Below are 57,671 nucleotides of genomic sequence, written 5' to 3' on the forward strand. Positions count from 1 at the left end.
AGTCATCCGCCGCAACGCCATCCACAAGGGCAAATGACAGCCCTCACCCCGCACCACGAACACACCCACACCACACCGCCAGACCACCCTGCCCAAAGAACGGTCAAAACACGAGGAGGCCGGGCCGGTGGTTTCCCACCGGCCCGGCTTTCTCTTGTCCAGCCGGCTCTTACTCACGTGGGACGACGCAGCAGCGCCCGGTCAGCGGAGGGCTGCGGCGATCGCCTCCGCCGGGGTCGTCGTCGGCCGTCCGATCAGGCGCCGCAGGTCGCCGGAGCCGGTGAACATCTCGTCCTGGCTCATGGCGCGGTCGGCGTCCGCGAGGACCTGCGCCAGCTCGGCGGGCACGCCCGCGTCGACCAGCACCTGGGCGAACTCGTCGACCGGCAGATCGGTGTAGCCGATCCGCCTGCCCGTCGCGGCCGAGATCGCCGCGGCCAGCTGCGTCAGGGTGAAGGCCTCGTCGCCACCCAGCTCGTACGCCTTGCCGGTGTGCCCCTCGGTGCTCAGCACGACCGCTGCGGCGTCGGCGTAGTCGGCTCGGGCCGCAGCGCTGATCCGGCCCTGGCCGGCGGCCCCGACGAGCGCTCCGCCCTGCAGCACCTGAGAGAGCTGGTCGGTGTAGTTCTCCAGGTACCAGCCGTTGCGCAGCATCACGCCGGGGAGGCGCTCGCGCAGGTACTCCTCGGTGGCCCAGTGGGTGGAAGCCAGACTGGTGGTGGACGTGTCCGCGTGCAGCATGCTGGTGAACGCGACCAGCGACGCGCCCGCCGCCGCCGCGGCGTCGATGGCGCGGCGATGGTTGGCGACGCGCTCGCTCGGGGTCGTGGTGGAGATCAGCAGAAGCTTGTCCACACCCTCGAAGGCTGCGGGGAGGCTGTCGGGCTCCGCGAAGTCGGCCCGGCGGATCTCGACACCGCGGTCGGCGAAGTCCTTGATCCTGCTGATGTCACGGCTGGTCGCGACGATCTGCGAGGCCGGCACCCCACGGGTCAGCAGCGCTTCGACGGTGAGCCGGCCCAGATTTCCGGAGGCTGCGGTGACGACGATCGACATGGCGGTCACACCTTTCTGCCGCGGGACTTCCGCGTTGTGGACCCACGATGACCTGGTCGCTCTCCTTTGGTAAGGGCGAACTTTCGGGTAAGGTGCGCACCGGGGCGAAAGGATCCAGGTGAGGTTTGTGGCGACGGTCCGGGAAGTGAGCGAGTCCACACCCTCGTGGGACCCGTATACGCGGGGCTGCCCGTCGCGTGACGTGCTCGACCAGATCGGCAGCAAGTGGGCGGTCCTGGTGATGGGTGAGCTCGGCAGGCACGGGGCGCGTCGGTTCACGCAGCTGCGCCAGCAGCTCGGGGGGATCAGCGAGAAGATGCTCACCCAGACGCTGCGCACGCTCGAACGTGACGGGCTGATCCGGCGGACGGTGTTTCCGGAGGCCCCGATCCGTGTGGAGTACGATCTGACGCCGCTCGGTCAGACCCTGCGCGGTCCCCTGAAGGCGCTCACCGAGTGGTCGACGCAGCACATCGAGGAAGTCGTCGACGCCCGCAAGAGGTACGACGAGCGCGCCGGGAATTAGCGGACGGACTCGCGGGCGAAGCGCTTACGGCTGTCCTCTCCGGCCCGTCTCCTCGGCGCCGGCCGCCGCCTCGCCGGTCAGGTAGTGCTGGATGGTCGGGGCGAGCCAGGCGGCGGCCTCGTCCGGGCTCAGAGTCACCACCGGCGGCAGCCGCAGGATGTAGCGGCACAGGGCGAAGCCCAGCATCTGGGTGGCGATCATGCCGGCCCGGGTGGCGGCCTGCCCGGGATCCGGAGCGAGCCGGGCGGCGACCGGCCCGACCTGCTGGGCGAAGACCGATCGCATCCGCTCGGCCGCGGCCTCCTTGGTGACCGCCGTGCGCAGCAGGGCCATCAGCGTGTCGTCGCCCTCCCAGCGATCCAGGAAATGCCGGGCCAGCGCGGTGCCGACCCGGTCGGCGGCGATGTCGCCCAGGTCGGGCAGGCGCAGGTCGAAATCGGCCGCGGCGGCGAACAACCCCTCCTTGTTGCCGTAGTAGCGCATCACCATCGACGGGTCGATGCGTGCGTCGGCGGCGATGGCGCGGATCGTGGCGCGCTCGAATCCGTCAGCGGCGAAGCGCTCCCGGGCGGCGACCAGGATGGCGGCCCGGGTGGCGTCGGAACGGCGGGCTGTCATGGTCACCACCCTAATGCCAACACCCGTTTGCCAACAACCGTTGACTTGATCTTCCGGGCGTGCCTATGGTCGTGCCAACAAGTGTTGGCAAACGAATGGGGAGTCGTCATGCACACCACCGTCGCGATCATCGGAGCCGGCCCGACCGGCTTGCTCCTCGCCGGAGACCTGGCCCGGACCGGAGTGCCCGTCACCCTGTTCGAGCGCCGGTCGGAGACGTCCAACCTGACCCGCGCGTTCGGCGTCCACGCCCGGACCCTCGAGATGCTCGACGCCCGCGGTCTCGCCGACGGCATCGTGTCCGGTGGAGCGCGGGTCGAGCATCTGCGCCTGTTCGACCGGATCCGGCTGGACCTGACCGGGCTGCCGTCGCGCTACCCGTACCTGCTGATCACCCCGCAGTACCGGGTGGAGGCGGCGCTCGAGGAGCGGGCCCTGGCCGCGGGCGCGCGGATCGAGCGCGGCGCGCGCCTGGACTCCCTGCGGCAGGACGGCGAGCGCGTCGTCCTGGAGTTCGGCGACCGCGCCGTCACCGCCGACTGGGTGGTCGGGACCGACGGCGCCCACAGCACCGTGCGCCGCTCGCTCGGCCTGCCCTTCCCCGGCCGTTCCGTGCTCACCTCGATCATGCTGGCCGACGTGCGCCTGGCCACCCCGCCCGACGACGTCCTGGCCGTCAACGCCGTCGGCGACGCGTTCGCGATGGTCGCGCCGTTCGGCGACGGGTGGTATCGGATCTTCGCCTGGGACCGCCGCCACCAGGTCACCGACGACGTCCCGGTCACCCTGGACGAGATGCGCGAGGTCACCCGGCGCGTCCACGGCACCGACTTCGGCATCACCGAGGCCCGCTGGCTGTCCCGCTTCCACAGCGACGAACGGCAGGCGCCGCGCTACCGGGTCGGCCGCGTGTTCCTCGCCGGCGACGCCGCCCACGTGCACTCACCCGCCGGCGGCCAGGGCATGAACACCGGCCTCCAGGACGCCGCGAACCTCTCCTGGAAACTCGCCGCCACCATCCACGGATGGGCGCCGGCCGGCCTCCTCGACACCTACCAGTCCGAACGCCACCCGGTCGGGCGGCTCGTCCTGCGCAGCAGCGGCGCCCTCATCCGGCTCGCGATGATCCGGTCCGTGGCCGCCCGGCACCTGCGCAACACCGCCGGGGCGGCGCTGCTCGCCCTTCCGCCGGTCGTGCGGCGCGCCACCGGCGTCATCTCCGGCGTCGGCATCGGATATCCGGGCGCGCCCCGGGCCGGGGACGTCACCCTCCGCGGTGGGGGCCGCCTCTACGAGGCGCTGCGATCGGGGCGGCACGTGCTGGTCACCCCGCAACCCTTCCCGGGGTACGCCGAACGCCTCCTCGTGGCCACGCCCGATTCCGGCACGACCGAGGCGGTGCTGGTACGCCCCGACGGTTACGTGGCCTGGCGCGGCCCCGCCACGGCGGCGGCCACCGAGGTCTCCCGCTTCCTCGGCCCGGAGCGGGTCACCTCGTCGGGCCCGGCCGGCGTCGCCTGATGCGCTGAGGCCGGCGGTGTCAGGGCAGTTTCAGCACGTCGGCGATGACCGCGCCGTCCGGTTCCAGTCGCACCGCCGCCGGGCTGTCGTAGACCACCAGCACCCGGTCCGTACCCATCAGGCTCAGACCCTCGGCGTGGTCGTCGCCCTCGCCGTAGGTCAGCTCCATCACCCGGCTGATCAGGTGGTGCCGCACGATCGTCGGGATCTCCGCCACACAGGCGTCGTGCCAGCGGTAGATGCGCACCGGCCCGTCCAGGTCCATCGTGGGTCCGGCCAGCACCAGCAGGTCGTTCCCGGCCGGGCAGAGGTCGCGGACACCCAGACCATCAAGATCAAGGACATGTTTGCGGTACGGCAACCCGTCCTCGAATCGGTGCAGGCGCAGTCTCCCCGGCTCGTCGGCCAGCACGTACGGCCGCAACTCCAGCACGAACGCCCACCCGCGCAGCACCGGCCCACGCAGCCCGAGGAAGACCCGGTCCTCGCGGACCGCGATGCCCTCGATGTCGAGCCCGTTGTCCTTGCCCGGGATCGGCAGGAACGGCGCCAGGTGCTCGTCGTCACGCAGCAGCCGCCGCAGGTCGTCGCGGGCGCTCAGCGCGGCGGCCCGGTGCCGCACCCCGTCGACGGTGATCTCCCGCACCGGGGTGGGCACGCCGTCCACGTCGGTCACCGGCAGCCGGACCAGGATCTGCCGGTTGTCCTGCCCCTCGATCCGGGCCAGCCGGCGCAGCGCCTTCGGCCCGTCGTGGCGGTCCTTGATCTGCTTGCGGCGCAGACTGTGCGAACCGATCGCCCAGAGGAAGTGACCGGTCCGGGCCAGCCCCTCCACGTCGGCCTCCTCGTCGGCGTCGGCGCCGGGCAGGTCGACGAAGTCGGCCAGCCGGAACCGTGTCTCCTGCCCGAACTCGGCCGGCCGCTCCGCGTCGTCGGCGAGCAGCCGCTCGATCGTCGCGGTCTCGTCGCCGGCGATCCAGAGCGCCCGGCCGTCGAGCCGGACCGCCGAGAGGTTGGTGTGGGTGGCCGCGGCCTGCGACTCGTCGGAGAACCGCAGCCGCACCGTGTCGTCGACCGTCATGGCCACATCGTCGCACCGCCGCGCATCGGACCAGGTCGAACATAGAGTCCTGTCCACATGGACTTTCGGATCGATCATGGCCGGTCACGGCCGGCCCGGGACGGACCGGCCGTTTCGCGGCCCGGGGGTCAGATCTCCCGCGAGATGTACAGGCGGTGACCAGCTGGGACATAACCCACCCGCTCGTAGACCCGCCACGAGTCGTCGCCCGAAGCCTCCAGCCAGGCGACCTCCACGCCACGGTCGAAGAGACGGCGGGTGACGCTCGCGCTGATCGCCGCGCCCAGCCCGCGACGCCGGAACGGCGCGCGCACCGCGATCCCGGCGACCTCGCTGACGTCGTCGCTCGGCGGCGCGGCCTGGCCGCCGCCGACCCACTCGCCATCGGTGGTGCGTGCGCCGAGGACCACCCCGCCGCGTTCCTGGTTACGCCGCATCCGGGCGACCGCGGCCGCCGGATCCTCGGGTGGCAGGTCGCCGAAGGCGTCGTTCTGTGCGATGACCACCGCGGCCCGGTCCGGGTCGGTCGACGGCTCCTCCAAGGTCAGGCCCGCCGGCGCGGGGAACACGGTCAGCCGCTCCGGTGGGCAGATCAGGTACTGGTTGCGCTCCTCGACGGCGAACCCGGCCGTGACCAGCAGGTCCTCCAGCTGTGGGGCGCAGCTCGTGACATATTCCAGGCGTGGCTTGCGGCCCGCCTCGGTGAACGCGCTGATCAGCTCGGTGATGTCCGCCGCGGTGATCGGGGCGCCCGGCTGCGGTGACGCGTAGTTGATGAAGGGACTTTCGGTGTCCGGGTCGAGGCCGAGCACGAACGGGCCGACCTCGATGACCTTCGGACGGGTACGGAGATGGGACACGACGGAGCGCTGGATGCGCAGATCCATGGTGAAGTAAGCCTTTTCGAGAGAACGATGAGGAAACCCCTGCGAGGGGACACACGTGACTACGCAGGACCGCCGCTGGCGGAGAACGCTCAGCGACGGCCGACTGGCCGGGCGGCGATCACAGGCTTCACTTCTCTCGAATGCATCGGGATCGTGCTCTGTCGCACGATCGCCCGACGAGGCTTTCACGAACCGGCCGTCGCGCGCAACCCGGCCCGGCGGCGAGCATCGGCGCGGGCCGGCCGCCTGCGCGGCCCGCGCCGACGACCCTCACTCTGGTCCATCGAGGACAGTAAGTCCATCGCCGTCCATGCGTGCGGGAGCCGTCCCGAATTTTGTCGGTGGGGGTCGTTAGGGTTCAGCCGTCGTCCTGGAACGAGATCGGGGGAGTGGTCCGGTGACCGAAGCGGTGGGCTCCGGCGCGTTCGTCGTGCCGTCGGCGTGGAAGCGGTTCGTGCTGCCCCGGCGGGGTGCCGCGCCGTCAGCCCCGAGACCCCGGGCGGCCGACGTCCGAGCCGTCGAGGAGCTGTTGACCGCGTTCGACGGCGACGTGCGTTCGGCCCTGCGCCACCGCCTCATCGCGGGCGATCTGGCCGAGGCGGGGCACGGTTGGCTCGAGGGCGGCCCGGCGGCCACCCCGCTCGGCGCGGCGGTGGTGGCCCGTGGCGTGGGTGGCGCGCTCCCGTGGCTCCGGCGTGACGAGCTGACCGCTTTCGCCGACTTCTGGCGAGCCCGGCACGGTCTGGCGTTCGCCGCGGCCGCCACCGTCGAGCTGGCCGGGTTCCACCTCGGCTCATCGCCTTCGGAGGCCGCGATCACCCGCTCGGTGCCTGACGCCGACGCCAACGGCTTCGGCACCCGGGTCGCGATCCGGATGGCGTATCACCTGCGCCGGGCCGTCGTGGCCGCCGCGCCGGAGGAGTATGCGGCGGTCGTCGCCGCGCTCGGCCGCTCGCGTGGCCCGTCGCTGTCCCAGCAGGCGCTCGTGTCGGTGATCGCGCCGGACGAGAGCGCCTGGGCCGACGAGATCTGCGCCACCGTGTCGGCCCTGGGCGGCCGGGAGTCGCTGAAGGGCCTGCTGCTGACCGTGGTGTCGGCCGAGCCGCTCGCCTCCGCTCTCGCCGGGCAGCTGTCACCCTGGGCGGCCCTCTCCGAGAGCGAGCGGATCCACACCTTCACCGCGACGCTCGGCCCGGCCGCCGCCCCGTCGCTGGCCACCTGGCTCGACTCGCCGTCCCTCGACGCACAGGACCGGCGGAAACTGCTGGCGCTGCTCGCCGCGGTCGGCGGCGACACGGCGTTCACCGCCCTCGTCGAGCGCGCCGGTCACCCCGGCGTCCCGGCGGCCCTCGCCGAGGCGGCCGGCCGTGACCCGGCCCGTGCCCTGCGCCTGTTCGCCGAGACGCCGGGCGCCGACCGGCTCCTGCACCGGCACCTGGCCAACCATCGGCCCCTGGCGGCCGAGGTCCGTCCCGTGCTGTCCGAGGCGGCCGCCGTCCGCTTCGACGCCGCGCACGCCGTGCTGCTCGCCGCCGACGCCGGCGCGGCCGCCCCCGAGGATCTGCCGCCGATCCTGGTGAGCCCGCCCTGGCTGGCCCCGGCGCCCCGCAAACCGCTCGTCGTCACCGGCCTGACCAGCGACGTCCCGGTCACCGTCGAGTGGGCGCCGGGCGAGCGTGCGGCCTGGGCGGCCGGCACCTGGGCGGCCCGGCACGGCGGCGCCCACGACTGGGCCGCCGTCGCGCGGCGGCTCGGCACCAGCGCCTCCAACGGGTGGGACGAGATCGACCTCTTCGTCCGCGGCCCCGACGAGGTGACGCTGCCCCTGGTGGCCGCCTGGCGGCCGACCCACCACTACGACGCCGCCGAGTGGGGAGCGGAGGTGCTGGCCCGCTACGGCGCGGCGGCTGTCCCGCCGCTCGTCGACGTCGCCCGCCGGGCCCCGACGGCGGCCGCCCACCTGCTGGCCCCGGTCGCCGGGCCGGAGGTCGCGCTGCTGATGGCCGGCTGGCTCGCGCGGGTGCGCTCGGTCCGGCCGGTCGCCCTGACCTGGCTCACCCGGCACCCCGCCGTCGCGGCCCGTGTCCTGGTGCCGGTCGCGGTGGGCAGGATCGGCCAGGCGCGCTCCGACGCCGAGGGCGCGCTGCGGGCGATGGCCCGGGCCGGGCACGCGGCCGCGGTGCGCGCTGCCGCCGCCGGGTCCGGGCCGGAGACGTCAGCCGCGGTCGAGGAGATCCTGGCCGTCGACCCACTGGACCTGCTGCCCTCGCCGATGCCGCCGCTGCCCGACTGGGCCAACCCGGCCGTGATGCCCCCGGTCCGGCTCACCGGCGACCGCGGCCGGCTGCCCGTCGAGTCGGTCCGGCACGTTCTGACCATCCTCGCCATCTCCCGGATGGACAGCCCGTATCCGGGACTTGCCCTGGTCACCGCCGCGTGCGAGCCCACCGATCTGGCCGAGCTGGGCTGGGCGCTGTTCACCGAGTGGCGCGAGGCCGGCCACCCGGCGAAGCAGAACTGGGCGCTCGACGCCCTCGGCCTGCTCGGCGACGACGAGACGGTCCGCAGGCTGGCCCCGGTGATCCGCGCGTGGCCCGGCGAGGGCGGCCACACCCGCGCGGTCGCCGGCCTCGACGTGCTGGCCACCATCGGCACCGACGTCGCTCTGATGTATCTCCACGGCATCGCACAGAAGGTGAAGTTCCGGGCGCTCAAGGAACGCGCCGGGGAGAAGATCGCCGAGCTGGCGGCCGAGCTCGGGCTCACCACCGACGAGCTGGCCGACCGGCTGGTGCCCGACCTCGGGCTGGACAGCGCCGGCAACCTGGTCCTCGACTACGGGCGGCGCACCTTCACGGTCGGCTTCGACGAGCAGCTCAGGCCGTTCGTCGCCGACGCCGGCGGCAAGCGCCTCAAGGCCCTGCCCAAACCGGGCGCCCAGGACGATCCGGTGCTCGCCCCCGAGGCGTTCCAGCGGTTCACCGCGCTGAAGAAGGACGTCCGGGCGATCGCGACCGACCAGGTCCGCCGGCTCGAGCAGGCGATGGTCACCCAGCGCCGCTGGACCGGCTCGGACTTCCGCCGGCTCCTCGCCGGCCACCCGCTGCTGCGGCACCTGGTCCGCCGGCTCGTCTGGGTCCGCTTCGACGCGACCGGCCGGCCGGGCGCGGGGCTGCGCCTGGCCGAGGACGGCAGCCTCGCCGATGTCACCGACGAGACGGTCACCCTCGGCGACGGCGACCAGGTCGGGATCGCCCACCCGCTGCACCTCGGCGACGACCTGGCCGCGTGGGCGGAGGTCTTCGCCGACTACGAGATCCTCCAGCCGTTCCCGCAGCTCGGCCGCGGTGTCGAGCCGCTCACCCCGGAGCGCGCGGCGGCGCTGATCGGGCGGACGGCGCCGACCACCGCCCTGCTCGGCCTGGAACGGCGCGGCTGGCGGCGCGGCAGCCCACAGGACGGCGGGGTCCAGGGCTGGTTCGAGCGTGACCTGCCGGGCGACCGGCAGCTCGTGCTCGCCATCGACCCGGGCATCGCCGTCGGCGCGATCGACGTCCTGGGCGACCAGACCGTCGAGGCGATCTTCGTGGCCGCCGCCGGCGCCCACCACTGGTTCCGTCCGGACCAGGACGACCGTCTCCGTGAACTCGACCCCATCACCGCGGCCGAGGCGCTGCGCGATCTGACCGAGGTGCTCGCATGACCGTCACCACCACCGACCACGTCCAGCGTCCGCCCGCCGAGGTGCGGTATGCCGACGAGCTGGCCCGCCTGCGGGCGGCCGACGACGCGCCCACCCCGCCGGGCTGGGCGCTCAGCCTGCGGGCTGCCCGCGCCTTCATCGTCGGCGACGAGCGGCTCGGCGTCACCCGCAAGTTCGTCGGCGATCCGTCCCTCATCGACCGGGCCCTGGTCAGCCTCGCCACCAGCCGCGGCCTGCTGCTCGTCGGCGATCCCGGCACCGCGAAATCGCTGCTCTCCGAGCTGCTCGCGGCCGCCGTGAGCGGTGACTCGACGCTCACCATCCAGGGCGGCGCGGCCACCACCGAGGACCAGATCAAGTATTCGTGGAACTATGCGCTCCTGGTCGCCGAGGGCCCCACCGAGCGGTCGCTGGTCCCCGCTCCGCTGCTGCGCGGCATGGCCCAGGGGCAGGTGGTCCGCTTCGAGGAGATCACCCGGTGCCCACTGGAGGTGCAGGACTGTCTGCTCTCCCCGCTCTCCGACCGGGTGCTTGCCGTCCCGGAGCTGCCCGGCGACGGCGGCATGGTGTTCGCCAAGGAGGGCTTCAACATCATCGCCACGGCCAACACCCGCGACCGTGGTGTCAACGACATGAGCTCGGCGCTGAAACGGCGGTTCAACTTCGAGACGGTCTTCCCGATCGCCGACTTCGACACCGAGCTGTCCCTGGTCGAAGCGGAGGCCGGCACCCTGCTGCGCCGGTCCGGGGTGACCGCGCCACCCCGGCGTGACGTGCTGGAGGTGCTGGTCACGGCGTTCCGGGAGCTGCGGGCCGGGCGGACCTCGCGGGGCGACGAGATGGAACGGCTGTCCGCGGTGATGAGCACCGCCGAGGCGGTCTCCGTCGCGCACGCCGTCGGCCTGCGTGGCTGGTTCCTCCGCGGCGACACCGGCAACGCCGCCGACCTGGTGTCCTGCCTGGCCGGCACCGCCGCCAAGGACAGCCCGGAGGACCTGGCGAAACTGCGCCGCTACCTGGAGCAGCACACCTCGTGGCGTACCGGACCGCAGTGGCGTGAGCTGCGGGACGCACGCCGGGAACTGCCCGGCGGATGAGCCTCACCGTCATCGGGGTCCGGCATCACAGCCCCGCCTGCGCCCGCCTCGTCGGCTCGACGATCGCCGCTCTGCGGCCCGCCCACGTGCTGATCGAGGGCCCCGCCGACATGAACGCGCGGATCGGCGAGCTGCTGCTCGGGCACGACCTGCCGGTGGCGGTCTTCACCAGCTACCTCGACGAGCACCGGCGGCACGGCTCGTGGGCGCCGTTCTGCGAGTACTCACCCGAGTGGGAGGCGCTGCGGGCCGGCCGCGAGTGCGGCGCCGAGCTGCGGTTCATCGACCTGCCGGCATGGCACGAGGCGTTCGCCGACCGGGACAACCGGTATGCCGACGCCGAGCTGCGTTACGCCGAGGCGGTGGAACGGCTGTGCGCCGAGTTCGGCGTCGACAACAGCGACGCCCTCTGGGATCACGTCATCGAGATGGGGCCGGCCGAGGAGGTCGGGCCACGGCTGGAAGCCTATTTCGACCTGATCCGCGGCGACTCGGCGGCGGGGGCCTCGGACACGGCGCGTGAGGCGTACATGGCCCGGTGGATCCGCGCCGCTCAGGTGGCGGCCGAGGGCCGCCCGGTCGTGGCCGTGGTCGGAGGCTTTCACCGGCCGGCCCTGCTCCGTCTCGCCACCGGGTCCGACAGTGCCGGCACCGGTGCGGGGCCGGCGGGGTGGCCCGAGGTGCCGGCGCCACCGGCCGGAGCGACAGCGGGCAGCTACCTCGTGCCGTACTCGTTCCGCCGCCTCGACGCGTTCGGCGGCTACCAGTCCGGGATGCCGTCCCCCGAGTTCTACCAGCGGCTCTGGGAGAGCGGCCCGGAGGAGGCCGCCCGCTACCTGATCACCGCGGTCGCCGGGCGGCTGCGCGGGCGCGGCCAGCCGGTCTCCACCGCTGACCTGATCGCTGCCCGGACCGGTGCCCAGGCCCTCGCCCGGCTCCGTGGCCACGACTGCCCGTCCCGGGTCGACGTCCTCGACGGCTTGGCCTCCGCCCTGGTCAACGAGGCGCTCGACGTGCCGCTGCCGTGGGCGGTGCGGGGCGCCGTCAGCGCCGGGCAGCATCCGGCGGTCGTCGAGATGACCGCCGCCCTCAGCGGCGACCGGGTCGGCCGGCTGCACCCGGACACCCCGCTGCCGCCGCTGGTGCACGCCGCCACCGCCGACATCGAGCGGTACGGCCTCGACCGGCCGGGCGAGCACACCGCCGACCTGACCGACCCGCACGGCCGGACCGTCAGCCGGGTCCTGCACCGGCTGCGCGTCCTGGAGATCCCCGGGTTCCGGCGCGACTCCGGGCCCGCCACCGGCATCGACCCGGTGCTGCGCGAGCAGTGGACCGTCCAGCGGCACCAGCATCGGCTCGCCGCGCTCATCGAGGCCGGCGGCTACGGCCCGACCCTGGAGGCCGCGGCCACCACCCGGATCGCCCAGCGGATCGACGAGGCCGGCGGCGACCTCGGCGGCATCGCCGACGCGCTGTTCGACGCGGCGCTGTGCGGGGTCACCGACCTCGGCTCCGACGTGCCCGCCCGGCTCGAACGCGGCATCGCCACCGCCGGCGACCTGTCCGTCCTCGGCCGGGTCCTGGCCGTCACGCTGGCGCTCTGGCGGCACGACCGGCTCCTCGGCACCGCCGGAAGCGTGGCCCTCGGCGTCGTCGTGGCCGCCGGCGCCCGCCGGATCCTGTGGCTCGCCGAGGGCTGGCACGCGCCGGGAGCAGCGGCCGACCGGACACGGATCGCGGCAGTCGTGGCGGTGCGGGACGCGGTGCTGCACGCGGCGGTGCTGGGCGTGGACCGTACCGCCGCTGTCGAGATCGCCGGCCGCATCGCGGCCGACCGCGCCGCACCGCCCGACCTGCGCGGCGCGTTCTACGGTCTCGGGCGCTCGCTGCTCGGTGACGACGACCCCGCCGGGCTCTTCCCCGAGCCGGACGAAGCGGTGCGCGGCGCGTTCACCGGCGGCGCCGCGGGGGACTGGCTGGCCGGGTTGTTCGGCGTCGCCCGCGAGCACGTGCTCTCGCCCGGCGGCATCCTCGCTCTGCTCGACGACCTGGTCGGCGGGCTCGGGGCGGACGACTTCCTGGTCGCCCTGCCCGCGCTGCGGCAGGCCTTCGAGTACTTCCCGCCCCGCGAGCGGGAGACGATCGCCGAAGAGCTGCTGGCCCGGCGAGGGCTGGCCGGCTCGGGCCGCGACCTGCTCCGCACGACCGTCGCGCCGCAGACGGTGGCGGCCGGGATGGCGCTGGACGAGACCGTCGAAGAACGCCTGGTCCGAGCCGGGCTGATCACCATGGGGAGGACCGATGACTGATGTCGGCCTGGAACGATGGCGGCTCATCCTGGGCACGCCGGCGGGCGGTTGCCTGGGCGGCCTCGACGGCGCGAACAGCCGGCGCGACGCGGCCCTCGACTGGCTCTACGGCCGCGACGAGGAGTTGAGCCGCCGGGACATCCGGCGTGAGGGCGGCAGCGGCCCGTCCCAGCTCACCACCGTCGACTGGCTCGACGACATCACCCGGCTGTTCCCCAAGGAGACGGTCGAACGGCTGCAGCAGGACGCCGTCGAGCGGTACCAGATCGACGACATCGTCACCGATCCCGGCGTCCTCGAACGGATCGAGCCCAACCCGGCGCTGCTGCGGGCCGTGCTGCGTACCAAACACCTGATGAACCCCGAGGTGCTCCGCCTCGCCCGGCGGCTGGTCGAAGCCGTCGTCCGTGACCTGATGCGACGGCTCGCCACCGAGGTGCAGCAGAGCTTCTCCGGCGCGCGGTCCCGGCGGGCCAGCCGGTTCCGTCAGGCCCGCGACTTCGACGCCCGGCGGACTCTGCGGGCCAACCTCGGCAACTACCGGCCCGACGAGCGGCGGGTGTATGTGCAGACGCCGTACTTCGCGTCGCGGACCCGGCGGCAGCTCAACCAGTGGCAGGTCATTCTGCTCGTCGACCAGTCCGGGTCGATGCTGTCGTCGGTCATCCACTCGGCGATCACCGCGGCGTGCCTGTGGGGGCTCCCGGGCGTCCGGACCCATCTGATCGCCTTCGACACCGAGGTCGTCGACCTCACCTCCGACGTCAGCGATCCGGTCGAGCTGCTGATGAAGACCCAGCTCGGCGGCGGCACCGACATCGCCCGCGCCGTGCGGTATGCGGCCCAGCTCGTCGAGCAGCCACGACGCACGATCGTGGCGGTGGTCAGCGACTTCTTCGAGGGCGGCTCGGAGGCCGGGCTGGTGCGGGCGGTTCGTGAGCTCGTCGAGCAGGGCAGCATCGTGCTCGGGCTCGCCGCCCTCGACGAGAACGCGGATCCGGCGTACGACCGGGCCTGCGCGCAGAGACTCGCGGACGTGGGCGCCTGGGTCGGCGCCATGACCCCCGGCGAGCTCGCCGGATTCGTCGCGGAACGGGTGGGACGATGAACACCGGTACCCTGCCCGTCCGGGCCGACCTACGTGCCCTCGACGCCGACGCCCTGGCCGCGCTCGCCAACCGTGGCCTGGTCAAGCGAGCCACCCGGGAGGTCGAGCGGGAACCACCCGCGCTCTCCGCCGACGGCTCGGCGATCATCGCCGAGTTCAGCGACGGCGTCCGGGCCACGCTGCCGCAGGGCGGTCTCGAACAAGGAGGCTGCACCTGCGGGGCTACGGGCGTCTGCCGCCACCTCATCGGCCTGATCCTGGCATATCAGACAGCGCCCGCTGCCGCACCCTCGGCCTCTACTCCTCCCGCCTCGTCCTCCGCTCCTTCGTCCTCCGGCCCCTCCGCCGTGGTCTCCGACTCTTCGTCCTCGGGTCTCGCTGCCTCCCGAGACGCGGCCGGTTCGCCTGCCGGGGCGGGGCCGCGGGGCGGTTCGGTCGCGGCTCCGGTGCGAGCATCGGAACGAATTGCCTGGTCACCGGGCGCCTTCACCGATGACCAGGTGACCGCTCGGATCGGGGCCCGCCTTGTCACGGCGGCCCGCCGGGCCGAGCGAGCCGGCTACACGGCGCGGGTGCGGCGTGGCCCGGTGCCGGTGGTCGAGTTGCCCGCGGCGACCGTGCGGTTCCTGGTTCCCGGCGACCTCGGCTACGTGCACACCGATGCCCGGGCCGGGGTACGTGACGACGTGATCGCGCTCGCCGTCTGGGCGTTCCGGGTGGCCGACGAGCAGCAACCGGACGCCACCGACTGTGTGATCGACGTCGGGGGCGCCGGGACCGGCCCGAACGCGGGTTCCGGGTTGGAGGCGCTCGTCGAGTTCGCCGCCGAGGTGCTGCGGGGCGGCGCGGTCCACTCGGGCGCCGGTCTCGCCGCCACCGCCGCGGGCCAGCTGACCGCGCTGGAGCGGGCCGGCCTTCGGTGGCCGCTCGACGCCGCCACCGAACTGGCCGGGCAGCTCACCGCCTATCGGGACCGCAGCGCCCGCTATTCCCCGGAACTGTTCGCCGACCTGCTCGCGGAACTCTTCGCCCGGCACCGGGCGGCCGGCGCCGACGGCGGGGCCGCGGCCCGGGCCCGGGTGCTCGGCTCCGAGGAGGCGGCCGAGACGCCACTTCGCCGGGTACGGCTGGACGGCCTCGGCGCCCGGGTCACCGCGATCGACGACGAGCGGCGTGTCGAGATCTTCCACGGTCAGCCGGCCAGCGGCGTCGTCCTCGTCTCCCAACGGCAGTGGACGACACCGGACGACGGCCCCGCCCTGGCCCGCCGCCGGATCGCCGGGACAACCGTCGCCGCGGTGGCCGCCGGAACGCTGGTGACCGAGTCCGCGGTCCGCAGCGCCAGCCGGGCGGTGCGGCTGAGCGCCAGCCGTGTCGCGAAGTCCACCGTCACGGCCTCGCACGGCGCCTGGGACGGCCTGCCCGACGGTCTGCTCGTGCGCGACTACGCCCGCCTCGCCGCCGACCTGGACGCCATGCCGCCCCGCCCGGTCCGGGCCCGCGTCCGCGCCGAACTGGTCCGGGTCCTGGCGATCGCCCAGGTCGGCGCGACCCACTACTCACCCGGCGCGCAGCGGCTCACCGTGGAGATCCTGGACGTCCACGGCAACCCGGCCACCGTTGTCGCCACCCACGCCGCGGTCGCTCCGGGCCGCTTGGACGCGGTCGCCGCCGCCCTGGGCGGCCGGCGGGGCAAGCCCCGCTATGTGGCCGGCAGTGTCCACCGCAGCGGCGGCCGAGTCGTGATCGACCCCTACGCGATCGCCGCCGACGGCCCGCCGGTCATCCCTGACCTGGCCACCGCCGCCGATTTCGCGACGACGCCCGCCGCCCTGACCTCCACCACCGCTCCGGCTGACGGTGGGCCTGCCACTGCTCCGGCTGACGGTGGGCCTGCCACCGTTTCGGCTGTTGTCCCCGAAGGTGATCCCGGCGTCTCGGACTCAGCGGGTCGGTCAGGCGTTCCGGATTCGGGGGATGGCCGGGGAGTTCCGGACGCAGCGGGTCGCCTCGATGCTGTGGATTCCGAGGGCCGGTTGGGCGCTTCGGACGCTGGAGGGGACTCGGATGCTTCGGGGCCGGTCGTCGTTGACGTCTCGGAGCCGACTTTCGGGACCGCCGGTGGCGCGGCCGGTGTCGAGGTGTGGGACAGCGATGACGGGACGGACGTGCTGGCGGAGGCCGTGGCAGCAGCACGGGATCTGCTGGCGGAAGCGGCCCACAGCGGCCTCGCGCATCTGCCGCCCACGTTCGCGGCCCGGCTGAGCAGTACCCGAGGCCTGCTCGCCAGGGTCGGACTGCATCGGGTGGCGTCCGCGCTCGATGAGGTCTCCGCCAAGCTGAGCCCTGACCCAGGCATCGATGCGGCTAACGCCTGGGCCGATGCCTACCTGCGGGTGAGCCTTGCCGCGGACCTCCTCTGACATGGCGAGCGTCGAAGGGGCCGACCCGGCCGGAGCGGCTGACCCGGCCGGAGCGGCTGACCCGGCCGAAGCGGCCGACCCGGCCGGAGCGGCTGACCCGGCCGAAGGGGCCGACCCGGCCGGAGCGGCCGGAGCGGCCGGACTCCAGGGCGGGGCTCCTGCCGTGTTCCGGGACGCTGTCTCCGCGGATCGGGAGGCGGTTCTGGAGTTCTGGCCTCATCCCGAGCGTCTGGACCGCCGGTTCGCGGCGGCCGCCGAGGGGTCGGAGACGTTCGTGGTGGCCGTCGGTCCCGGTGCGGCAGTGGTGGTCGGCGCGGCCGGCGTCCGGTGGGGCGGCGGTTGCGACGACACCGCCCGGCCGATGCTCTACGGCGTGGAGGTCCGCCCGGACCTTCGAGGCCGTGGAGTGGGCAGCGCCATGATCAGGCATGTCGCACAGCTGGTCGCCGACCGGGGATTCGCCGAGTTCAGCCTCGAGGTCGAGGTGGGAAACGCGGGCGCCATCCGGCTCTACCGCCGGCTCGGCTTCGTGACGGTCGGGCCGCACCGGCACGTCTGGCGATCCGGCAACGCCACGGGCAGCACCGACGTCCTGATCATGCACGGCCGGGCCGCGACGGTTCGGGCGACGCCACTGTCCTGACGAAGCCGGGCCGCTGCGGTCGTTCCGATGACAGCGCGGTTCGTGCGCGTTTCCGGGCGTGGAGAAATGTCAGCGATGCCCGCCGGGAACCGGACTCACGGCGGCGCGGCGCGGCTGAGAGGCCTGAGGCCGTGCGGATCGGGGAGGAGGTGGCTGACCGGGTAGGGACTTCAGCCGCGGCTGACGGCTTCCTCGACGCCTGTCTCGTGCGGGCCCAGGAAGACCGGGTCTCGGGCGGTCAGCACGTCGGCGGCGGCCTTGACGGCGGCGCCGTATTCGCGGACCTCGCCTCGCAGCCACATCGCCTCGAAGACGCGGACGCTGTCGTCGCCCACACCGGTGGCCTCGATGCCCTGCTCCCGGCACAGGGTCACGGCCCGGGGGAGGTGGAAGGCCTGCGTCACGACGATCGCCTTGTTCACGCCGAAGATCTTGTGGGCGCGGACGCACGAGTCGTAGGTGTCGAATCCGGCGTGGTCGAGGACCACCCGGTCGGCGGGTACGCCGTGATCGACCAGCCAGGACTGCATGGCGCCCGGCTCGTCGTAGGTCCACCGGCCGTGGTCGCCGGAGACGAGGATCGCCTTCACCCTGCCGTTGGCCAGCAGCTGGCGGGCGATCTCCAGGCGGGCGGCCAGGAACGCGGAAGGCTGGCCGTCGTCGCCGACCTGGGCGCCGAGCACCAGCGCCACCGGGGCGTCGGGCACCGATGACACGTCGTAGATGTGGCCGTCGGCGGAGGTCCGTACCCAATGGGCGCAGGCGAGAGCGACGGCGACCGCGACCACACCGCCGACCGTGCCCATCGCCATCAGGCGGCGTAGCCGCCGCCAGGGGAAAAGCGTGCGCAGACGTGCCTTGAGCTGGGCCGGGAGAACGGGGCGGATCCGCATCGGTCCGAGGATGGCAGACGGCGTCAACGGGCCGGGGAGGCTCGGTGGCAGCATGTGGCCATGATCGATATCGCGCCTGATCGGGATCCGCTGGTTCGATGGGCGTTGCCGGCGCCGGGCGCCCGGGTGTGGCGGCGGCCGGAGGCGGTCGTCGTGGCCTGCGCTGCTCTGTCGCGGTGGGACCGGCTGGTGATCAACGGCGAGCCGGAGGCGGTGGCCGGGCTTCTGCGGCAGGTCCTGGCGGAGACCGGAGAGACATTTCGCCCATTCGGTACGGAAGAACTGGTCACCGAAGTCGTCGCCCGGATCCCGGAGCTGGAGGTCAGCGCCACGTTCGCGTGGATGGAGACCACGGAGCCGGTCAAGCGTGCCCGCACGGGAGCGGACGGACCCGGCAGAGGGCGCGCGCACGCGGGCGGATCCGAGAGCGGGCGCTCGCGTGGCGACGGATCCGAGAGCGGGCGGGCGTGCGGCGACGGATCCGACAGGGGGCGGGCGCGTGGCGACGGACTCGAGAGCGGAGGGGCGCACGCGGCAGGCGGTGCCGTGCAGGCGAACGCGGCCGAGGTCCTCGAAGGCTCTGCCACGCAGGCGGATGAGGCCGGCGTCGTCGGAGGCAGTGCCACCGAGGCGGATGAGCGTGCGGGCACAGGAGCCGCGGGGCTTCGGCCGGTTTGGCTCGGGAAGCAGGAATGGCCCGAGGTGACCGCGCTGATCCGGGAGGCCTATCCGGAGTCCTATGCGTGGCCCGGCGACCCCGCGGTGCGGCGCTGGGCGGGTATCCGCGGCCTCGACGGTGAGCTGCTGACGGTCGCCGCCGAGGCGTGGTCGACGCCGGAGATCGGGTTCATGTCGGGGGTGGCCACCCGCCCAGCGGCGCGCGGGCGGGGCCTCGGGGCGGACATCTGCGCGTTCGTCGCCGACGAGCTGCTGCCCGGCCGGGAGCGGGTGGCTCTGCTGGTGGACTACTGGAACACGGCGGCGGTGGCCACGTACACCGGCTTGGGGTTTGCGACCCGGCGGGTTGCCGCCGCCCGCCGCCGCTGACCCCGGCGAGTGACACGACCGGCGGTGGGTGGGGGAACTATCCGGCCCGGCGGGCCGTGTAGAGCAGGTACTCCCAGTCCATGGCGCCGTCGCCGGTGTCGTGGCGTTCGGCGAGGGCGACGAGTTCGGCGTCCAGGGCGGCGACGCGGGCCGGATCGTCGGCGATGTTGCGGTAGACGGCGATCGTCGGGCCGTAGTTGCTCTTGAAGTAGTCGCGGAACGCGGCGGCCGTGCGGAAGTGGTCGACGCGCAGGGAGCGGCGTTCCACGGTCACGCCGGTGACGTGATCACCGAACAGGGACGCGAGGTGGGCCGGGTCACCCCACAGCGGCGGCGGCTGCGCGCCGGGCGGGGGCGGGGCGGCGTACGGCTTCATGGTCGCGAACATCTGCCCGATGAAGCCTTCCGGGGTCCAGTTGGCGAGCCCGATGGTGCCGCCGGGCCGGCACACCCGGACCAGTTCCCCGGCGGCCGCGGTGTGGAACGGCGCGAACATGACGCCGATGCACGAGATCACCGTGTCGAAGGCGGCGGTCTCGAAGGGCAGGTCCTCGGCGTCGGCTTCGGTCCAGGTCAGGCCGACGGGGGAGTTCTTCTCGCCGACGGCCAGCAGTTCGGGGGTGAGATCACTGGCCGTGACGGTGGCGCCGGTCCTGGCCGCGGGAACGGCGGCGTTCCCGGTGCCCGCGCCGACGTCGAGGACTTTCTGGCCGGGGCCGATGCCGGCGGCTTCGACCAGCGCCGGTCCGAGGGGTGCGACGAGTTCGGAGGCGACCGCTGGGTAGTCGCCGGAGGCCCACATGGCACGGTGCTTGGTCTTCACAGTTGTCGTCATGTCACCGACAGTAGGGATCCGCGGGTGGCCCGGCCTAGTACACGATGTGTACCGGCGAGAGGAGACCACCGGAATGGGTGCGTCGTACGGGCAGTTCTGCCCGGTTGCGAAGGCGATGGAGCTGCTCGACGAGCGGTGGACGATGCTGGTGATCCGGGAGCTGATGGCCGGGAGCCGCCGGTTCAACGATCTGCGGCGGGGGCTGCCACGGATGTCGCCCACGCTGCTGTCGCGGCGGCTGCAGCAGCTGTCCGCGGCCGGTGTGGTCGAGCGGCGGGAGTCGGGCGCCGAGGTGGAGTACGAGCTGACCACGGCGGGCCTGGAGTTGCGGCCGATCGTGGTGGCCCTGGGCGAGTGGGGCACCCGGTGGATTCCCGAACTCGGCGACCGTGACCTGGATCCGAAGCTGCTGCTGTGGGACATGCACCGGTCGGTGGATCACGGCGCGGTGCCGGCCCGGCGCACGGTGCTGCAGTTCCGGTTCCCGGCGGCGCCGGCGAGGGTACGCGACTGGTGGCTGGTGATCACGCCGGCCGAGGCCGACATCTGTGATGTCGACCCCGGTCACGACGTGGACGTGCTGGTGACCGCCGACCTGCGCTGCCTGACCGACGTGTGGCGCGGGGAGCGTACGTGGGCGTCCGGCCTGCGGTCGGGTGAGCTGGCGTTCCAGGGGCCGGAGGAGCTGCGCCGCGCCCTGCCCGCGTGGTTCCGGCAGTTCGCTTTCGCCGCCGTCCCCCGGCCGCAACCGGTCAGCTGATCCGGAACTTGGCGGCGAGCAGCGCCGACGGCCGTGAGTTCGGCCCGACCAGCAGCTCGAAGTCACCGGCTTCGACGACCCGCTTCCCGTCGGCGTCGACGAGCGTGATGTCCGCGGCCGCCACCTCGACGGCGACCGTGACGCTCTCCCCGGCCGGCACGGTGACCTGCCGGTACGCCTTCAGCTCGCGGCTCGCCCAGGTGACGCTGGTGACCAGGTCGCTGACGTAGACCTGCACGGTCTCCAGCGCCGGCCGGGTCCCGGTGTTGCTGAGCCGCACGGTGGCCCGGACCACTCCGTCGGCGGCCACGTCCGGCTCCTCGATGCTGAGCCCGTCGTAGGTGATGGTCGTGTAGCTGAGCCCCTCACCGAAGGCGAACAGCGGGTCCTGCGTGAGGTCCGCGTACCGGGAGCCGTGCTGGCCGCGGGTCTGGTTGTAGAAGACCGGCTGCTGTCCGGCGTGCCGGGCGGCCGAGATCGGCATCCGCCCGGTCGGCTCGATCAGGCCGAGCAGGAGTTCCGCGATCGCCTGCCCGCCGCGCATGCCCGGGTTGAACGCCTGCACGATCGCGGCCGCGCCGAGCGCCGACTCCGGCAGCGCGTGCGGTTTGCCGTCGATCAGCACGACGATCATCGGGGTGCCGGTGGTGGCGACCGCGTCGAGCAGCGCGATCTGCCCGCCCTGGAGTTCCAGGGTGGCTGTCGACTTGTGCTCGCCGTTGAGGTTGACGGTGTCGCCGACGACCACGATCGCGTAGTCGGCGGCGGCTGCGGTGGCCGCCGCGGCGGCGATGCGGGCCGGGTCGGCGGGCACGCCCACCGAGATCGGCGGGCGGGGCTGGCCGTCCGGGAACGTCTCACCCTCCGGGTCGGGGACGAGCTTCTCGATCTCCACGGCCGGGTCGAAGTCCAGCTGCCAGCCGTCGGGCAGCAGCTCACGCAGGCCGTCGAGGACGGTGGTGGTCAGCTCCCGCGGGTGGCCGTCGGGCAGCCAGTCGACCTGTCCGGAGTCGCCGGCCCAGTCGCCGAGCTGGGTGGACACGTCGTCGGCGTTGGGGCCGAGCAGCGCGATGCGCTTCGACGGGGCGGCCGCGAGGGGCAGCACGCCGTCGTTGCGCAGCAGAACCAGGGATCGGCGGGCGATCTCCAGGTTGAGGGCCACGTGTGCGGGGTTGCCGATGACCTCGGCCTGGCGGGCGGCGTCCGGGGTGCGGGGGTTCTCGAAGAGGCCCAGCTCGAACTTCAGGCGCAGGATCCGCCGTACCGCCGCATCGATGTCGTCCTCACCGAGGATGCCGCGCCGGATCGCCTCCTGAGCGCCTTCGAAGAAGGCCGGCGTCGTCATGATCAGGTCGTTGCCGGCCTTGACGGCGACCGCTGCGGCCTCGGCGTAGTCGGCGCAGACCTTCTGCTCCCAGACCATCCGGCCGACGTTGTCCCAGTCGGTGACGAGGGTGCCGGTGAAGCCCCACTCCTCCTTGAGGACGTCGTTGAGCAGCCACTTGTTGGCGGTGATGGGGACGCCGTCCATTGACTGGTAGCCGAGCATGAAGACCCGGCAGCCCTCGGCGGCGGCCCGCTCGAACGGCGGGAGGAACCAGGAGCGCAGCTTGCGGCGGCTGATGTCGGCCTCGCTGGCGTCGCGGCCGCCCTGGGTCTCGGAGTATCCGGCGAAGTGCTTGGCGGTGGCCAGGATCGCGGTCGGGTCGGTGAGGCCGTCGCCCTGGTATCCGCGGATCATGGCGGCGCCCAGCTCGGAGATCAGGTACGGGTCTTCGCCGAACGTCTCGTCGACGCGGCCCCACCGCAGGTCACGGGCGATGCAGAGGACCGGTGAGAAGGTCCAGTGGACGCCGGTGGCGGCGGCTTCCACAGCGGTGGCCCGGGCGACCCGTTCGACGAGCGTAGAGTCCCAGGAGGCCGCCATGGCGAGCTGAGTGGGGAAGACCGTGGCGCCGGGCCAGAAGGCGTGCCCGTGGATGCAGTCCTCGGCGGTGATCAGCGGGATCCGCAGCCGCGTCCGGGAGACCAGCTCGGCGGCCTCGACGAGTTTGGCGGGGGAGGTGTGCAGGATCGATCCGGCCAGTTTCTCCAGGACGATCTCGCCGATGTCCTGCCGGGCGTCGAGCTGGAGCATCTGGCCGACCTTCTCGGGAAGAGTCATCCGGCCCAGCAGATCCTCGACACGCTCTCGCACCGGGAGCGAGGAGTCCTGATATGGCAAGGGCATGAGTTTCTCCGATGGGTCTGCCGAACGCGAACGGTTCGGAGTCTTCCACGTACGGAACCGGTTCCGGCACCCCGCTACGGTTCCGGAACTTCATCCGCCGGGAAGGCTTTGTGGGAGGCGATTGTTAGGAGGTGTCGGTAAGGTCCTAAGCGGATCGGACGCAGTGAAGTCTATTGATTACGCACGGTGAAAGTGGAGGACCATGGGTTCGGCTGACCGGGTTCTGCGGCGGACCGCCGACGCGATCGAGCACATAACCGGCATCTGCTTCAAGACCGGCCCGCCGCGGCAGATCGGTGTCGAGCTGGAGTGGACCACGCATCCGGCCGCCGACCCGTCCGCGTACCTGACGGCCGGCGACCTCGTCGAGGCTCTGGGTGTGCATACCCCGGCGGCCCTCGGCAATCCACATCCCGTGCCGCTGCCCGGCGGTGGCACGGTCACCGTCGAGCCGGGCCTGCAGATCGAGATCTCCTCGGCGCCCGCCGGCTCGCTCGCCGAGCTGCACGCCGCGGTCACCGCCGACCGGGAGATCCTCGCGGGGCTGCTGGCGAGCCGGGGGATCATCCTCGGCGACCACGGCCTGGACCCGTTCCGGGAGCCCCGCCGCACCCTGGACACCCCGCGTTACGCGGCCATGGACCGCGCCTTCGACAGCGCCGGCCGCACCATGATGGGCTCCACCGCGGGGCTCCAGGTGTGCTTCGACGCCGGCGAGGCCGGTCAGATCCCGATCCGCTGGGCGGCCCTGCACGAGGTCGGTCCGGCGATGCTGGCCCTGTTCGCCAACTCACCACGGCACGGCTGGGCGTCCGCCCGGACGGCGACCTGGCACGGCATCGACGCACGGCGCTCCGGGCCGGTCCCGTCGTCCGCCGATCCGGCGGTGAGCTGGGCTCACTACGCGGTTCAGGCGCCACTGCTCTGCGTGCGGCGCGACCACGGCCGGTGGGACGTGCCACCCGGCGTGACGATGGCCGACTGGATCGAGGCGGGCGGCATCGAGGGTGGCCCGGCCGGTTCCGGCCGGATCGGCGGGCGGCGCATCGGCCCGCGACGGCAACGGCCACCGCAGCTCATCGACCCGGTCACCCGGCCACCGACGATCGCGGATCTCGACTATCACCTCAACACCCTCTTTCCGCCGGTACGGCCACGCGGCTACCTGGAGGTCCGCTACCTCGACACCCAGCCCGGCGACGAGTGGATCGCCCCGGCCGCGGTGCTGGCCGCGCTGCTGTCCGACGACACGCTCACCGACCGTGCCCGCGAGCTGGCCGCCCCGGCCGCCGGCCGCTGGCACGCCGCCGCCCGGTCCGGTCTCGCCGACCGGCCGGTGCGCCGGGCCGCCGCCGGTCTGGCCGACCTGGCCTGCCGCAACCTCGACCGGACCGGCCTGCCCCCGGCGGTCCGCGACACCGTGACCGGCATCGTCTCCCGCCGCCTGCGGGAGGCCGTGTCCGGACGACCCCGAGAGGACATTTGGGTATGACCGACGATCTTCGGCTGTCCATCGCTGCCGACCTGGAGCGCGCCCGGGCCCGGACGGCGCTGCTCACCGACTCCGTCGACGACGACGACCTCACCCGGCAGCACTCCCCGCTGATGTCCCCGCTGGTCTGGGACCTGGCGCACGTCGGCAATCAGGAGGAGCTGTGGCTGGTCCGCGACGTGGGCGGCCGTGACCCGCTCCGGCAGGACATCGACGAGCTCTACGACGCGTTCAAGCACTCCCGCCGCGACCGGCCGGCGTTGCCCCTGCTCAGCCCGGCCGAGGCCCGCGCCTACACCGCGCAGGTGCGCGACAAGGTGTTCGACGTGCTGGACCGGACCAGGTTCGGCCCGGAGAGCCGGCTGCTCGACGGCGGGTTCGCGTTCGGCATGATCGTCCAGCACGAGCAGCAGCACGACGAGACCATGCTGGCCACGCACCAGCTGCGGTCCGGCGCGCCGGTGCTGTCCGCGCCGGCGCCGCCCCCGGCCGCGGCCCCGGTCTCCGGCGAGGTTCTCGTCCCCTCGGGCAGATTCCAGATGGGTACGGACATCGAGCCCTGGGCCCTCGACAACGAACGCCCCGCCCACCCGGTCGACGTGGACGCCTTCTGGATCGACGCCGCCCCGGTCACCAACGGCGACTACCTGGCGTTCATGGACGCCGGTGGCTACGACGACCCCCGCTGGTGGAGCGAGCGCGGCTGGGCCCACCGCAACCAGGCCGGCCTGGACAGCCCGCTGCACTGGATCCGCGACCGTGACGGCTGGCTGCGTGACCGGTTCGGTCACGTCGAGCCGGTGAACCCGGCCGAGCCGGTCGTCCACGTCTGCTTCTTCGAGGCCGAGGCCTACGCCGCGTGGGCCGGGAAACGCCTGCCCACCGAGGCCGAGTGGGAGAAGGCCGCCCGCTGGGACCCGGCGACCGGCCGCTCCCGCCGCTACCCGTGGGGCGACGACCCGCCCGCGGCCCGGCACGCCAATCTCGGCCAGCGGCACCTCGGTCCGGCCCCGGTCGGCGCCTACCCGGACGGCGCGTCGCCACAGGGCGTGCACCAGCTGATCGGTGACGTCTGGGAGTGGACCTCCTCCGGCTTCCACGGTTACCCGGGGTTCGCGGCGTTCCCTTACCGCGAGTATTCGGAGGTGTTCTTCGGCGGCGACTACCGGGTGCTGCGCGGCGGGTCGTTCGGCACCGACGCGGCCGCCTGCCGGGGCACCTTCCGCAACTGGGACCACCCGATCCGGCGGCAGATCTTCAGCGGGTTCCGCTGCGCACGGGACGCCTGATGTGCCGGCACCTCGGCTACCTCGGTCCGCCCGTACCGCTGAAGGATCTGCTCTTCGACCCGCCGCACGCCCTGGCCACGCAAGCCTGGGCGCCCCGCGACATGCGCGGCGGGGGAACCGTCAACGCCGACGGCTTCGGCGTCGGCTGGTGGCCGCCCGGCGCCGCCGCGCCGGTCCGGCATCGCAGCGCCATGCCGATCTGGACGGACGCGTCGCTGCCGCTGCTCGCGGCCGCGACCTCGGCCGGCGCGGTCCTCGCCGCGGTCCGCTCGGCCACCGTCGGCATGCCGGTGGTCGAGACGGCGGCGGCGCCGTTCACCGACGGCCGGTGGCTCTTCAGCCACAACGGCGTCGTCCGCGGCTGGCCTTCGGCCGTCGCCGCACAGGCCCGTGACCTCCCGGTGGAGGATCTGCTCACCCTTGACGCGCCCACCGACTCGGCAATTCTCTGGGCGATGGTACGAGCGAGGCTGCGCGCCGGGGAGCCGCCGGCGAAGGCGGTCGCCACCGTGGTGACCGAGGTCGCCGCCGCGGCGCCCGGCTCCCGGCTGAACCTGCTTCTCAGTGACGGCCGGCAGATGATCGCGACCACGCTCGGTCACGCTCTGTCGGCGCGGTCCCTGCGCGACTCCACCCTGATCAGCTCCGAACCGCTCGACCCCGGACCGGCGTGGCAGCCCGTTCCCGACGGCCGTCTGGTCGTCGCCACCGCCGGCCGGCTGGAGATCACTTCCCTCTAGAAAGGTGTGCGCCATGCTCCTGGACAGGCACCTCGACGACGACGATCTCGCCCGTGAACTGCGCGCCGACGTGCGCGCCGGACTCACCGCCGACCCCCGGTGGATGCCGCCGAAGTGGTTCTACGACGCCCGTGGCAGCGAGCTCTTCGAGGACATCACCCGGCTTCCGGAGTACTACCCGACCCGTACCGAACGGGCCCTGCTCGAAACGCACGCCGCCGCGATCGCCCGGATCACCGAGGCGAAGACCCTCGTCGAGCTCGGCTCCGGCTCGTCGGAGAAGACACGGCTGCTGCTCGACGCCCTGGTCGCCCGGGGCACGCTCGGCGCGTTCGTCCCGCTCGACGTCTCCGGCTCGGCGCTGGCCGCCGCCGTCGAGTCGCTGACCGCCGCCTATCCCGGCCTCGGCATCCGCGGCGTCGTCGGCGACATGACCCGCCACCTGCGGCACCTGCCGGAAGGCGACAACCGTCTGGTCGCCTTCCTCGGCAGCACCATCGGCAACCTGGTGCCCGCCGAACGGGCCACGTTCCTGTCGTCGCTGCGCTCGGTCCTGCACGAGGGCGAGTGGCTGCTGCTCGGCGCCGACCTGGTCAAGGACCCGGCCGTGCTGGTGCCCGCCTACGACGACGCCGCCGGGGTGACGGCCGAGTTCAACCGCAACGTCCTGCACGTCATCAACCGTGAGCTGGCCGCCGACTTCGACGTGGCCGCCTTCGAGCACGTCGCCGTCTGGGAGCCACGGCACGAGTGGATCGAGATGCGCCTGCGGTCCAGCCGTGACCAGGTCGTCCACATCGGCGACCTGGAACTGGACGTCCCGTTCGCCGCGGGCGAGGAGATGCGTACCGAGATCTCCGCCAAATTCCGCCGCGACGGCCTCACCGCCGAGCTCGCCGCCGCGGGCTTCACCGCGCGCCACTGGTGGACCGATCCGAACGACTGGTTCGGAATCACCCTCGCCCAGGCGGGGTAAAGGTTGACGCTTCGTGTTTTCCTAGCGGTGTCGTCTCACCGTCAGGGGCCGTCCCGCGAGTCCGCGCGGGACGGCGGCACGAGGCGTCGACCAAGGGGGTCCCGCATGGAGTCCGACCACGCGGACGCTGTACCGCCACCCGGCGAGAAACCGCCCGCCGAACCGTCGCCGGACGCCGTCCCGGCCTCCGGCGACACCCCATCGCCCACCGCCGCCTCCCCGCCCACCGCTTCGCCGGCCGCGGGTTCCCGGGCACAGGACATCAAGGCGGTCCTCGCCGGCGACGACCGGGCGTCAGCCGGGGACCGGCCGGACGGCGACGACGTGGAGTCCGGCCGTGAGCCACACGTCCTGCTGGTCCATGCGGTGATCAAGGCCTCCCGGGAACACGACGTGTGGTCGGCGTCCGGCGGCCCGCGCCCCCAGCTCCCCCGCACCTGGACCGAACTCTGGCGCAACGCCGTCCGCCGCCAGACCGACCTGGCCGGCGAACCCGAGGAGGCCGCCCGCCGCTCCGTCCAGGCGATGCTGGACCAGCTCACCCGCCTCGACCGGGAGGCCGCCTGGTTCCGCACCGACCCGGCGCTGCGGGACCGGGCGATCGCCGAGACCCTGCTGTACGGCACCGGCCTCGGCCCCGGCGTGCCCAGCCGCCCGGCACAGCTCGCGTGGGACCGCCAGCGAGGCCTCCGGCCCGTCGACTACGCCAAGATCACCGCCATCGCCGCCGCCCAGGACGACTGGCTGGCCGCCTGGAACGAGTGGGCCCTCACCCGCTGACACCACCCGTTCCCAGCACACCCCAGGAGCACCCGGTCCCCCGATCGGGTGCTCCTGTTCGTCACCCCGGCCGTGTTCCGCGTGCGCGGGGACAGCTCGCTGGGCCGGCCGGTGAGGGACGCCTACGCCCGTGAGGCGCCCTGGAGAGTGGGGCGGGCCACCCTCGTCGCGGGGTGCGCGGGGACGGGGTGGCGTGTGGCGGGACGGAGTTCGCTCGTACCGAAGCACGGGTCTTTTCCGGCGAAAGTGACCGAGACCGCATCGCATCGCTCAGCATGCGGGATGGGCGCGTTCGTGGTTGCTGCGACCGGGTGGGAGTTGATACGTTCTTCTGCATAGTCATACGGAGGTAGGTATGGGAATCAGGGTCGCGGTCGCGGGAGCCAGTGGCTACGCGGGCGGTGAGTTGCTGCGCCTGATCGCCGGGCACCCCGAGTTCGACCTGGTCGCGGCGACCGCGCACAGCCAGGCCGGTTCACCGGTCGCCGCGGTGCACCCGCAGCTGACCGGGCTCGACCTGACGCTCGGTTCCACCGACGCCGCCTCGCTCAGTGGCGCTGACCTGGTCTTCCTCGCTCTGCCGCACGGGCAGTCGGCGGCCGTCGCGGCCCAGCTCGACGCCGGGGTCAAGGTCGTCGACCTGGGCGCCGACTTCCGGCTGGAGAGCGCCGAGCAGTGGACTCGTTACTACGGCGGCGGCCATGCCGGCACCTGGACCTACGGCCTGCCGGAGCTGCCGGGCGCGCGGGCCGCGATCGCCGCCTCCGACCGGGTGGCCAACACGGGTTGTTATGCGGCGACGATCACGCTGGCGCTGGCGCCGCTGATCGCCTCCGGCGTGGCCGACCCGGAGGATGTCGTCGTGGTGGCCGGCTCGGGCACCTCCGGCGCCGGGCGCAACGCCAAGGTGCACCTGCTGGGCAGCGAGGTCATGGGCGACCTGTCGCCCTACAAGGTCGGCGCCCACCAGCACGTCGCCGAGATCAAGCAGGCCACCGGGGCCGCCTCGCTGTCGATGACCCCGATCCTGGCGCCGATGCCGCGCGGCATCCTGGCGACGGTGACGGCCCGCCGGCTCAACGGCGGCGACCCGCGGGAGGCGCTCGAGGCGGCCTATGCCGACGCGCCGTTCGTGCACGTGCTGCCGGAGGGCGCCTGGCCGCACACGGCGGCCACCGCGGGTTCCAACTCCTGCCACCTGCAGGCCACTGTCGACATCGACTCGGGCCGCATCATCGTCGTGAGCGCTCTGGACAACCTGGGCAAGGGCGCCGCGGGCCAGGCCGTGCAAAACGCCAACATCATGTTCGGCCTGCCCGAGACCACGGGCTTGAGCGTCTTCGGAGTGGCACCATGACCGTCACCCATCCCAAGGGCTTCCGCGCCTCCGGTGTCGCCGCCGGGCTCAAGGCCAGCGGCAACGCCGACGTCGCCCTGGTCGTCAACGACGGCCCCGACTACACGGCGGCGGGCGTGTTCACCGGCAACCGGGTGAAGGCGGCGCCGGTCCTGTGGAGCCAGCAGGTGCTCAAGGGCGGCATAGTCCGCGCGGTGATCCTCAACTCCGGCGGCGCCAACGCGTGCACCGGTTCGCAGGGCTTCCGTGACACGCACGCGACCGCCGAGCACACCGCCACGGTGCTGCGCGGCGGCGCCCACCGCATGATGATCGGCGCCGGCGACGTCGCGGTCTGCTCGACCGGCCTGATCGGCGAGCTGCTGCCGATGGACAGGCTGCTCCCCGGTGTCAGCGCCGCGGCCAAGGCGCTCGCCGCCGACGGCGGGGCCAGGGCCGCCGAGGCCATCATGACCACCGACACGGTGGCGAAGAATGCGGTCGCCCAGCGTGACGGCTGGTCGGTCGGCGGCATCGCGAAAGGCGCCGGCATGCTGGCCCCCGCGCTCGCGACCATGCTCGTGGTGATCACCACCGACGCGTCCGCCGACAACGAGGTGCTGAATGCGGCGTTGCGTGCCGCGACCAGGGTCACCTTCGACCGCATCGACGCCGACGGCTGCATGTCGACGAATGACACGGTGCTGCTGCTGGCGAGCGGCGCGTCGAACCGGCAGCCGACCCTCGAGGAGCTGACCGCCGCGGTCACCGAGGTCTGCCACGACCTGGCCCAGCAGCTGATCGCCGACGCCGAGGGCGCCACCAAGCACATCGCGATCGAGGTGCAGGGCGCGGCCAGCGAGGCCGACGCGGTGCAGGTCGGCCGGACGGTCGCCGGAAACAACCTGGTGAAGACGGCCTTCTTCGGCAACGACCCCAACTGGGGGCGGATCCTCGCGGCGATCGGCACGACGAGCGCGGCCTTCGAGCCGGATCGCATCGACGTGGCGATCAACGGGGTGTGGATCTGCAAGGGCGGGGCGGCGGCGGAGGATCGCAGCAAGGTCGACCTGTCCGGGCGGGACGTGAGCGTGACGATCAACCTGCGCGAGGGGGAGATGAGCGCGACGATCTGGACCACCGATCTCTCTCACGCCTATGTTCACGAGAATTCGGCGTACTCGTCGTGAAGGCGCAGAAGAAGGCCGAGATCCTCATCGAGGCGCTGCCCTGGCTGGAGCGGTTCCACGGCGCCACCGTCGTGATCAAGTATGGCGGCAACGCCATGATCGACCCGGAGCTGCAGGCGGCGTTCGCGGCCGACATGGTGTTCCTGCGCCTGGTCGGCATCAAGCCGGTCGTCGTGCACGGTGGCGGCCCGCAGATCAACCGGATGCTGAAGCGGGTCGGGATCGAGTCGGAGTTCCGCGGCGGCCTGCGGGTCACCACCCCGGAGACGATGGAGATCGTCCGGATGGTGCTCACCGGCCAGGTCGGGCGCGAGCTGGTGGGCCTGATCAACCAGCACGGGCCGTATGCGGTGGGCCTCTCCGGTGAGGACGCCGGGCTGTTCACGGCGGTCCGCCGGGGCGCGACGATCGACGGCGAGGAGGTCGACATCGGCCAGGTCGGCGACGTCGACCAGGTGAACACGTCGGCCGTCGACGACCTGATCGCGGCCGGCCGGATCCCGGTGATCGCCACGGTCGCGCCGGACGCCGCGGGCGTGCTGCACAACGTGAACGCCGACACCGCCGCCTCCGCGCTGGCGGTCGCGCTCGGCGCCCGCAAGCTGGTGGTGCTCACCGACGTGCCCGGCCTCTACACCAACTGGCCTGACAAGTCGTCGCTGACCAGCGAGATCGACGCCGATGCGCTGGAGAAGCTGCTGCCTTCCCTGGAGTCGGGGATGGTGCCCAAGATGGAGGCCTGCCTGCGGGCGGTCCGCGGTGGAGTGCCGGCCGCCCACGTCGTCGACGGCCGGGTCGCCCACTCGACGCTGCTCGAAGTCTTCACGGAAGAAGGATTCGGAACGATGGTGGTCCCCTCATGAGCCTCGTGCAGCGCTGGCAAGAGTCGATGATGAACAACTACGGCACCCCGGCGATCGCCCTGGTCAAGGGCCAGGGCGCGGTGCTGACCGGCGAGGACGGCAAGGAGTATGTCGACTTCCTCGGCGGCATCGCGGTGAACGCGCTCGGCCACGCCCACCCGGCCGTCGTCGCCGCCGTCACGTCTCAGATCCAGCAGCTGGGGCACGTCTCCAACCTGTTCATCTCGGAGCCGCCGGTGGCGCTGGCCGACCTGCTGCTGGCGCTGGCCGGCCGGGCCGGGCGGGTGCTGTTCTGCAACTCGGGCGCCGAGGCCAACGAGGCCGCCTTCAAGATCTCCCGGCTCACCGGGCGCACCCATGTCGTCGCCACGCACGGCGCCTTCCACGGCCGGACGATGGGCGCTCTCGCGCTGACCGGCCAGCCGGCGAAACAGGACCCGTTCCGGCCGCTCCCGGGCGACGTGACCCACGTCGACTACGGTGACGTCGCCGCGCTGGAGGCCGCGGTCACCCCCGAGACCGCCATGGTCATCCTGGAGCCGATCCAGGGTGAGAACGGCGTGGTCGTCCCGCCCGCCGGCTACCTGACGTCCGCCCGGGAGATCTGCACGCGCAACAACGCGCTGCTGGTGCTCGACGAGGTGCAGACCGGCATCGGCCGCACCGGCCACTGGTTCCACCACCAGAGCGAGGGTGTCGAGCCGGACATCGTCACCCTGGCCAAGGGCCTCGGCGGCGGTCTGCCCCTGGGCGCCTGCATGGCCTTCGGCCGGGCCGCCGACCTGCTCACTCCCGGGTCGCACGGCACCACCTTCGGCGGCAACCCGGTCTCCTGCGCGGCCGGGCTCGCGGTGATCCGCACGATCGCCAACGAGGGCCTGCTCGACCACGTGAAGCGGGTCGGCGAGCAGATCCGGCTCGGCATCGAGGGCCTGAACCATCCGCTGGTGAAGTATGTCCGGGGCGCCGGCCTGCTGCTCGGCATCGTGCTCAACGAGCCCGTCTCCGCCGACGTGGCCGCCCGGCTGCGTGACGCCGGTTTCCTGGTCAACCCGGCCAAGCCGGACGTCATCCGGCTCGCCCCGCCCCTGATCATCTCCTCCGATCAGGCGGACGCCCTGATCGCTGCCCTGGACGGTATCCGGTGACCACCCGACATTTCCTCCGTGACGACGACCTGACCCCGCAGGAGCAGGGCGAGGTCCTCGATCTGGCCGCCGAGATGAAGGCGGACCGGTTCAGCTACACCCCTCTGGCCGGTCCGCGCAGTGTGGCCGTCTTCTTCGACAAGGCGAGCCTGCGGACCCGGCTGTCGTTCGAGGCCGGCATCGCCGAGCTGGGCGGCCAGCCGATCATCGTGGACACCCAGAACACCCACTTCGGCCGCGGTGAGACGCTCGCCGACGCCGGGCGGGTGGTGGCCCGGTACGTGTCGGCGATGGTCTACCGCACGCACGGCGACGAGCGGCTGGCCGAGCTGGCGTCCGGCGTGCGCGTCCCGGTGATCAACGCGCTGAGCGACGGCTACCACCCGTGCCAGCTCCTCGCCGACCTGCTGACGATCCGCGAGCGGTTCGGCTCGACGGCCGGGCGGACGCTGGCGTATGTGGGGGACGCGGCCAACAACATGGCGCACTCCTACCTGATCGCGGGCGCGATGGCGGGGATGAACGTGCGGGTGGCCGGCCCGTCCGGGTTCGATCCGGCGGCGCCGGTGGTCAGCCGGGCAGCGGAGATCGCGGCGTGGACCGGCGGCTCGGTCGAGGTGCTGCGTGACCCGCGGGAGGCGGCCGACGGCGCGCACGTGATCGCCACCGACACGTGGACGTCGATGGGCCAGGAGGGCGACGGCAAGGACCGGCTCACCCCGTTCTGGCCGTACCAGGTGAACAAGGAGCTGCTGGCCGCCGCCGACCCGGAGGCGATCGTGCTGCACTGCCTGCCGGCGCACCGCAACGAGGAGATCACCGACGAGGTGATCGACGGGCCGCAGAGCGCCGTCTTCGACCAGGCGGAGAACCGGCTGCACGCGCAGAAGGCGCTGCTGACCTGGCTGCTGGCGGTCAACCAGCCATGAACAACCCGACGACCCGCGCGGGCCGGCACGCCCGGCTCGTCGACCTGATCCGTTCCCGTCGGGTCAAGTCGCAGACCGAGCTGACAGTGATCCTCGCCAACGAGGGCGTCCACGTCACCCAGGCCACGCTTTCTCGTGACCTGGAGGAGCTGAACGCGGTGAAGGTCAGCGGCGTCTACTACATTCCCGAGGACGGGCACAAGCCGCTGCGGGAGACCACGGAGCACGGCCCGGCCCGGCTGATCCGCCTGCTGCGCGAGCTGCTCACCGGAGTCGACCACAGCGGCAACATCGCGGTCCTGCGTACGCCGCCGGGGGCGGCGCAGTTCCTGGCCAGCGCTCTGGACCGGTCCGGGCTCGCCGATGTGGTCGGCACGATCGCCGGTGACGACACCATCTTCGTGGTGGCCCGGGACGGCGGGCCCACGTCGGGCGCGGAGCTGGCCCTGAAACTCAGTCTGTGGAGCCAGTCGGAATCCGAGGAGAGCCGCTCATGACGTTCCCACCAGCGGTGGAGGCCCGGTTCCCGGACTTCGCCGACCACACCGACAGCCTGGTCGGGCACGGCGTGGAGTTCTTCCTCGCCTCCAACGAGACGTTGCGGCCGCACCTCAACGAGACGCCGTACGGCCACAAGCTGACCTGGCTCGACTTCACCGACACGGCGGAGAAGGACTGGTCGATCCGCGACTTCCTGAACTTCTTCAACATCATCAACGGCATCGCCTTCGGTGACCGGGGCATCCCGATGCCCCAGTGGGTCATGGTCGACCTGATCCTGATGCCGGCCGCGGCTCTGATCGCCGGTCTGCCGCAGGCCGAGTTCGCGGACATGGTCGAGCGGTCCACGTTCCGCTTCGACACCGACGTGAAGCAGCTGCTGCGCAAGGTTCAGCAGGACATGCGGGACAGCGGCTACCGGGGCCCGGTCCCGGTCGGCGGCTACTGTGCGGCCCCGTCCGCCGAGCCGGGCCGCTGGGTGGGCTGGTCGCTGTGGTCGCTGATGCCGGCGGTCGGCCTGGGCAAGGCGGCGAAGGCGCTGGCCCTGTCGGCGTACCGGGCGCAGAAGCTGGACGGCGTCACCCAGTACGACAACAGCGCGCTCAAGGTGCACACCGAGTTCGGCGCGCTGAAGATCCTGGTCGCGACGGTCCCGTTCCACACCTCGCCGGGCTCGTTCGTCTACCAGAGCGACCTGACCCTCCCGGCCGGGGGAGTGCTGCCCGAGCCGACGTTCCTGCTCGACCCGTTCGACTACAGCCGCCAGCGCGCGATGCAGAAGGACATCGAAGCGGGCCGCTGTGAGTTCTACGTCCTGCCGCCGGGTCACGTCCGCCGGGACGGTAAGACTTATGTGCCGATTCTCGAGAAGGAACTGTCCCGATGACCAAGCGCAAGATCGTCCTCGCTTTCTCCGGTGGTCTGGACACCTCGTACGCCCTCGTGGACTTCCGCGAGAAGGGCTGGGACGTGGTGACCGCCAACATCGACACCGGTGGCCTGCACAGCGGTGAGGCCGAGGTGGTCAAGGCGCGCGCCGAGGAGCTGGGCGCCGTCGAGCACCATGTCGTCGACGCCCGCGCGGAGCTCTACGACCGGGTGATCACCTACGCGATCAAGGCGAATTACCTGCGCAACGGCGCCTACCCGTCGTGTGTCGGCGCGGAGCGGCTGATCCAGGCGGAGAAGGTCGTCCAGGTCGCACTGGAGGTCGGCGCGGACGCGGTGGCGCACGGCTCGACCGGCGCGGGCGCCGACCACGTCCGTTACGACGCGGTGATCCGGGCGCTGGCCCCGCATCTGGAGATCGTCACCCCGATCCGCGACGAGCGGCTCACCCGCGAGGGCGAGACCGAGTTCCTCCGGTCGCGGGGTTACGAGGTCAGCGAGAAGGTCAAGCTCTACTCGATCAACGAGGGCCTGATCGGCACGTCGATCGGCGGCGAGGAGACCTACGGCTCCTGGGAGTATCTGCCGGAGTCGGCCTGGACCTACACCAAGTCGATCGACGAGGCCCCGGAGAAGGGCGTCGAGCTGCTGATCAGCTTCGACAAGGGCGAGGTCGTCTCGGCGGTCACGGCGGACGGCACGCCGCTGCCGAACGAGAACAACTACGACATCCTGTCCGCCCTCAACGTCCTCGGCGGCGAGCACGGCGTCGGCCGGGGCATCCACATGGGCTCCACCATGGTCGGCAACCTGGCCCGTGTCGGTTTCGAGGCGCCGGGCATGCTGATCCTCATCGCGGCGCACCGCGAGCTGGAGAAACTGGTCCTGTCGAACCGGCAGCAGGCCACCAAGGCCACGCTCGGCAACACCTACGGCGACCTGCTGCACGAGGCCGTCTACTTCGACCCGATCATGGACGACTTCCGCGCCTTCCTGGACTCCAGCCAGACCCGGGTCACCGGCACCGTGCGGGTCCTGCTGCACAAGGGCAACATCGTGCTCCTCGGCAGCAGGAGCCCGCACAGCCTGCTGGACGCGGCGACCCGCTCGGGTGTCGTCTACGGCCACGGGTCGTCGCTGTGGACCGGCGAGCAGGCCCGCGCGTTCGCCCACATGTACTCGGTGCCGGGCGCCATCCAGCGCGCCGCGGCGAACCCGGCCGAGTAGTCAGCTGAGCCAGGTGGTGAGCACGTGCAGGGCCTGCCGGATCTCCGGCACCAGCACGTGCTCGCCGTCGGTGTGCGCCTGCAGCGGGTCGCCGGGCCCGAAGTTGACCGCCGGCACGCCCAGCGCGGCGAACCGTGACACGTCGGTCCACCCCAGCTTGGCCTGCGGCTCCCGGCCGACCAGCTCGACGAACTCCTTGGCGGCCGGCCGGTCCAGCCCGGGCCGCGACCCCGGCGCCGCGTCGGTCACCTCCAGCTCGAACCCGGCGAACACCTCCCGTAGGTGCGCCTCGGCCTGGGCCACGTCACGGTCCGGAGCGAAGCGGTGGTTGATGTGCACCGTGCACAGGTCGGGGATCACGTTGCCGGCGATGCCGCCCTCGATCTTCACCGCGTTGAGCCCCTCGTGATACTGCAACCCGTCAACGATCGGCTGCCGCGGCACGTAGGCGCGCAGCACGTCGAGCACTGCGCCCGCGCTGTGGATGGCGTTGCTGCCCTTCCACGAGCGCGCCGAGTGCGCCGCCACACCGGGCACGGTGATCTTCACCCGCATGGTGCCCTGGCAGCCGCCCTCGACCGTGCCGTCGGACGGCTCACCGAGGATCGCGAAATCGCCGACGAGCCACTCCGGGTGGTTGCGCACGAGCCGGCCGAGCCCGTTGAGCCGGGCCGCGACCTCCTCGTGGTCGTAGAAGACGTAGGTCACGTCATAGCGCGGCTCGGTCAGCGTCGCCGCCAGGTGCAGCGCCATCGCGACGCCGGCTTTCATGTCGACGGTGCCGCGCCCGCGCAGCACGTCGCCGTCGACGACGACCGGCAGGTTGTCGGCGATCGGCACGGTGTCGAGATGCCCGGCGATCACCACCCGGGTCGGCCGGCCCAGCGACGTCCGCGCCACCACCGCGTCACCGTCACGCAGCACCTCGAGGTGCGGACAGGCGCGCAGGGCGCTCTCCACGGCGTCGGCCAGGGCCTTCTCGTCGCCGCTGACGGACGGAATGTCACAGATGGTCCGAGTGAGATCTACTACATCACCGGTCAGATCGAGGCTGGTCATGTTGCAAACTTATCAGATCAACGGCATTTTTATGCGTACGGCTATGTGAGCCGCCGCCGGCCGGCACGCGACGCGGGCGGCCGGCTCGATCACCGCGCGGCCGCCGGGCTCGTGCGAGCGAGACGGCCACGTGTCCCACCCAGCGCGATGCCGCCGGGCCGGGACCCGGCGTGCACGGCTCAGCGATAGGGTCAGGAAGGTAACGAAATGAACGGACGAGGAGAAGGTGTGTCGGAGAGCGACGAGCCGACGAGGCTGTGGGGTGGCCGTTTCGCCGGTGGTCCGGCGGAGGCGCTGGCCCGGCTGAGCGTCAGCGTCCAGTTCGACTGGCGGCTCGCGCCGTATGATCTGCTGGCCTCCCGCGCGCACGCCCGGGTGCTGGCCAACGCGGGTCTGCTCGACGCCGACGAGCTGGGCCGGATCCTCGCGGCGCTGGACGATCTGGCCTCGGCCTGCGCGGCCGGCGAGTTCCGTCCGACGATCGAGGACGAGGACGTCCACACCGCCCTGGAGCGCGGCCTGCTGGAGCGTCTCGGCACGCTCGGCGGCAAGCTGCGGGCCGGCCGCTCCCGCAACGATCAGGTCGCCACCGATCTGCGGCTCTACCTGCGTGATCACGCCCGCGGCGTGGCCGTCGCGCTGATCGAGCTGGCCGACGCGCTGACCGAGCAGGCGGCCCGCAACGTCGACACCCCGGCGCCCGGCATGACCCACGTGCAGCACGCGCAGCCGGTCAGCTTCGGTCACTGGCTGCTCGCCCACGTGCAGCCGCTGCTGCGTGACCTGGAGCGGCTGCGCGACTGGGACACCCGGACCGCGATCAGCCCGCTCGGCTCCGGCGCCCTGGCCGGTTCGTCGCTGCCGCTCGACCCGGCGGCCGTCGCCAAGGAGCTGGGTTTCACCGCGCCCGCGGCCAACTCGATGGACGCCGTCGCCGACCGTGACTTCGTGGCCGAGTTCCTCTTCGTGACCGCGCTGATCGGCGTGCACCTCTCCCGCCTCGGCGAGGAGGTCGTCCTCTGGACGTCGACCGAGTTCGGCTGGGTCGAGCTGGACGACGCGTTCGCCACCGGGTCGTCGATCATGCCGCAGAAGAAGAACGCGGACATCGCCGAGCTGGCGCGGGGCAAGAGCGGCCGGCTCGTCGGCGGTCTCGTCGCGGTGCTGACCATGCTCAAGGGCCTGCCCCTGACGTATGACCGCGACATGCAGGAGGACAAGGAGCCCGCCTTCGACGCGGTCGACACCCTGGAGCTGCTGCTGCCCGCGCTGGCCGGGATGATCTCGACGATGACGGTCCGGGTGGACCGGCTGGCCGCGGCCGCCCCGGTCGGCTTCTCGCTCGCCACCGAGGTCGCCGACTGGCTGGTCCGCAAGGGCGTGCCGTTCCGCGAGGCGCACGAAATCACCGGCAAGCTGGTGGCGCTCTGCTCGGCCCGCGAGTGCGAGCTGGAGGACGTGACCGACGACGATCTGAAGACGATCAGCGAGCACCTGGACCCGTCGGTGCGCGAGGTGCTGTCCGTGTCGTCGGCGCTCGCGGCCCGTACCACTCCGGGCTCGACCGGTCCCGGCCCGGTCGCCGACCAGCTCGCCACCGTGCAGCACAAGCTCGACAACTGGCGTCAGTGGGCCGTCGAGAAGGTCGTGCCCCGATAATCCCTCTCCTCGTCCGGCAGCAAGTGTGGCCGGCGGGTGCTCGGTGGTAATCCGTGTCACTGTTCGACGGGAGCGGCTCCGGCCGCTCCCGTTTCTGTCGGGGGTCGCCGGTAGCGTGCCGGCATGCCGTTCGAGTTGCCCGAGCCCTGGCTTTCCCAGCTGCACCCGCGACGCGGTGGGGCTGGCGTCCGCCCGGTCCAGCCCGACCCGCGGGCCCGGGAGGTCGTCGACAGGCAGACCCGTGAGCTGCCCGGGTTCGTGCCCGGCGTGCTCGCCAGCGAGTTCACCGACCCGGAGTTGCGTGCGGCGGCCCAGGCTCCGGCGTCGGTCACCGGCGCGGCCGTCGTCGCGTTCGCAACGAGGGCGCTGGACTGGCAGGAAAATCTGCGGCATCCGTGGTTCGCCGACCTGTGGCTCGCCGAGCGGGGCCTGCGGTTCGCCGCCGAGGCAGCCGTGGAGCTCTACACGCTGACCCTGGCGGCCGAGGGCGATCGGCCGCCCCGCCGGGCGCTCCGGCGCGACGGCACGGAGACCGTGGGTGTGCGCCGCCGCCGGCCCGACGACGACGGGCTCGCGGTCGGGCTCTTCTTCGACCCCGATTTCCTGGTGCTGCTGAGGGTCCGGGCCGCCCTGGCGGCCGCGCCCGACGACGTGCACGCGGAGATCGTCGACGTTCTCGCCGGCTACCGCGGAAAGGGTCGCCACGCCCGCTGCGCCACCTCGGTCCTCGTCCCGTCCCGCACCGACTGGGTGGAGCAGGATTGGGTGGAGGCACTCACCGAGCGCGACTTCCGTCGCGCCGGGATGCTGCTGACCGCGATCACCACCGCGGACCAGGCTGCCGCCGCACGTCGTGCCGCCGACGCCATGTCCATCGGGTGGCGTGGCCGGGATGCCACCGTCGTCGAGGGCCTCGGCCCGGCCCTCGCGTCGGGCCTGCTGCTGGACTGGTTCGACCGGGTCCGCGCGACCCGTGCCGACACCCGCCGCGACCTGTTGAGCCTGATCGCCGTGCTGCCGGTCGACGAGGCGATGCGCGGCCTCCTCGACCGTCTCGGCCAGCGGCACGTGCGCGAGGCGCTGCTCGACGCCGCCGCCCGCTTCCCGGAGCGGGCGCTACGGCTGCTCTCCGCCCAGGCCGTCAAGCCCGCGGTCACCGACCTGCTGTCCGCCCGGGTGCGGGCGGACCCGGCGCTCGCCGAGCGGGTCGCGGCCGAGTTGACAGGGGCTCAGGCGGCCCGCATCCGGGAGCACCTGACCGGCATGACCGCCGTCGTGCCGGCCCCACCGGAGGCGCTGCCACCGCTGCTCGCCGATCCGCCCTGGCGCGGGCGGCGACCGGCCCCGGTAATCCTCGACCTGACGGCGCCCGAGTCACCGACCATCGCGAATTGGCTACCCGGCGAGCGCGAGAAGTGGCTGTCGACCCCGATCGACCTGCCGGACGCAACGTCCCCCACCACCACGGTCGGCCCCGCCGAAGAGGCCGCCGCCCCCAGTTCGGGGGTGCCGGCCCCGCCAACCGGCCCCGCGGGTGCTGTGTCTGCCGTGGGTGCGGGGGAGTCGGGCACTTCTGCTGGTCTGGCGGGTGGCGTGTCTGCCGTGGGTGCGGGGGAGTCGGGCACTTCTGCTGGTCTGGCGGGTGGTGCGTCTGCCGTGAGTTCGGGGGTGGAGGTCACGCTCGTCGGTCTGGCGGGCAGGGCGTCTGCCGTCGATTCCGGGGAGAGGTTCGCTGTGGCCCCGATGGACTGGGACGCCATCGCCGACCGGCTGCGGCGTGGAGAGCCGGTGGACCCGCCGGCTGCGGCCGCGTTCTTCGTCGCCGCGCCGGAGGAACTGGCCCGGCCTCTGCTCGCCGACTGGCATCCGGCGCCCGTGCCCGGGTGCGGTTCATGGATGCGGCGGATCGTCGCCCGGTTCGAGGCGTACGCGTTGTTGCCTCTGCGGCGTCTGGCCTTCCACGACTCGGCGGTGGCCATGCCGCTGATGCTGCCGTTCGCGTCCGGGGACATTCCGTGGCGCATGCAGGTGCGTCTGCATGATCAGGGGCAGTCCGGTTCAGTGGCGAGAGCCTGGCTGGGGCGGCATCCCGAGTGTGCCGCCCGCTATCTGGTGCCCCGTGCGTTCGGCACCAGCGACCTGGTCCGGCGTTCGGCACAGCACACACTGGTGTACATGGTGGCCGCCGGTCACGCGGAGACCCTCCGTGCGGTCGCCGCCTCCTACGGCCCGGAGGCCGCGACCGCTGTGGAGACGCTGATCGACACCGATCCGCTGGCGATCCTGCCCACGAAACTCCCCGCCATTCCGAAGTGGTTCGATCCCGCCGCCCTGCCACCGGTCCGCCTTCGACGACCATCCATCCTGCCGCCGCCCCCTGACGAGATCGCGCGGGCCGGTTCGGCTGTGGGTGACGGGATTGCGCGGGCTGGTTCGGCTGTGGGTGACGGGATTGCGCGGGCTGGTTCGGCTGTGGGTGACGGGATTGCGCGGGCTGGTTCGGCTGCGGGTGACGGGATTGCGCGGGCTGGTTCGGCTGCGGGGTCCGAGATGGTGCGGGCCGGTTCGGCTGTGGGTGACGGGATTGCGCGGGCTGGTTCGGCTGTGGGATCCGAGATGGTGCGGGCCGGTTCGGCTGTGAGTGACGGGGTCGCGCGGGCTGGTTCGGCTGTGGGTGACGGGGTCGCGCGGGCTGGTTCGGCTGAGGGCCAGGAGCCGACGCGGCCCACGGCGGCACTGGGTGATGGCGGGACGGACGGGGGCCGGGTGGCTCTCGTTCTGCCGACGAAGGTGTTGCGTGAGCTGGCGATGGTGTTCGCACTGCACAGGCCGCTCGAGCCGTATGCGGGACTGGAGGTCGTCCGGGAGGCTTGTGAGCCGGTGGATCTCGCGCGGTTCGCATGGGGGGTGTTCGAGGCCTGGCTGGCCGCCGGCGCGAGCGGCAGGCAGGGCTGGGCGCTGGAGGTGCTCGGTGCGGTCGGGGACGACGAGACCGTGCGACGGCTCACGCCGCTGATCATGGAATGGCCGGGGCAGAGCGGGCACGCCCGTGCGGTGACCGGTCTGAGTGTCCTCACCGAGATCGGCACCGAGGTCGCGTTGGTGCACCTCAACCGTATCGCCGAGCGTTCGCGATATGCGGGTCTGCGCACTGCCGCCCAGCGCCAGGTCGGCCTGGTGGCCGGGCAGCTGGGCCTCACCGCCGAGCAACTCGCCGACCGCCTGGTGCCGGGTTTCGGGCTGGATGACGACGGGAGCCTGACGCTCGACTACGGAGCACGGAGCTTCGCCGTGCGGTTCGACGAGGAGCTGAGACCGTGCGTCGTGGACGGTGCCGGGAAGCCTCTCAAGAACCTGCCGAAACCGGGGGCGAAGGACGATGCCGAGCGGGCGGCCGCCGCCTATCAACGTTTCGCGGTCCTGAAGAAGGATGTCCGGAGGGTCGCCGCCGATCAGATCCGCCGTCTGGAACGCGCCATGGTCACCGGCCGTCGCTGGCCGGAGGAGGAGTTCCGGCGTTTCTTCGCCGAGCATCCGCTGCTGCGCCACCCGGCCCGGCGGTTGCTCTGGGGCCGTTTCGACACGACGAGTGCGTTCGACCCGAAGGGTGGGCTGGTCGGCGCCTTCCGGGTGGCCGAGGACGGCACGTTCGCCGACGTGCACGACGAGGCCGTTGAGATCGGTACCGGCGAGGTGGTCGGTGTGGTCCATCCGGTTCATCTGGGTGAGACGCTGCCGCTCTGGTCGGAGATCTTCGCCGACTACCGGATCCTTCAGCCGTTCCCGCAGGTCGGGCGGGAGACCGCAGCCTTCACCGAGGCCGAGGTGGCGGGCGGTGTGCTCACTCGCTTCCAGGGGCGGACGGTGTCGTCCCGCGCCCTTCTGGGCCTGGAGAGCCGCGGCTGGCGACGGGGGACAATGCGTGACGATCGCGTCCAGGTCAGCGTGACGCCGGCTCTTGCCGACGGGCTCGAGCTGGAGCTGAACCCCGGCATCGTCCACGGCGCCGTGGACATCTTTCCGGAGCAGACACTCGGCCCGCTCCGGTTCAGCGGTGGCGCGGCGAGGCTGGATGACTTGGATCCGGTGGTGGTCTCCGAGGTGATCCGCGATCTGGAGCAGCTGACCAGCGGCCACTGACCAGCGGCCACGAACAAGAGCCGGGAAAGGCGGTGACGGGCACTCGCCCGTCACCGCCTTTTTACATTGCGGCCCCCTTCGGTCAAGCCACACCACAGACCACGACGCAATCCAGCATGGTTTTTCAGTTCACCGTGCAAGAAGTTTCATCGAGGACGCGCCGCAAATCACCGGGCAAGGACTATAGCTGTAAGTTCCTGTAACCCACTTGCATGTCCCCGACGTGCCGGCACAGCGGTCCACAGGTAACAGAACGGCTGCTGGAGACCGCTTTCTCGCCCGCGATGCCGGAATCGTGCGGGTTCGAGCGTCCGCCCTTGTTGCAAGTTGATTCGCAAGGGGTTTCTAAGCACGAAACTTCTTGCTACGGTCCGGTCGTCACCAAGCAGGTCTTCAAGGAGCGCATCATGCGTCGCATAACCAAGGGACTGGCCGCTCTCTCCTCCGTGGCCCTCGCCTTCACCCTCGTCGCGTGCAGCGGCGACAAGGAGCCGGCCGCCGGCGACAACAAGGCTGCCGACCCGGCTTCGCTCGCCGCGGAGCTGACGTGGTGGGACACGTCGGACGCGAAGAACGAGGGTCCGGTCTTCCAGGACCTGATCAAGCAGTTCAACGCGAAGTACCCGAACGTCAAGATCAACTACCAGTCGGTGCCGTTCGCCGACGCGCAGAACAAGTTCAAGACCGCCGCCGCGGCCAAGACCGGCGCCCCGGACATCCTGCGCGCCGAGGTCGCCTGGGTGCCCGAGTTCGCGTCGCTGGGCTACCTCTACTCGCTGGACGGCTCCGAGCTGCTCGCCGACGAGTCGGACTACAACAAGACCGCGCTGGCCTCGAACAAGTTCGACGGCAAGACGTACGGCGTACCGCAGGTCACCGACAGCCTCGCCCTGCTCTACAACAAGGAGCTCGTCGAGAAGGCCGGCGTGAGCGTGCCGAAGACGTGGGCCGAGCTGAAGACCGCCGCCCAGACCGTCAAGCAGAAGACCGGCGCCGAGGGTCTCTACGTGAACCCGGCCGGCTACTTCACCCTGCCGTTCCTCTACGGCGAGGGCGGTGACCTGGTCGACACCGCGAGCAAGAAGATCGTGGTGAACTCGGAGCAGAACGTTGCCGGGCTCAAGGTCGCCAAGGACCTGATCGACAGCGGCGCCGCGGTGAAGCCGTCGGCCACCGACTCGTACGGCACGATGATGACCCTCTTCAAGGAGAAGAAGGTCGCCTTCATCATCAACGGCCCGTGGGAGGTCGCGAACGTCAAGGCCGCTCCGGGCTTCGGTGGTCTGGAGAACCTCGGCATCGCGCCGGTCCCGGCCGGTTCCGCCAAGGCGGGCGCCCCGGTCGGCGGCCACAACTACGTCGTCTACTCGGGTGTCCCGCAGGAGAAGGCGGCCGCCGCCGTCGCGTTCATCAAGTTCATGAACTCCGCCGAGTCGCAGGCCGCCCTGGCCGACAAGCTGGGTGTGCTCCCGACCCGTACCTCGGCCTACGACATCGCGTCGGTCAAGAGCAACGCCGTGATCTCGGCCTTCAAGCCGGTCGTCGAGTCGGCCGTGAACCGCCCGTGGATCCCGGAGGGCGGCCAGTTCTTCGGCCCGCTCGACACGCTCGCCACCGAGGTCCTGGTCCAGAACAAGGACGCGAAAACGTCCCTCGACGCCGTGGCCCAGAAGTACAAGGCCGAGGTCGTTCCCTCGTACGCCACCAACTGACGGTTCTGAACGCAGGCGCCGGCTCCGCGTGGGCCGGCGCCCGCTTCGCTTCCTCTCTGGAGCACAGCTGATGAGCACTGTGACTGCCGGCGCGGCGCCGAGGAGCACCTCGCTGCGGCGGAGCTGGGACAAGCACTGGGCGGCCTGGGCGATGGTCGTGCCGGTCGTGGCGGTTCTGGCGGTTCTGATCTTCTATCCCCTGGTCAACGGCATCTGGCTGACCTTCACCAACCAGACCGAGGCCAACCAGCTCGCCGAGATCTGCACGAAGTCGATCACCGGGGGCGAGGTCTGCAAGGAGAACCCGAACGCCTGGTCGTTCGTGGGCCTCGACAACTACGTCAACGTCCTCACCGGCCGGATCGGCGAGTTCTGGCAGTGGACCGGGACCACCCTGATCTGGACCGCCGCGGGTGTCGCCTTCCACTACGGCCTGGGCCTCGGCCTGGCCGTCATGATCCACCGCGAGATGCGGTTCCGCGGCCTCTACCGCGTCCTGCTGGTGCTGCCGTGGGCGGTGCCGGCGTTCATCAGCGCCTTCGCCTGGAAGTTCCTCTTCAACGAGCAGCTCGGCCTGGTCAACTCGCTGCTCAACGCGGTCGGCATCGACTCGGTCGCCTGGTTCGCCGACAGATGGACGGCACTGTTCGTCGCGGTGATCACCAACATCTGGCTGGGTGTGCCGTTCATGATGGTGGCCCTGCTCGGCGGCCTGCAGAGCATCCCGGAGGAGCTCTACGAGTCGGCCGAGATCGACGGCGCGACGCCGTGGCAGCGGTTCCGCAACATCACCCTGCCGGGTCTGCGGCCGGTCAGCATGACGGTGATCCTGCTCGGCACGATCTGGACCTTCAACATGTTCCCGATCATCTTCCTGGTGACCGAGGGCCAGCCGGCCGGGTCGACCGAGATCCTGGTGACCGGTGCCTTCCGGGCCGCTTTCGAGGGCATCCGGAACTACTCGCTCGCCTCCACCTACGGCGTGCTGATCCTCTCGATCCTGCTCATCTTCTCGGTGTTCTACCGGCGGGTGCTGCGTAAGCAAGGCGAGGTTTGGTGACATGGCCCAGATGACGACGACCCCACCGATCGCGGCGCCGACCGGCGCGCCGGCGCGGGTCAACAAGCCCCGGCGTGGCCGCCGCAGTGTCGGCGCGTCGATCGGCCTGCACGCCACGCTGATCGTGGCCTCGCTGATCGCGATCGGTCCGATCCTCTGGGTGGTGCTCTCCTCGTTCAAGCCGGGGTACGCCGTCCAGAGCACCGAGATCACCCTGATCAAGGACCCGACGCTCGCCAACTACGAGTACGTGCTGTTCGACACGAACTTCCGGTCCTGGTTCCTCAACTCGGTGATCGTGGCGAGCCTGACGATGCTGATCGGCATCTTCTTCTCGGCGACCACCGGCTACGCGCTGTCCCGGTTCAACTTCCCGGGCCGGCGCTCGCTGATGATGGTCTTCCTGGTCACGCAGATGTTCCCGGTGTCGATCCTGATCGTCCCGATCTACGCGATCATGGCCAATCTCGGGCTGATCAACACGTTGCCGTCGCTGGTCATCGCGTACCTGACGATCGCCGTGCCGTTCTGCGCGTGGATGCTCAAGGGCTACTTCGACTCGGTCCCGACCTCGCTGGACGAGGCGGCGGCACTGGACGGCTGCGGCCCGTTCCGGATCTTCTGGCGGGTCATCCTGCCGCTGGCCCGCCCGGCGATCGCGGTCACCGGTTTCTACGCGTTCCTCACCGCGTGGGGGGAGGTCGCGTACGCGTCGGCGTTCATCCAGACCGACGACAAATACACCCTGGCGTACGGTCTGCAGCAGTTCGTGCCCCAGTTCAATCCGCAGTGGGAATATCTCACCGCGGCCGCCGTCCTCGTGACGATCCCGGCCGGAATCGTATTCCTCTTCGCGCAGAAGCATCTCGTGTCCGGTCTTACCGCCGGCGGCACGAAGGGCTGAATGGAATCAGGCGTGCGGATATCCGCACGCCTGTTTCCGGAACATCGAGAGACCGCTCTCACAAAGTACGGATTCGGTCACGCGGCGGGAGTGGCGACCGGAATCTCGGAGCGCATCGGCGCGATCGCGGTCGAGTTACGGACCACCAGCTCGGGATGGAAGAGGTATTCCGAGTGCGGCGCGCCGTGCCCGTTGATCTCGTCGACCAGCGACCGCACCGCGGCCACCGCCATCGAGGCCACCGGCTGGCGCAGCGTGGTCAGCGGCGGGTCGGTGAACGGGATCAGCGCCGAGTCGTCGAAGCCGATCACCGAGACGTCCTCGGGAACTCGCAGGCCACGGCGCCGCGCGGCCCGGATCGCGCCGAGCGCCATCATGTCGGAGGCGCAGATGATGCCGGTCGCGCCCCGGGCCAGCAGCCGGTCGGCGGCCACCTCACCGCCCTCGACGCCGAAGAGCGTGAGCGAGACCAGGTCGTCCACCTCGGCGTCGGAGAGGCCCACCTCGCGCTTCATCGCCGCGCGGTAGCCCTCCAGCTTGCGCTGGGTGTTGATGAACCGGTTGGGGCCGGAGATCATGCCGATCCGCCGGTGCCCGAGCGCCACCAGATGGGTCACCCCGAGATCGCCGGCGACCCGGTCGTCGCACGAGACGAACGGCGCCTCCAGCTCCTTGGCGTAGCCGTTGACCAGCACGATCGGCAGCGGCCGGTCGAGCAGCCGCTGGTATCGGGATCGGTCGGAGGTGGTGTCGGCGGAGAGCGACGAGATGAAGACGATGCCCGAGACCTGCCGGTCGAGGAGCATCTCCACATACTCGTCCTCGGTGACGCCGCCGGGGGACTGGGTGCAGAGCACCGGCGTGTAACCGTGCTGCGCCAGCGTCGACTCGATCACCTGAGCGAAGGCGGGGAAGATCGGATTGTCCAGCTCGGGGACGACCAGGCCGACCAGGCCGGCGCTGCGCTTGCGCAATCTTTCCGGTCGTTCGTAACCGAGGACGTCGAGTGCGGTCAGGACCGCTTGTCGGGTTTCAGCGGAGACGCCGGGGCGGTCGTTAATGACACGCGACACCGTCGCCTCACTGACCTGAGCCTGTTTGGCGATATCGGCCATTCGCGCACGCATGGTCTCACTCTAGTCGTCTGTAGTGTGCTCGGCATGGTCCTGAAAGGTCTTCCATTCCATGCAAGACCTTGCTAACGTCCCGGCAACAGGAGCGATACAGGCCGATAGGTCGATGGAACGCGCCCTGAACGGCTTTTCGGTTTGTCGCCGCGGCGCGTCGTCGAGCCTGTCCTGGAGCACTCTACTCCGAGGGCGTCCAACGGCTTCCGCGCCGGGGTGACGTGACGAAATATATAACTGTCAATCCGATACCACTGAATCGGAAGGGTGCGCAGTGGCACTCAACAGACCAATGCACCGCCGTCTCATGCTGGGCGCCGCGCTGCTCAGCCTCGTCCTCCCACTCCTCGCCGTGCCGGCCTCCGCGGCGGCCGGTGGCGAGAAGACACCCAGCGACGCGATCATCGCCAACTGGGGGTCGGACAACCCCACATCGGGGGAGCAGTTCTACTTCGTGCTGCCCGACCGGTTCGCCAACGGAGACCGGAAGAACGACAGGGGCGGGCTCTCCGGGGACCGTCTCTCCACCGGGTACGACCCCGCTGACAAGGGCTTCTACCACGGCGGCGACCTCAAGGGCGTGATCGACCGGCTGGACTACATCCAGGGGCTCGGCACCACCGCGATCTGGCTCGCGCCGGTCTTCAAGAACCGTCCCGTGCAGGGGACCGGCGCCGACGTGAGCGCCGGCTACCACGGGTACTGGATCACCGACTTCACCCAGGTGGACCCGCACTTCGGCACCAACGCCGACCTGAAGCGGCTGGTCCGGCTCGCCCACCAGCGCGGTCTCAAGATCTACCTGGACATCATCGTCAACCACACCGCCGACGTCATCAAGTATGCCGAGAACACCTACACCTACGTCGACAAGGCGGACTCCCCGTACACCGACGCCGACGGGCAGCCGTTCGAGGACCGCAACTACGCGACCTCGGACGAGTTCCCGAAGACGGACGCGACGTCGTACCCGTACACCCCGGTCTTCGGATCGAAAGCGGACTCGACCGTCAAGAAACCGTCGTGGCTGAACGACGTGAACATGTACCACAACCGCGGTGACTCCACCTTCGCCGGTGAGAACAGCGAGTACGGCGACTTCTACGGTCTCGACGACCTCTTCACCGAGCGCCCCGAGGTGGTCGAGGGCATGTCGAAGATCTACGGCGACTGGGTCAGGGACACCGGGATCGACGGCTACCGCCTCGACACCGTCAAGCACTCCAACCTGGAGTTCTGGCAGCAGTGGCAGCCGGCCGTGGAGAAGGCCGCCAGGCAGGCCGGCAAGAAGGACTTCTTCACCTTCGGCGAGGTGTACAGCGCCGACCAGGAGATCGAGTCGACCTACGTGCGCGAGGGCGGTCTCCCGGCCACCCTGGACTTCTCGTTCCAGGAGGCGGCGCGCGGCTTCGTCACCGGCAACAGCGGCGCGGACGCGCTGGCCGGCCTGTACGCCAAGGACGACCTCTACACCGCCCGCAACACCGGCGCGGACCGGCTGCCGACCTTCCTCGGCAACCACGACATGGGCCGGATCGGCTCGTTCATCGCCGCCGCGGCCACCGCCGACACCCAGCTCAAGCGCGACCAGCTGGCGCACGAGCTGATGTTCCTGACCCGGGGCCAGCCGGTCGTCTACTCCGGTGACGAGCAGGGCTTCACCGGGCCGGGCGGCGACAAGGACGCCCGCCAGGACCTCTTCGCCAGCAAGAGCGCCGACTACCTGGACGACGACCTGATCGGCACCGACCGCACCCACGCGGTCGACAACTACGACACGTCGCACCCGGTCTACCGGACGATCGCCGCGCTCGCGAAGCTCCGCAAGGAGAACCCGGCGCTGGTCACCGGCATCCAGCAGACCCGCTACGCGGCCGACGGCCCGGGCGTCTTCGCCGCCTCCCGGATCGCCCGCGACGGCAGCCGCAAGGAGTACGTGGTCGCGGTCAACAACGCCACCACGGCGCAGACCGTCTCGTTCGCCACGTCCACACCGAACGTGATCTTCACCGGGATCTACGGTGGCGCGGCCGCGGCGAACTCGGACGCGGACGGGCGGATCACCGTCACGGTTCCGGCGCTGTCCTCCGTCGTCCTGCGGGCCGGGGGAGGAGTGGCCGTACCGAAGAACGGTCCGACCGTGACCCTCAGCAGCCCGCAGGCGGGCGCATCGGTGGCCGGCCGCACCGAGATCGTCGCCGACGTCGTCGGTGACCCGCTCGCGACGGTGACCTTCGCGGCCCAGGCCGGCAACGGCCCCTGGAAGCTGCTCGGCACCGCCGACCGCGCGCCCTACCGCGTCTACCACGACCTGACCGGCCTGGCCGGGAAGACGCCGGTGCGGTACAAGGCGGTGGTGCGCGACAGCAAGGGGCGGCTCGCCTCGGCGACCTCCGCCATCACGGTCGGCACCCCGGTGGCCGAGTCGACCGCGGGTTACGCGGTCGTGCACTACCAGCGGCCGGACGGCAAATACGACGACCAGAACCTGTACGTCTGGGGCGACATCGACCCGTCGATGTCCACCACCTGGCCGAACGGGCAGCAGTTCACCGGCGAGGACTCGTACGGCCGTTTCGCCTGGGTGAAGCTCAAGCCGGGGGCCAAGAGCGTCGGGTTCATCGTGGTCGACGACAACGGCAACAAGGACACCGACGCCGATCGTACGATCAACATCGGCGCCGACCCGGAGATCTGGATCAAGCAGGGTGACACGACCGTCTACTCCTCACGGCAGGCGGCCACCGGCCAGCCCGACCCGGCGCAGGACGAGACCAGGGCGATCATCCACTGGAAGCGGGCCGACGGGAACTACGACGGCTGGGGCCTGCACGTCTGGTCCGGTGCGGCCGCCCCGACCGACTGGTCCAGCCCACTGCTTCCGGCCCGGATCGACAGTTACGGCGCGGTCTTCGAGGTGCCGCTGGCGGCCGGGGCGACCTCGCTGAGCTACATCATCCACCGCGGTGACGAGAAGGACCTGCCCACCGACCAGTCCCTGGACTTCGCCAAGGCGAGCCGTGAGGTCTGGCTCCTGGCCGGCCAGGAGACTCGCCTGCTGCCGCTGGTGAAGACCAGTGCCGGTGGTGGCGTCGTGGACGTCACCAAGTCGGCCGCGGTGTGGCTGGACCGCGGCACGATCGCCTGGAGGACCGGGACCGGGACCACCCTGGAACCGGTCGGCGCGGGCACCGACGGCAAGGTCTACGACCTGGTCTGGTCGCCGACGGGCGGTATCGGGGTCGCGGATGGCGAGCTTACCGGGACATATCGGACGACAGCGCTCGCCGCGGTCCGGAGTGGCCTCAGCGAGGCGCAGCGCGAGAAGTTCCCGCACCTTTGGCAATACGGCGCCTTCAGGCTATCAAGTCATGAAATTTCGGACATCTTGCGTGGCCAGGTCGTCGTCACCGAACGCGACGCCGCCGGCAAGCTCCTCTCGGCCACCGGTGTACAGGTGGCGGGCGTCCTCGATGACTTGTACAAGACCGACGCCACCCTCGGCCCGGTGATCAGCGGCCGGAAGGCGAGCGTCGCCGTCTGGGCGCCGACCGCCCGCAGCGTCGAACTCGAGATCTACGACACCGCCGGCCAGGTCTCCCCGGCTCTGATCGAGCTGACCCGCGACAACCGCACCGGCGTCTGGTCCGGCCGGGGCGACTGGGCCGGCAAGTTCTACCGGTTCCGGGTGACCGCGTGGCAGCCGGCCACGCAGAAGGTCGTCACGGCGTCGGTGACCGACCCGTACTCGGTGGCGCTCAGCACCGACTCCACCCGCAGCCGGTTCGTCAGCCTGTCCGACCCGGCCCTCATGCCGGCCGGCTGGAGCACCCTGAAGAAACCGGCCGCCGTCGCTCCCGCGAGGATCCAGATCTCGGAGCTGTCGGTGCGGGACTTCTCGATCGCCGATAATTCCGTCAAAACCGGGAGCCGGGGTACGTTCAGCGCCTTCACCGACCCGGCCACGGCGGGCATGAAGCACCTGCGTGAGCTGGCCGGCGCCGGTGTCACCCACCTGCACCTGCTCCCGGCGTTCGACTTCGCCACCATCCCGGAGAAACGCGCCGACCAGCGGCAGCCCGCCTGTGATCTGGCGTCGCTGCCGCCGGACTCGGAGGAACAGCAGGCCTGCGTCGCCGCGGTCGCCGCCACCGACGGTTACAACTGGGGCTACGACCCGCTGCACTACACGGTCCCGGAGGGTGGCTACGCGGCCGACCCCGACTCCCGTACCAAGGAGTTCCGGTCGATGGTCGCCGGGATCAACCAGGCCGGCCTGCGCGTGGTGATGGACGTCGTCTACAACCACACCTCGGCCGCCGGGACCGACCCGAAGTCGGTGCTCGACCAGATCGTGCCCGGCTACTACCACCGCCTTCTCCCCGACGGCACGATCGCCGACTCCACCTGCTGCGCCAACACCGCCCCGGAGAACGCGATGATGGGCCGGCTCGTGGTCGACTCGATCGTCACGTGGGCCAAGCAGTACAAGGTCGACGGCTTCCGCTTCGACCTGATGGGCCACCACCCGAAGGAGAACATCCTGGCGGTGCGCAAGGCCCTCGACCGGCTCACGGTCGCGAAGGACGGCGTCGACGGCAGGAGCATCAACGTGTACGGCGAGGGCTGGAACTTCGGTGAGGTGGCGAACAACGCGCGCTTCGTCCAGGCGAGCCAGACCGAGCTGGCCGGCACCGGGATCGGCACGTTCAACGACCGGCTCCGGGACGCGGTCCGTGGTGGCGGCCCGTTCGACGGCAACCCGCGCATCCAGGGCTTCGCGTCCGGTCTGGCCGGCGCCCCCAACGGCGACCCGGTCAACGGCACCGAGGCCGAGCAGAAGGCGCGCCTGCTGCACTACCAGGATCTGATCAAGGTCGGTCTGACCGGCAACCTGGCGGACTACACGTTCACCTCGTCGGCCGGGCAGACGGTCACGGGCTCGCAGATCGACTACAACGGCGCGCAGGCCGGCTACACGAAGGACCCGGGCGAGTCGATCACCTACGTCGACGCGCACGACAACGAGATCCTGTACGACGCGTTCGCCTACAAGCTGCCGCAGTCGACCACCGCCGCCCAGCGGGCCCGCGCCCAGGCGGTGGCGCTCGCCACCACCGTGCTCGGCCAGGGCGCCGGTTTCGTCACGGCCGGCAGTGAGCGGCTGCGCTCCAAGTCCCTGGACCGGAACTCGTTCAACTCCGGTGACTGGTTCAACCAGATCGTCTGGGACTGCGCGCAGGGCAACGGCTTCGGTCGCGGCCTGCCGCCCAAGGCGGACAACGAGTCGAAGTACGCGTACGCCAAGCCGCTGCTCGCCGACCCCGCGCTGGTCCCGGACTGCGCCGCGATCGGCCTGGCCGACAGCACCTACCAGGAGCTGCTGAGGATCCGGAAGTCCACGCCGGCGTTCGGGCTGGCCACCGGCCGGCAGGTGCAGCAGCGTGTCGCCTTCCCGCTCTCCGGCGTCGACGAGACCGCCGGCGTCATCACCATGACCATCGACGCCCGCGGCATCGACAGCCGCTGGAAGAGCATCACCGTCGTCTTCAACGCCGGCACGGCCACCGCCACCCAGACGGTGCCCGCGCTCGCCGGCAAGAAGGTGACACTCCACCCGGTCCAGCAGGCCTCGGCCGACCCGGTGACCCGTACCGCCTCGTTCGCGGCCGCCACCGGGACGCTGACCGTCCCCGCGCGAACCGTCTCGGTCTTCGTGCAGGGCTGAGACCACCGGACCGGCGTGGGGCCCTTCCACCCCCTGCGCCGGTCCGGTTCTCTCATCAGGGCTGCAGCGCCGGCACGGTGAGGTGGGCGCGCAGCTCGTCGGCGGGCTCCGGGCGGCCCAGGTGGTATCCCTGCGCGTATTTGCAACCCATCACGGTGAGCAGGGTGAGCTGCTCGGCCTCCTCGACGCCCTCGGCGACGACCCGCAGCCCGAGCGTGTGCCCCAGCTGCACGATCGCGCTGACCAGCTCCTGCTGGCGCCCGTTGCCGACCAGCCCGGTGATGAACGAGCGGTCGATCTTGAGCACGTCGACCGGGATGTCGCGCAGATAGCCGAGCGACGAGTAGCCGGTCCCGAAGTCGTCAATCGCGATCTTGACGCCCAGCTCGCGCAGCTCCTCCAGCCGGGCCGAGGTGACCGCCAGGTCGCGCATCATCACCGTCTCGGTCAGCTCCAGCACCAGGCAGTGCGGCGACAGGCCGGTGGTGGCCAGGGCGTACGCCACATGATCGGTGAGGTCGGGCAGGTCGAGGTGGATCGCGGACAGGTTGACGCTGACCCACGCCGGGGCGCTCTCCGGGCTCTCCTCCTGCCAGCGGCGGATGGTCCGGCACGCCTCGAGCAGGATCCACCGGTCGATCTCGATGATCATCCCGGTCTCCTCGGCGAGCGGGATGAACGAGCCGGGCTGCTGCAGCCCGCGTTCCGGGTCCTGCCAGCGGACCAGCGCCTCCGCCCCGGACACCTGGCCGTCCGGCAGCGCGACCACCGGCTGCAGGTGCAGGCGCAGCTCGCCGCGGTGCACCGCCTCACGCAGCCGGGACTCCTGGTCGAGCCGGCTGAGCAACTGCTCGTGCATCCGGGTCTCGAAGATCAGGAACCGGTTCTTGCCCTGGTCCTTGGCCGCGTACATGGCCACGTCGGCGTTGCGGACCACCTCGTCGGCGTCGGCGAACCGGCCGGCCTCCGGCACCACGCCGATGCTGACCGTGACGAGCGCCTCCCGGCCGTGCACCACGAACGGCCGGCCGAGCGCCGCGAGACAGCCGCCGGCCATCTCCTCGACGGTCGCCGCGTCGGCGCCCTCCAGCAGCACGGCGAACTCGTCGCCACCGAGCCGGGCCACCGTGTCCTGCGGGCGCAGCACCGCGCTGAGCCGTTCCGCAGCGGTCCGCAGCAGCAGGTCGCCGGCGTTGTGCCCGAGGCTGTCGTTGACCCGTTTGAAGCCGTCCAGGTCCAGGTAGAACAGGGCGATCCGTTCACCGGAGGCCCGTGACCGGGTGAGCGCGTGGTCCAGCCGGTCGAGCAGCAGCTTGCGGTTGGGCAGGCCGGTCAGCCCGTCGTGCAGAGCCTGGTGGCGCAGGTCGCGCTCCAGGTCCCGCTGCCGGGTGACGTCGCGCAGCAGGATGACCGCGCCGATCCGGTGGCCCTCCTTCTCCAGCGCGCTGATCGTGTACTCGACCCGGACCTCGGTGCCGTCCGGCCGCTGCAGCCGACCCTCCCGGGTGCCGTTGACCAGGCTCTCGCCCGCCTCCGGCAGCAGCACGCCCGCCTCACGCTGGAGCAGGCCCGCGACGCCGAGCCCGGTGATCCGCCCGGCCGCCTCGTTGGCGAAGGCGATCCGGCCGGCCGCGTCGACGCCGCAGATGCCCTCGCCGGCGCCGGCCAGGATGCTGTCGGTGTACTCCTTGGCGAGGATCTCCCGAGCCGAACGTTCCAGCTGCTCGGCCATCGAGTTGAAGGCGCGGGCCAGGCGGCCGATCTCGTCCTTGCCGTCGTGCGGGACCCGATGGGTGTAGTCGCCGGTGCGGATGGTGCGCACCGCGGTGGTGAGCGAGGTGATCCGCCGGACCAGCGAGCCGGAGAGCCCCAGCCCGAGGGCGAGGACCAGCACGATCACCACAGCGGCGCTGACCAGGGTGACGTACTGCGCCGGCCGGGTCGCGGCCATCATCTGGTCGTAGAGCGGCGTGTACTCGTTGATCACCGCGCCGATCCGGATGCCCGCCCGGTTGTGCATCGGCACGACGACCTGCATGATGCCGTCCGGGTAGTCCTCACTCTTCTCGACGAACACCCGGGACCGGCCGTCCTCGATCGTCCTGCCGACCTCGTCGCCGCGGTCCTCGTCGAAGACCGTGCCGATGTGCTCCCGGATCACGTCGCCGAGCACGTACTGCAGGGCGTCGACGACCACCACGTCCCGGTGCTGGATGTCGTGCATCCGCTGCAGGTAGTTGTCGAGCGCCCGCGGGCTGAAGTAGAGCGGCTGGACGATCTCGTTCTCGCTGTCCGCCGGGAGCCCGAGGGTGACGTCCAGTGCGATGCCCTGGGCGATGCGGACGGCCTCGTCCTTGGCCGCCTGCTCGGCCGACCGGGTGGACGACTGCCAGGCGATCCCGCCGGTCACCGCGACGAGCATGGCGACCAGCAGATACCCACCCAGCAGCTTCTGCCGTACGTTCATTCCCACCCCCACTCCGACGTTGCCCTAGATCGGCCTGCAGGATGCGGAGATGAGCCGAATCAGGTCAGCTGAACCGGCCGGGCCGTGATCATCAGTGCGATGTCGGTCTCCGGCAGCGGGCGCGCGAAGTGGTATCCCTGGGCGTAGCGGTATCCGGCCCGGTGCAGCCGCTCGGCCTGCTCGGCGGTCTCCACGCCCTCGGCGACGGCCTGCATCCGCAGTCCCTCGGTGATCCCGATCAGGCTGTCCACGATGACGGCCTGCGGGCTGTCGGTGGTCACCCCGTCGACGAACGACTTGTCCACCTTCAGCCAGTCGACCGGGCAGTCCACCAGCAGGCTGAGCGACGACTGGCCGGTGCCGAAGTCGTCGAGCGCGATGGTCAGCCCCTGCGCGGCCAGCGCCCGCAGCACCTCCAGCGCCACCCCGGTGCCGAGGACCGCGGTCTCGGTGACCTCCACGGTCAGCCGGGACGGGTCGACCCCGGCCGCCGACAGCATCTCCGCCACCTCCGCCGGGAAGCCGGGCTCGCCCAGCTGGCGGGCCGACACGTTGACGCTGACCTTGGCCGGCGCGTCCGGCCCGAGCTCGCGCTCCCACCGGGCGGCCTGCCCGACGGCCTGCTCCAGGACCCAGCGGCCCAGCTCGACGATCTGCCCGTTGCGCTCGGCCAGCGGGATGAACACGGCCGGCGAGACCAGGCCGTGCGCCGGGTGCCGCCAGCGGACCAGGGCCTCCACCCCGGCGAGCCGGCCGTGCGGCAGCTCGACGATCGGCTGGTAGACCAGGAACAACTCGTCGCGGGCGATGGCCTGGCGCAGGTCGGCGGCGAGCCGGGCGTCGTCGTCGGCGAGCCGGTCCATGATCGGGTCGAACCAGGTCCACCGGCCGCCACCCGCGGTCTTCGCGGCGTACATCGCCACGTCGGCGCGGCGCAGCAGCTCCCCGGCGGTGTCGTCGGGACGGCTCGCGGTCACGCCGAGGCTGATCCGGGGTGTCATCTCCAGGTCGCCGGCCAGCACCGGCCTCTGCACCACGGCGAGCAGCTCGTGCAGCAGCGCGTCGGTGTCCGCCTCGGTCCGGCCGGGCAGGAGCAGGGTGAACTCGTCGCCGCCGAGGCGGGCCACGGTGTCGCCGGGAAGCAGCCGGTCCCGCAGGCGGTGGCTGATCGTCTGCAGCAGGGCGTCGCCGGTGGTGTGGCCGTACCGGTCGTTCACCTCCTTGAAGTCGTCCAGGTCGAGCAGCGCCACCACGAACGGCTCACCGCCGGACAGCCGCGCCGACAGCTCCCCGGTGTACGCCGCCCGGCTCCCGATCCCGGTGAGCGCGTCGTGGGTCACCTGGTGGTCGACGGCTTCCAGCAGACGCCTGTTCTCGTGCATGGTGGTGAGCTGCCGCAGCACCACGAGCAGGGTGACCACGGTGGCGGCGATCGCCATCCGCGCCTCCTCGCCGCTCTGCGGGATCTCCGTCTCCAGGACCGCGAACAGGAGAAGACCGACGGAGAGGTACGGCGCGAGGCTGAGCCGCCGCGACACGGGCCGGGCCGGTGGCCGGCGCCGGCCGCGGGACTGCCGGCGGGCCGCGAGGATCGCGGTGATCTGGGACATCGGGAAGGCGATCAGGGCGGTGTGCAGGTACGGCCGGTCGACGATGAACGGCGCCATCGTCCCGCTCGCCGCGGCCAGGGCCACCCCGGCCGAGAGGATGTGCAGC

General features: G+C 71.6%; 40 protein-coding genes (1 of these 40 running past the window's edge). 29 read left to right on the forward strand and 11 right to left on the reverse strand.

Annotated elements, in window-relative coordinates; all coding sequences use genetic code 11:
- Window positions 1-201 precede the first annotated feature (201 nt).
- Window positions 202-1,056, reverse strand: a complete 855-nt coding sequence (locus tag BM290_RS42475) for an NmrA family NAD(P)-binding protein (RefSeq protein ID WP_093621730.1) — start codon at window positions 1,054-1,056, stop codon at window positions 202-204.
- Between the two features lie 145 nt (window positions 1,057-1,201).
- Here BM290_RS42475 and BM290_RS42480 point away from each other — a divergent pair, with 145 nt between their 5' ends.
- Window positions 1,202-1,582, forward strand: coding sequence for a winged helix-turn-helix transcriptional regulator (locus tag BM290_RS42480; RefSeq protein WP_239144082.1), 381 nt, complete (start codon window positions 1,202-1,204; stop codon window positions 1,580-1,582).
- A 24-nt stretch (window positions 1,583-1,606) separates the two neighbouring features.
- On the opposite strand, the gene BM290_RS42485 is transcribed toward BM290_RS42480, so the two are convergent.
- Window positions 1,607-2,200, reverse strand: coding sequence for a TetR/AcrR family transcriptional regulator (locus BM290_RS42485; RefSeq protein ID WP_093621731.1), 594 nt, complete (start codon window positions 2,198-2,200; stop codon window positions 1,607-1,609).
- Between the two features lie 108 nt (window positions 2,201-2,308).
- Between BM290_RS42485 and BM290_RS42490 the strand changes: the two genes are divergently transcribed.
- Window positions 2,309-3,721, forward strand: coding sequence for an FAD-dependent monooxygenase (locus BM290_RS42490; protein ID WP_093621670.1), 1,413 nt, complete (start codon window positions 2,309-2,311; stop codon window positions 3,719-3,721).
- 19 nt (window positions 3,722-3,740) lie between these two features.
- Here BM290_RS42490 and BM290_RS42495 read toward each other — a convergent pair whose 3' ends face one another.
- Together BM290_RS42495 and BM290_RS42500 are read right to left on the reverse strand one after the other, a co-directional pair.
- Window positions 3,741-4,802, reverse strand: coding sequence for a DUF3616 domain-containing protein (locus BM290_RS42495; RefSeq protein ID WP_093621671.1), 1,062 nt, complete (start codon window positions 4,800-4,802; stop codon window positions 3,741-3,743).
- 128 nt (window positions 4,803-4,930) lie between these two features.
- Window positions 4,931-5,689, reverse strand: a complete 759-nt coding sequence (locus BM290_RS42500; RefSeq protein WP_093621672.1) for a GNAT family N-acetyltransferase — start codon at window positions 5,687-5,689, stop codon at window positions 4,931-4,933.
- A 397-nt stretch (window positions 5,690-6,086) separates the two neighbouring features.
- On the opposite strand from BM290_RS42500, the gene BM290_RS42505 reads away from it, so the two are divergent.
- From BM290_RS42505 to BM290_RS42530, 6 genes are read left to right on the forward strand one after another with little or no spacing between them, the layout of a single operon-like run.
- Entirely contained in the window at window positions 6,087-9,392 is a 3,306-nt protein-coding gene (locus tag BM290_RS42505) for a DUF4132 domain-containing protein (RefSeq protein ID WP_093621673.1), read from the forward strand.
- Window positions 9,389-10,489 carry an AAA family ATPase gene (locus tag BM290_RS42510; protein ID WP_093621674.1) on the forward strand — a complete coding sequence of 367 codons (1,101 nt, stop codon included), beginning with the start codon at window positions 9,389-9,391 and terminating at the stop codon, window positions 10,487-10,489. The genes BM290_RS42505 and BM290_RS42510 overlap by 4 nt, the downstream gene beginning before the upstream one ends.
- Window positions 10,486-12,801 (forward strand): DUF5682 family protein, encoded by a 2,316-nt coding sequence (locus BM290_RS42515; protein WP_093621675.1) that lies wholly within the window; start codon window positions 10,486-10,488, stop codon window positions 12,799-12,801. Before BM290_RS42510 ends, BM290_RS42515 begins: the two co-directional genes overlap by 4 nt.
- Window positions 12,794-13,909 (forward strand): VWA domain-containing protein, encoded by a 1,116-nt coding sequence (locus BM290_RS42520; RefSeq protein WP_093621676.1) that lies wholly within the window; start codon window positions 12,794-12,796, stop codon window positions 13,907-13,909. Before BM290_RS42515 ends, BM290_RS42520 begins: the two co-directional genes overlap by 8 nt.
- Window positions 13,906-16,332: a hypothetical protein gene (locus BM290_RS42525; protein WP_143134146.1), complete on the forward strand. Its 2,427-nt coding sequence runs from the start codon at window positions 13,906-13,908 to the stop codon at window positions 16,330-16,332. Before BM290_RS42520 ends, BM290_RS42525 begins: the two co-directional genes overlap by 4 nt.
- 1 nt (window position 16,333) lies before the next feature.
- Window positions 16,334-16,975 carry a GNAT family N-acetyltransferase gene (locus BM290_RS42530; protein ID WP_093621678.1) on the forward strand — a complete coding sequence of 214 codons (642 nt, stop codon included), beginning with the start codon at window positions 16,334-16,336 and terminating at the stop codon, window positions 16,973-16,975.
- A gap of 170 nt (window positions 16,976-17,145) precedes the next feature.
- On the opposite strand, the gene BM290_RS42535 is transcribed toward BM290_RS42530, so the two are convergent.
- Entirely contained in the window at window positions 17,146-17,868 is a 723-nt protein-coding gene (locus BM290_RS42535) for a SanA/YdcF family protein (RefSeq protein ID WP_177320131.1), read from the reverse strand.
- 60 nt (window positions 17,869-17,928) lie between these two features.
- On the opposite strand from BM290_RS42535, the gene BM290_RS42540 reads away from it, so the two are divergent.
- Window positions 17,929-18,915: a GNAT family N-acetyltransferase gene (locus BM290_RS42540; RefSeq protein ID WP_239144083.1), complete on the forward strand. Its 987-nt coding sequence runs from the start codon at window positions 17,929-17,931 to the stop codon at window positions 18,913-18,915.
- A gap of 37 nt (window positions 18,916-18,952) precedes the next feature.
- Here the strand turns inward: BM290_RS42540 and BM290_RS42545 are convergent, their stop codons facing one another.
- Window positions 18,953-19,750 (reverse strand): class I SAM-dependent methyltransferase, encoded by a 798-nt coding sequence (locus tag BM290_RS42545; RefSeq protein WP_093621679.1) that lies wholly within the window; start codon window positions 19,748-19,750, stop codon window positions 18,953-18,955.
- A 73-nt stretch (window positions 19,751-19,823) separates the two neighbouring features.
- Here BM290_RS42545 and BM290_RS42550 point away from each other — a divergent pair, with 73 nt between their 5' ends.
- Entirely contained in the window at window positions 19,824-20,510 is a 687-nt protein-coding gene (locus BM290_RS42550; RefSeq protein WP_093621680.1) for a winged helix-turn-helix transcriptional regulator, read from the forward strand.
- Here BM290_RS42550 and BM290_RS42555 read toward each other — a convergent pair.
- Window positions 20,503-22,740: an exo-beta-d-1,3/1,6-glucosidase gene (locus BM290_RS42555; RefSeq protein ID WP_093621681.1), complete on the reverse strand. Its 2,238-nt coding sequence runs from the start codon at window positions 22,738-22,740 to the stop codon at window positions 20,503-20,505. The two genes, BM290_RS42550 and BM290_RS42555, sit on opposite strands and share 8 nt — an antisense overlap.
- 202 nt (window positions 22,741-22,942) lie before the next feature.
- On the opposite strand from BM290_RS42555, the gene BM290_RS42560 reads away from it, so the two are divergent.
- The 13 genes from BM290_RS42560 to argG all read left to right on the forward strand — a co-directional run bounded on the left by BM290_RS42560 (window position 22,943) and on the right by argG (window position 36,099).
- The gene (locus tag BM290_RS42560; protein ID WP_093621682.1) at window positions 22,943-24,232 is read left to right on the forward strand and encodes a glutamate-cysteine ligase family protein; all 1,290 of its coding nucleotides are present in this window, start codon (window positions 22,943-22,945) and stop codon (window positions 24,230-24,232) included.
- Window positions 24,229-25,521, forward strand: a complete 1,293-nt coding sequence (egtB, locus tag BM290_RS42565; protein ID WP_093621683.1) for an ergothioneine biosynthesis protein EgtB — start codon at window positions 24,229-24,231, stop codon at window positions 25,519-25,521. The genes BM290_RS42560 and egtB overlap by 4 nt, the downstream gene beginning before the upstream one ends.
- Window positions 25,521-26,261 (forward strand): ergothioneine biosynthesis protein EgtC, encoded by a 741-nt coding sequence (gene egtC, locus BM290_RS42570; protein ID WP_093621684.1) that lies wholly within the window; start codon window positions 25,521-25,523, stop codon window positions 26,259-26,261. The genes egtB and egtC overlap by 1 nt, the downstream gene beginning before the upstream one ends.
- A 4-nt stretch (window positions 26,262-26,265) precedes the next feature.
- Window positions 26,266-27,237: an L-histidine N(alpha)-methyltransferase gene (egtD, locus tag BM290_RS42575; RefSeq protein ID WP_093621685.1), complete on the forward strand. Its 972-nt coding sequence runs from the start codon at window positions 26,266-26,268 to the stop codon at window positions 27,235-27,237.
- 105 nt (window positions 27,238-27,342) lie between these two features.
- Window positions 27,343-28,017: a hypothetical protein gene (locus BM290_RS42580; protein ID WP_093621686.1), complete on the forward strand. Its 675-nt coding sequence runs from the start codon at window positions 27,343-27,345 to the stop codon at window positions 28,015-28,017.
- A gap of 355 nt (window positions 28,018-28,372) precedes the next feature.
- A complete protein-coding gene (argC, locus tag BM290_RS42585) occupies window positions 28,373-29,374 on the forward strand; it encodes an N-acetyl-gamma-glutamyl-phosphate reductase (protein WP_093621687.1) in 1,002 nt (333 codons plus the stop codon).
- Window positions 29,371-30,543, forward strand: a complete 1,173-nt coding sequence (argJ, locus tag BM290_RS42590; RefSeq protein ID WP_093621688.1) for a bifunctional glutamate N-acetyltransferase/amino-acid acetyltransferase ArgJ — start codon at window positions 29,371-29,373, stop codon at window positions 30,541-30,543. The genes argC and argJ overlap by 4 nt, the downstream gene beginning before the upstream one ends.
- Window positions 30,540-31,406 (forward strand): acetylglutamate kinase, encoded by an 867-nt coding sequence (gene argB, locus BM290_RS42595; protein ID WP_093621689.1) that lies wholly within the window; start codon window positions 30,540-30,542, stop codon window positions 31,404-31,406. The genes argJ and argB overlap by 4 nt, the downstream gene beginning before the upstream one ends.
- A complete protein-coding gene (locus tag BM290_RS42600; protein ID WP_093621690.1) occupies window positions 31,403-32,554 on the forward strand; it encodes an acetylornithine transaminase in 1,152 nt (383 codons plus the stop codon). Before argB ends, BM290_RS42600 begins: the two co-directional genes overlap by 4 nt.
- The gene (argF, locus tag BM290_RS42605) at window positions 32,551-33,483 is read left to right on the forward strand and encodes an ornithine carbamoyltransferase (RefSeq protein ID WP_093621691.1); all 933 of its coding nucleotides are present in this window, start codon (window positions 32,551-32,553) and stop codon (window positions 33,481-33,483) included. The genes BM290_RS42600 and argF overlap by 4 nt, the downstream gene beginning before the upstream one ends.
- Window positions 33,480-33,980 carry an arginine repressor gene (locus BM290_RS42610; RefSeq protein ID WP_093621692.1) on the forward strand — a complete coding sequence of 167 codons (501 nt, stop codon included), beginning with the start codon at window positions 33,480-33,482 and terminating at the stop codon, window positions 33,978-33,980. The genes argF and BM290_RS42610 overlap by 4 nt, the downstream gene beginning before the upstream one ends.
- On the forward strand, window positions 33,977-34,870 hold the full coding sequence (locus BM290_RS42615) for a hypothetical protein (RefSeq protein ID WP_093621693.1): 894 nt from the start codon (window positions 33,977-33,979) through the stop codon (window positions 34,868-34,870). The genes BM290_RS42610 and BM290_RS42615 overlap by 4 nt, the downstream gene beginning before the upstream one ends.
- Complete coding sequence (gene argG / locus BM290_RS42620; protein WP_093621694.1) at window positions 34,867-36,099, forward strand: argininosuccinate synthase; 1,233 nt, start codon at window positions 34,867-34,869, stop codon at window positions 36,097-36,099. The genes BM290_RS42615 and argG overlap by 4 nt, the downstream gene beginning before the upstream one ends.
- Here argG and dapE read toward each other — a convergent pair whose 3' ends face one another.
- A complete protein-coding gene (gene dapE, locus BM290_RS42625) occupies window positions 36,100-37,158 on the reverse strand; it encodes a succinyl-diaminopimelate desuccinylase (RefSeq protein WP_093621695.1) in 1,059 nt (352 codons plus the stop codon).
- A gap of 207 nt (window positions 37,159-37,365) precedes the next feature.
- Between dapE and argH the strand changes: the two genes are divergently transcribed.
- The 5 genes from argH to BM290_RS42650 all read left to right on the forward strand — a co-directional run bounded on the left by argH (window position 37,366) and on the right by BM290_RS42650 (window position 46,633).
- Complete coding sequence (argH, locus tag BM290_RS42630; protein ID WP_093621696.1) at window positions 37,366-38,817, forward strand: argininosuccinate lyase; 1,452 nt, start codon at window positions 37,366-37,368, stop codon at window positions 38,815-38,817.
- A 123-nt stretch (window positions 38,818-38,940) separates the two neighbouring features.
- Window positions 38,941-42,957, forward strand: coding sequence for a DUF4132 domain-containing protein (locus tag BM290_RS42635; protein ID WP_093621697.1), 4,017 nt, complete (start codon window positions 38,941-38,943; stop codon window positions 42,955-42,957).
- A gap of 407 nt (window positions 42,958-43,364) precedes the next feature.
- Window positions 43,365-44,669: an extracellular solute-binding protein gene (locus BM290_RS42640; RefSeq protein WP_093621698.1), complete on the forward strand. Its 1,305-nt coding sequence runs from the start codon at window positions 43,365-43,367 to the stop codon at window positions 44,667-44,669.
- A gap of 70 nt (window positions 44,670-44,739) precedes the next feature.
- The gene (locus tag BM290_RS42645) at window positions 44,740-45,729 is read left to right on the forward strand and encodes a carbohydrate ABC transporter permease (protein WP_373871149.1); all 990 of its coding nucleotides are present in this window, start codon (window positions 44,740-44,742) and stop codon (window positions 45,727-45,729) included.
- Window positions 45,730-45,739: 10 nt separating this feature from the next.
- Window positions 45,740-46,633, forward strand: a complete 894-nt coding sequence (locus BM290_RS42650; protein WP_239144084.1) for a sugar ABC transporter permease — start codon at window positions 45,740-45,742, stop codon at window positions 46,631-46,633.
- A gap of 77 nt (window positions 46,634-46,710) precedes the next feature.
- Here the strand turns inward: BM290_RS42650 and BM290_RS42655 are convergent, their stop codons facing one another.
- Window positions 46,711-47,760 (reverse strand): LacI family DNA-binding transcriptional regulator, encoded by a 1,050-nt coding sequence (locus tag BM290_RS42655; RefSeq protein ID WP_093621700.1) that lies wholly within the window; start codon window positions 47,758-47,760, stop codon window positions 46,711-46,713.
- Window positions 47,761-48,052: 292 nt separating this feature from the next.
- Between BM290_RS42655 and pulA the strand changes: the two genes are divergently transcribed.
- Complete coding sequence (gene pulA, locus BM290_RS42660) at window positions 48,053-53,488, forward strand: pullulanase-type alpha-1,6-glucosidase (protein ID WP_093621701.1); 5,436 nt, start codon at window positions 48,053-48,055, stop codon at window positions 53,486-53,488.
- A 55-nt stretch (window positions 53,489-53,543) separates the two neighbouring features.
- On the opposite strand, the gene BM290_RS42665 is transcribed toward pulA, so the two are convergent.
- Window positions 53,544-55,955, reverse strand: coding sequence for an EAL domain-containing protein (locus BM290_RS42665; protein ID WP_093621702.1), 2,412 nt, complete (start codon window positions 55,953-55,955; stop codon window positions 53,544-53,546).
- Window positions 55,956-56,014: 59 nt separating this feature from the next.
- Window positions 56,015-57,671 carry the 3' portion of a putative bifunctional diguanylate cyclase/phosphodiesterase gene (locus BM290_RS42670; RefSeq protein WP_093621703.1) on the reverse strand. Its footprint extends 605 nt past the window's final position, so only the last 1,657 of its 2,262 coding nucleotides appear in the window; its start codon lies off the right edge, out of view; the stop codon is at window positions 56,015-56,017.

Source organism: Actinoplanes philippinensis (genome assembly GCF_900113015.1).
GTDB lineage: Bacteria > Actinomycetota > Actinomycetes > Mycobacteriales > Micromonosporaceae > Actinoplanes > Actinoplanes philippinensis.

Bases quoted from the DNA above. Each gene is read 5' to 3' on its own strand.
- BM290_RS42500 (WP_093621672.1), bottom strand. From the start codon at position 5,689: ATGGATCTGCGCATCCAGCGCTCCGTCGTGTCCCATCTCCGTACCCGT.
- BM290_RS42560 (WP_093621682.1), top strand. From the start codon at position 22,943: ATGGGTTCGGCTGACCGGGTTCTGCGGCGGACCGCCGACGCGATCGAG.
- BM290_RS42555 (WP_093621681.1), bottom strand. From the start codon at position 22,740: ATGCCCTTGCCATATCAGGACTCCTCGCTCCCGGTGCGAGAGCGTGTC.
- BM290_RS42540 (WP_239144083.1), top strand. From the start codon at position 17,929: ATGATCGATATCGCGCCTGATCGGGATCCGCTGGTTCGATGGGCGTTG.
- BM290_RS42490 (WP_093621670.1), top strand. From the start codon at position 2,309: ATGCACACCACCGTCGCGATCATCGGAGCCGGCCCGACCGGCTTGCTC.
- BM290_RS42615 (WP_093621693.1), top strand. From the start codon at position 33,977: ATGACGTTCCCACCAGCGGTGGAGGCCCGGTTCCCGGACTTCGCCGAC.
- BM290_RS42530 (WP_093621678.1), top strand. From the start codon at position 16,334: ATGGCGAGCGTCGAAGGGGCCGACCCGGCCGGAGCGGCTGACCCGGCC.
- BM290_RS42580 (WP_093621686.1), top strand. From the start codon at position 27,343: ATGGAGTCCGACCACGCGGACGCTGTACCGCCACCCGGCGAGAAACCG.
- BM290_RS42525 (WP_143134146.1), top strand. From the start codon at position 13,906: ATGAACACCGGTACCCTGCCCGTCCGGGCCGACCTACGTGCCCTCGAC.
- BM290_RS42665 (WP_093621702.1), bottom strand. From the start codon at position 55,955: ATGAACGTACGGCAGAAGCTGCTGGGTGGGTATCTGCTGGTCGCCATG.
- BM290_RS42645 (WP_373871149.1), top strand. From the start codon at position 44,740: ATGAGCACTGTGACTGCCGGCGCGGCGCCGAGGAGCACCTCGCTGCGG.
- BM290_RS42600 (WP_093621690.1), top strand. From the start codon at position 31,403: ATGAGCCTCGTGCAGCGCTGGCAAGAGTCGATGATGAACAACTACGGC.
- BM290_RS42635 (WP_093621697.1), top strand. From the start codon at position 38,941: ATGCCGTTCGAGTTGCCCGAGCCCTGGCTTTCCCAGCTGCACCCGCGA.
- BM290_RS42520 (WP_093621676.1), top strand. From the start codon at position 12,794: ATGACTGATGTCGGCCTGGAACGATGGCGGCTCATCCTGGGCACGCCG.
- argH (WP_093621696.1), top strand. From the start codon at position 37,366: ATGAACGGACGAGGAGAAGGTGTGTCGGAGAGCGACGAGCCGACGAGG.
- BM290_RS42550 (WP_093621680.1), top strand. From the start codon at position 19,824: ATGGGTGCGTCGTACGGGCAGTTCTGCCCGGTTGCGAAGGCGATGGAG.
- egtC (WP_093621684.1), top strand. From the start codon at position 25,521: ATGTGCCGGCACCTCGGCTACCTCGGTCCGCCCGTACCGCTGAAGGAT.
- BM290_RS42485 (WP_093621731.1), bottom strand. From the start codon at position 2,200: ATGACAGCCCGCCGTTCCGACGCCACCCGGGCCGCCATCCTGGTCGCC.
- BM290_RS42610 (WP_093621692.1), top strand. From the start codon at position 33,480: ATGAACAACCCGACGACCCGCGCGGGCCGGCACGCCCGGCTCGTCGAC.
- egtB (WP_093621683.1), top strand. From the start codon at position 24,229: ATGACCGACGATCTTCGGCTGTCCATCGCTGCCGACCTGGAGCGCGCC.
- BM290_RS42640 (WP_093621698.1), top strand. From the start codon at position 43,365: ATGCGTCGCATAACCAAGGGACTGGCCGCTCTCTCCTCCGTGGCCCTC.
- BM290_RS42475 (WP_093621730.1), bottom strand. From the start codon at position 1,056: ATGTCGATCGTCGTCACCGCAGCCTCCGGAAATCTGGGCCGGCTCACC.
- argG (WP_093621694.1), top strand. From the start codon at position 34,867: ATGACCAAGCGCAAGATCGTCCTCGCTTTCTCCGGTGGTCTGGACACC.
- BM290_RS42515 (WP_093621675.1), top strand. From the start codon at position 10,486: ATGAGCCTCACCGTCATCGGGGTCCGGCATCACAGCCCCGCCTGCGCC.
- BM290_RS42655 (WP_093621700.1), bottom strand. From the start codon at position 47,760: ATGCGTGCGCGAATGGCCGATATCGCCAAACAGGCTCAGGTCAGTGAG.
- argC (WP_093621687.1), top strand. From the start codon at position 28,373: ATGGGAATCAGGGTCGCGGTCGCGGGAGCCAGTGGCTACGCGGGCGGT.
- argJ (WP_093621688.1), top strand. From the start codon at position 29,371: ATGACCGTCACCCATCCCAAGGGCTTCCGCGCCTCCGGTGTCGCCGCC.
- BM290_RS42650 (WP_239144084.1), top strand. From the start codon at position 45,740: ATGACGACGACCCCACCGATCGCGGCGCCGACCGGCGCGCCGGCGCGG.
- BM290_RS42510 (WP_093621674.1), top strand. From the start codon at position 9,389: ATGACCGTCACCACCACCGACCACGTCCAGCGTCCGCCCGCCGAGGTG.
- dapE (WP_093621695.1), bottom strand. From the start codon at position 37,158: ATGACCAGCCTCGATCTGACCGGTGATGTAGTAGATCTCACTCGGACC.
- BM290_RS42545 (WP_093621679.1), bottom strand. From the start codon at position 19,750: ATGACGACAACTGTGAAGACCAAGCACCGTGCCATGTGGGCCTCCGGC.
- BM290_RS42535 (WP_177320131.1), bottom strand. From the start codon at position 17,868: ATGCGGATCCGCCCCGTTCTCCCGGCCCAGCTCAAGGCACGTCTGCGC.
- BM290_RS42495 (WP_093621671.1), bottom strand. From the start codon at position 4,802: ATGACGGTCGACGACACGGTGCGGCTGCGGTTCTCCGACGAGTCGCAG.
- pulA (WP_093621701.1), top strand. From the start codon at position 48,053: ATGCACCGCCGTCTCATGCTGGGCGCCGCGCTGCTCAGCCTCGTCCTC.